Origin of the sequence: Sphingobacterium sp. HSC-15S19 (assembly GCF_050433745.1) — a bacterium.
In the GTDB taxonomy this organism is placed as follows: Bacteria; Bacteroidota; Bacteroidia; order Sphingobacteriales; family Sphingobacteriaceae; genus Sphingobacterium; species Sphingobacterium siyangense.
Genome location: NZ_JBNPWQ010000029.1, coordinates 1 through 57671 on the forward strand (window position 1 = coordinate 1; position 57671 = coordinate 57671).

The following is a 57671-nucleotide window of genomic DNA, read 5'->3' on the forward strand; positions in this document are numbered from 1 at the left end:
GCAGATTGAAAAATAGGGGTCAATATCGAAATGATGAAAAAAGCTATGCCTGTACCACAGAAATCCAATCCTAAAATTTATTTAGGACACAAGTGCACTATGTTCAAATCAATATCCTGGCAGATGTACTTGTATGCAGTTTCCATAGTAACCTGCATTTACTACCTGACTGTTATCCTGCTCTTTTTCCGTACGGAAGTTTCCGGATTTACAAAAAAATTGCTACACCAAAGCAAAATGCGGTATGGCGAAGCATCAATAATTTCTGCATCGCATACCCAGGTACTGCAACAGAAACTGGAAGAGGTCAAGGAACTCCTTGCTGTTTTCGGAAAAGGCGGTGACCGTGCTGAACTACTATCTGTGCTCAAATCCTTCCTGGCTGGTTATGATCCTGCATTTCTGCCAGATCACAGAGATGCCCTGATACTGCTAATCTCTACACAAGCATCGCATTTATGCGACTTTGAGCTTAATGAACTGGAAATCGAAAACTGTTTCCCTGAATTCAATAATTAAATATTCAACATAAAAACACACGTGAAGAGAATGAAAAAGCGAATGGGAAAAGTGTTTGACAAATGTTTCGCGGTTCTGTTTATGACCGCCATCACAATCAGCGGGGCCTTTGCACAAGGAGGGACGGGTGCCACCGGAATTACCAATGCCACCAATCAGGTAAAAGGATACTTCAGCATAGGAGTGGACCTGGTATATGCAATAGGGGCAATCGTCGGGCTGGTAGGCGCAGTGAAGGTTTATAATAAATGGAGCAACGGAGAACAGGATACGGCAAAAGTTGCTTCCTCATGGTTTGGCGCCTGTATATTTCTTGTAGTAGTGGCGACTGTATTAAAAGGATTTTTCAACGTATAAAATAGCAGAGGCATGGGCAGAAGACTATCAACGGTAGATATTAGGGGCACTTTATTCGAAGTTGACGCCTATAGGGAAGCCTTAATTGAAAAGGGTAATCCCAAAAATAGGATTCCTTTTCAGGTCTTCGATCAGGAGGGAAATGGTTACCGCTTCCTTTATGACCTGCAAAATAAAAACGTACCACAAAAAAAATCTGAGGTCCTGGAAGATCCGGACCGGTACTGTTGGGTGATCATTGAGGCTCTTATGGAACTGGATCCCGAAGGAATTGCAATGCGATACGATATCCCTTTGGAAGTATTATGCGGTGATAAGAAAGTAGCTCCACGCTTTCTATTAGCTATAATCAAACCCATACGCATTACTGAAGCTAACCGAAAAAAATCAAAATAACGAAGAGATGAAGCAAGAGCTGAAAGCACTAGGTATAGTGGACACCTACTATTATGTAGATATAGATAATACTCGACTTATAAGCGTTGAAAACAGGGACAATGTTTTAAGAATTCAGGAAATGACAGAAAATGAAAATGGCTACGAATTCAATTATGATGTAAAGGGAAAATTCATCGCCAATGAGCTGATAGGTTCTAGAAATACAATAAGAGAAATAGTTAAAGTCCAAATTCCGTTCCTTAAAACAATTGATCCGGAGGCTATGGCTTCAAAATATGGAATTCATGTTAGCATGCTTCCATCGAGGGATAGCGAACTTAAATGTCGGCTGCAGATGCTCGAAGAACGTGTAGCAGGTAAACTACCTGTACTCAAAATCCATGATCATGATTTTTTTGTTGACCTCAGACTTGGACTACTTAGACCGAAAGATGATTTTAGAACTATAGGCATAGTATTGGATGAACTTGCTATGGATTCTTCCTGCACTGTTTTTCAATGTCTTTATCATACAAAAAAACATGAAATCTACCATTGGCGGGAGGATATAAAATCAATTCCCCCTCATGTCGTCCCAATAGAGATACCATGCCAAGCTGTACTGGATCCATTTGGATATGCCATGAAATATAGTGATCTGAATGGCCTTACATCCAGGTATCCAATAGGGAAAATGGAAGAGATAAAAGCAATCGATTGGCAGGCTACCGGCATGAAAGATTTCTTTGACCAATATCCCTTACGCGATAACCTCAGGGCCCAGGTAATTGATTGGGATCAAACCTCGCTACCAGAAATTATTTCACGTAATCAAGCCAAGAAAAAACAGGCTGAGACTCCTAAAGTAAAAAATAAGAGGAGGGGACTATGATGCCAAAGGAGATTAATTATTCCATCAATAAAGGAATAAACAGGCCTATAGAATTTCGGGGATTGAAAGGCCAATACATAATCATACTGGCAATAGGGCTAGCTGCCTTGCTGGTAGGATTTTCAATAATATATATAGCGGGGGTACCTCTGTATTACAGCGTTCCGGGTGTTTTAATATGTGGATCGGGTTTGTTTGGGATGGTGTACCGGTTCAACGCCAAATACGGGCAGTATGGACTTATGAAAGCCAGAGCACTGCGAAAGGTACCTGCCGTTATTTTTTCAAGGAACAGGAAAAGGATTTTTGAACAATTAAAAAAGAGTGTAAGATGATAACGGCGTTGTTTATTATAGCTGCGGTATTTGTGGCAGCGGTCCTATTACAGATAAAGCCAGCTTCGGATAGCAGCGTCGACATGGAACAGATCCTGCCCATCTGGAAAGTGGAAAACGACTGTATACTATCTAAAAAAGGTGATGTAACAGTGGCATTCAAGGTAACCTTACCCGAGATATTTTCTTTATCGAGTGATGAATACGACAGCCTGCATTACAATTGGCTAAAAGCAATAAAGGTGCTCCCTTTTGGCAGTGTTCTCCATAAACAGGACTGGTTTATTAAAAGTAAATACAAGCCCCAATACGCGGACGATAATCAGATCATGCAGGCCAGCAATCAGTTCTTCAACGAACGGCCTTTTCTGAGCCACGACTGTTATTTGATGATCACCCTTAAAGGGCCGGACCGTAAGCCTTCCAGCTCTGCATTGTCATCCTTGTTGCGCAAGAATATAGTACCCACAGAGCTAAAAGATACCAAACGCATGGAAAAACTTCTGGAAGTGATCGGCCAATTTAAACGTATTCTTTGCGATGGAGGTCTTGTTCAGCTGGACCAATTAACAGAACAGGAAATTGTTGGCACAAAGGCAAACCCCGGCATTTTGGAGCAATATCTGTATCTGGGAGGTGGACAAAATGGACCCGCGCTAAGCGAAGTTTCCTTCAAGCCGGAATGGAAAGTCGGGACAAAAACCTGCCGCCTCTATTCTATGGCTGATGTGGAAGATCTGCCCGGAGCTGTAGGGCCACGGATTCATTATGATCCCTATTCAACCGACAGAACCCGATTTAGCGTCGGATTCGCTACTCCTGTTGGCTTATTGCTTCCTACCAATCATATCTACAACCAGTATATGGTAATCGGCGACCCTGCAGCTACCTATAAAAGGCTGGAAGGTAAACGCAGAAGACTGCAGTCCCTTTCAGCCTATAGCAGAGAAAATGCTATTGGCAGAGACGCAACCCAGGACTTTTTGAACGAGGCTATTTCGGAAGCGAGGACGCCCATTCGTGCCCATTTCAACGTGTTATGCTGGACAGATGAGCCTTCACAGATAAAAGAAATGCAGAACCTGACTGCCTCGGCACTGGCAAAGATGAATATTGTTCCCCATCAGGAAACCGATGGCGCCCCTCAGCTCTGGTGGGCGGGCATCCCCGGAAATGCTGCCGACCTTCCGGAAAACGACACTTTTGAATCATTTGCTGAGCCCTGCAGTTGCTTTCTGAACATGGAAACTGCCTACCGCTCTTCAAAAAGCCCTTTTGGCATTCGGCTCGGCGACAGGTTAAGCGGCACGCCTATACACGTCGATATCAGCGATGAATTAATGGGCAAAGTCATTAGTAACAGAAATAAGGTCGTCGTGGGCAGTTCTGGAGCTGGAAAAAGCATGTTCATGTGCCACCTGCTGCACAGTTATGTGCAACAGTTCGCTCATTGCGTGGTGGTCGATGTCGGCCATAGCTATTCTGGTCTTTGTCTTTTGCTCGGCGGATATTATTATACCTATAGCGAGGAAGATCCGATCCGCTTCAATCCCTTTTACATACCTGCTGGAGATGTGCTGGATACGGAAAAGAAAGAGAGTATTAAAACCCTGCTAGTAGCCCTGTGGAAACAAAGTGATGAGCGTTTCCGCAGAAGCGAATATGTCGCCATCTCCAATGCCCTGCAATCCTATTACCTGTTGCTGGACAAGAGGACGGATATCTTTCCATGCTTTAATACCTTTTATGAATTCCTACAGGAGCATTTTGTAAAAGAGCTGGAGGCCGATAAGGTAAAGGACAGGGATTTTGACATGGCCAACTTCCTGTACGTACTAAGGCCATTTTATAGCGGCGGCGAATTTGACTATTTATTGAACGCCAGGGAGAATCTGGACGTGCTCCAACAACCCTTTATAGTCTTCGAGCTGGATTCGGTGAAGGATCATCCCATATTGTTTCAAATCATCACGTTGATCATATGTGAGTTATTCATTTCTAAAATGCGTAAACTAAAGGGAATCAGAAAGGTAATTGTAATTGAGGAGGCCTGGAAAGCGATAGCGAAGTCTGGTATGGCTGAATTCATGAAGTATCTCTATAAAACCATTCGTAAATATTTTGGGGAAGCTATAACGGTGACCCAGGAAATCGATGATATCATTAGTTCGCCGATCATCAAGGAGGCCATTATCAACAATGCGGATTGCAAAATCATCCTGGATATGAAAAAATTTCAGAACAAATTCGATGCGATACAGCAAGTCCTGGGCATGACAGATAAAGGCAAGGACCTGGTACTGTCCATCAACCGGGCCAATGAGAAAAATCGCAATTATCGGGAGGTTTATATCGAACTGGGCAATCAGTTGATGAAAGTATACCGCTATGAGCCCAGCCCGCAGGAGTATTTTGCTTATACAACTGAACAGCCAGAAAAGATGAAACTCCAAAATTATATCGAAAAATATGGCAGCATTGAAAAAGCACTCCGGGTGCTTGCTGCCGAGTATTACGAACAGCATAAACAATTAAGGGCATGAGAACAAGATTTTTAAAAATTGCACTCACTGCTGTGCTCATGATAAGCATTACCGTAGGACCGGTTAAAAAAGCGGAAGCGGTACTACCACTTGCCATCATTGAGGTCATTAAGGCAGGGATCAAAAAAGTGATCAAGGCCGTAGATCTGCAGATCCAGCGTCAGCAGAACAAGGTAATATGGCTTCAGAACGCCCAAAAGGAACTCGAGAATGTCATGTCCAAGCTGAAACTTAAAGAGATTTCTGAATGGACCGAGAAGCAGCGGGCCCAGTATGACAGCTATTTCCAGGAACTCTGGAAAATCAAAAACTCTATCGCTACCTGGAACCGAGTAAAACAGATCATCAAGCGGCAATTAGATCTCGTCGAAGAATATAAACGTGCATGGAACCTATTGAAATCCGATCGCCGTTTTACCGCTCAGGAAATAGAATACATGTACCGGGTTTACAATGGCCTTTTGGATGAGAGCTTAAAGAATATTGAACAGCTTGCAATGGTGGTCAACGCCTTCCGTACCCAAATGACCGATGGGCAGCGGCTGGAATTTATTTCCGCTATCGCAGCAAAACTCGATAAGAACGTTGCTGTACTGCGCAGCTTCAGTGACCATAACTTCCGGCTGAGCCTGGCAAGGGCAAAGAGTAGCCAGGAAGCCGAACAGATCAGAAAGATATATGGACTTAATCCTTGACACAATGGAACAGAAACCGATAGACCTGGAAAAAGCAGTTAGGGATATGGCTAATCTTTTTCGGCAGTATGGATATAGGAACAGCTTTACTATTGCCATGCCGAAAAGCGGTCAACCCAAATTCACGGGTAACTTAAACGACTGCCTTAATCGATATCTCGCAGCAACTATAAAAGAGGAATTATCGGGTATGAGAGTTTTTGAGCTGGAAACCTGGGCGCCTTACAGCAGGAATATACTCTGCCGCTTCCATCTGGATTTCGATCGGCAGGAAGGATTTAAGGTAAATAAAATGGAAGTCCTGAATCTTAAGGGCAAGCTTACCCACGAGTTCCGTCTGCGGCAAAACCGGCAACTACCGGGAGCGCAAACTTTGGAAGGCATGTTTCCCAAACCGAAACCCTGGGATTTTTTGAAGAAAGGGAAACGGAGGCCTTAAGGATAACAAGGATAAATAATAAAACAGTTACGACATGAAAAAATTATTGTGCATTATAATCATTCCGCTGCTTTGTTGCAGCCAGTTTCTAAAGGCCCAAACTTTGGGGGAGTGGTTCAACCAGAAGAAAACCCAAAAAAGATACCTTATCGAACAGATCGCTGCACTTGAAGCTTACAAGTCTTTCCTGTCAAAAGGATACGGTATCGTAAAGGACGGAACAAACCTGATCGGAACCATAACCAGGGGGGAATTGAACTTGCATGCAGATTTTTTTAATGGTCTTAAGATCGTAAGCCCTGAACTGAAACAAAAAAGCAAAGCGGAAGAAATCATAAAGATTCGAAACCAGATGGACCAGGATCGGCGGCAAATAGAAAAGCTAATTTCCGGAAAAGATTTTCTTGCCATCCAGGAAAAGAAAAAATATGAAAACTGGTACGCCAATATTGCGGCAGATGCAGATGGCGACCTGCAGGACCTTAAAACGCTGCTTACCGATGGAAGCCTGGAACTCGAAGAAGCTGAGCGGATCAAAAGGATAGAGGCGGTTTACAACAGTATTCAACATAAATACAGTCAGCAGCGGAAATTCAGCAATAGCCTCAAACAAACGATCCTCCAACGGGAACAAAAAATTGAGGAGTCGAAAATTTTAAAAAAGATGTATGGACTATAATCCGCGCTATAATAAATATACTATGAGAAAGCACATCAAATTCTTATTCATAACAATCTGCTGCAGCCTGCAGCTACACCTTGTTTCCGCCCAATCGGCGGAGGTGACCCAATTGATCCTCAATGTTGAAAAGTTGGCGCAGTTTAAACAGATCCTAAAAGACATGAAAAAGGGGTACGACCTGGTGAGCAAAGGTTATGGAACGATCCGCGATATTTCTGAGGGCAACTTCAGCCTGCACAGAACATTCCTGAGCGGTCTGTGGCTGGTAAATCCTGAAATCGCCAGGTACAGAAAGGTTGCCGACATTATCCGGTATCAGGCTGAAATACTTTCTCAAAGTAAAGCCGCTTTGAAGCGCTATCAGTCCGGCAGTTATTTTAATACCAAGGAGCTTGATTACCTGAGCAGGGTACTGGGGGGATTGCTAGACGAAAGTCTTGGTAATCTCGATGAACTGGTTATGGTCATTACTGCCAATAATATGCGCATGTCCGATGATGAACGGCTACGCGCTATCGATCGCATATTTGATGATATGCAAGCAAAAGTTGTCCAGTTAAGACGCTTTACGTCTAAGACCGACCAACTGGGATCAGCCCGCAGGAACAAAATTGAAGAACTAAAGAAACTTGAAAAAATTACGGGGCTTCGGCCATAACCTTACTACCATGAAAAATAAAATTTTGATAATAATTTTTGTATGCACATTGCTTTTGCCTAATTGGGTGCAAGCCCAGGTGCTGGGAGATGGAATATATAGCTTCAACACGATACTGGAAAAGCTATTTGATGAGATGATGCCCTTATGTAAAGACCTCATTGACGTAGCTCGTGCTATTGCTGGTTTTGCGGCCCTCTGGTACATTGCCATGCGCGTATGGAAACATATAGCAGCAGCGGAAGCGATTGATTTCTTTCCTTTACTCAGACCATTTGCTATAGGCATGGCCATTATGTTGTATCCGTTTATCATTTCACTGATGATGGGAGTCCTTCGACCTCTTGAAGTAGGTACCCGGCAAATGGCAAAGGATTCTCACAAAGCCATTGCAAAACATATTCTCTATCAGCAGCAAGAAGCCACGAAGGCTGACGAAGGTGTAATTACGGATTCAGGCCCAGAGGATTTAGAAAAGTATGAACAACCGGATGGGGCATCCGAAGACGGTTTTTTCTCGGGCTTGAAATCCGTCTTTAGCAAATTTTCGATCAAGCATATGATCGGAACAATGATCAGTGAGATCCTAAATATACTTTACGCGGCCGCAAGCCTGTGTATCAATACTATCAGAACTTTTTACCTTATTGTCCTGGCTATCATAGGCCCCATCGTCTTTGGTCTATCGGTCTTCGACGGATTTCAAAATAGTCTGTCCAGCTGGTTTGCAAGGTTTATCCACGTCTTTATGTGGTTGCCGGTATCCAATATTTTCGGTGCTATATGCTCTAAAATATTGGAAAATATGATCAACATGGACCAGACTTTCATGAGTACATCAGCGTATCTCATATTTATGGTTATCGCTATTGTAGGTTATACCACAGTACCGAATGTTGCGGGCTATATTGTTCAGGCAGGAAGTAGAGATACCTTACTGCACAAAGTAAACAACTATGCAAAAACAGCCGCGACAGTAGCCGCCAAAGCAATTATTTAAAAATTATAGAACTCAGAAAATTTTAAACAGGCAAAAACCTGTTGGGGACTCTTATGGCCTAAAAAAAGTGACTTCGAGTTTAAAATTCAGTAAAAATGTTCAAACAGTTCAGCAATATAGAATCAGCATTCCGGCACGTTAAGCTCTTTACTTACGTCGTCGTAGTTGCCAGTACAATTCTTTGTGCTTTCACGGTCTATGAAAGCTACCGCATGGTCCGCAAAGCAGAAGAAAGAGTATATGTCCTGTCCAATGGAAAAGCCCTGGAGGCTATTGCAGGAGAAAGAAAAGATAACGTTGCCGTTGAAGCCAAAGATCACATCAAAATGTTTCACCACTACTTTTTTACTCTGGATCCGGATGATAAAGTAATTGAAAGCAATATGTCCAAAGCGCTTTACCTGGCCGATGGTTCTGCCGCAAGCCAATACAGGGGTCTGAAAGAGAACGGTTATTATAATTCCATCATCAGCGGAAATGTAAGCCAGAATGTAGAAGCGGACAGTATCCAGATTGATTTCGAGCAATATCCTTTCCGGTTCAGGTATTTCGGCAAGCAAAAAATCATCAGGCCCACAGCGATACTTTCCAGGATACTCATCACTGAAGGAACGCTGCGCAACGTCAGCCGGTCTGATAACAACTCCCATGGCTTCCTGGTAGAGCGCTGGCGCATTGTAGACAACAGGGATATTGAACTTCAAAACCGATAATTATGAGTTTTTTTAGAAAATCCAGAAGGCCTAAGCTCAATCCATTAAAGGAAAAAGTAGCAAAATCAATTGCTCACAGGCTTGTGGCCCTACAGGTATCAGCAGCAAAAAAGCTCGCCCAATGGCAGTCTGTAGTTTCATTGAGGAACCGCAATTGCGTGCTGTTGATAATCGGGATCCTCTGGTTACTGTACTGTATCTACATACTTGTTTTTGCTATCGTCGGATAAAGAGTCAATATGGAGGGGTTCATGGGCCCTACAAGGAATAAAAAATTTAAACAATCAAAAATGAAAAACATGACACAAAAACAATTGCGCTTTCGCAAATTGCTTCTGGTGCTGCCACTTATCAGCCTGCCTTTTATCACGCTGGGATTTTGGGCTTTAGGAGGCGGAAGAAACCAGCCTAAGCCCGAGCAGAAACTCACCGGTATCAATACTGCGCTACCCGATGCTCAGCTTAAAAATAACAGCGAGGACAAGCTGAGTCTTTATCAAAGAAACGGTGGTGATACGGCAATTAATGAGCCCATAAAGCCCGATACCCTTGCCGCTTCCGGCAGCGTATTTTCATGGAACGGTGATTGGAACAATACCGGGGCTTCTGGGAGCAACCTAATGAGCCAGGATATGCAGCAGCAACGGCTTCAACAGCGCCTCGATGATCTCGAGCGACTCATGCGGCAACCGCCCGCATCAGATTATTCTAGTCCTGGATTTTACAGAAACGAACCGGATAGGGATTTCCAGTCATCTGCTGGGCTGCAACGTATCGAGCAAATGGTTAACAATGCGACCGACGATAGCCAGCAGCCGGATGCGGAACTGGACCAGCTTAACGGCATGCTGGAACGCGTGCTCGACATCCAGCACCCGGAACGCTACCGCCAGCGGCTTAAGGACTATACCCTGGAAAAAAGAGGGAGAATTTTGCCCGTAGGTAAGGAAACAGAGATCCTGGCAGTTCCAGTCTCTGGCAATTCCTCTTCGGCTGCCTCTGCTCTTAGCTTAACAAAAGTCAGGCAGACAGGCGCCTTTTTCGGCTTGGATGCAAGTACGGCGCGTGATAGTATAGATATCAGGTCGATTACCGCCATTGTAGCGGAAACCCAGACTGTCGTTTCCGGTTCGAGTCTTAAAATGCAACTGGGTGAGGAAATTTATATAGCCGGTTTCCAGATTCCGAAAGGAACTCCCCTTTACGGTTCCTGTATACTTGAAGGGGAAAGGCTAATGGTTGCTATCACCGGCATCAGGTTGGGCAACCGCCATTTTCCAGTCGAGCTTAAAGTATACGGACTGGACGCCATGCCCGGTATCCGGATCCCCGGAGCTATTACCAGGGATGCTGCCAAAGATGGCGCGGACCGGGCGGTCCAAAGAATGCAGCTTATGAGCCTGGATCCTTCCATAGGCGCCCAGGCAGCTGGCGCTGGCATCGAGGCAGCTAAAAGCCTTTTTTCTAAGAAGGTGAAACTTATCAAAGCCACTGTTAATGCTGGTCTTCAGGTATTGCTAGTAGGTGGTGACGCGAACTAATAAACACATTTAATAAAAAACAAAAACAACAATGAAGAACTTAAAATTTGTTTTCGCTCTACTATTATCCATTTGTAGCCTGACAGCATTCTGTCAGCAAAACGTTAGAGCGGTCGATATCGCGGGATCTTACCCGCTTCAGATTACCGCCCATAAAACTACCCTGCTCATTTTCCCGGCACCGATAGAAGACGGAGACAGGGGGGATGGATCTATCTCTGCCGAACGTGTTGCCAAGGTAAGTAACCTGCTTAAGGTAAAAGCGGTAGATAGTACCATGCAGGAAAGTACACTGCATGTAGTCACCTCCGACGGGAAAATCTATTCCTTTAACGTCACCTATAGTCCGGCGCCATCTCAGCTGACCATTGATGTTTCAAAATTGCCTTACAGGACCAAGGCCAGCTTTAAAGGGGTTTCTCTTAATGAAAAAGAAATTGAAAATTACGCCGCGACAATGCTGGGCGCTGCTCCCTTTATAGGTGGTGTAAAGGCAAAATCAAATGGCCTGAAAATAAAATTGGAATCCATTTATATCAAGGATGACGTGCTTTTCTTTCGCTATAACCTGGCCAATGATACTCATATCGGTTACAATGCCTATGAACCACGCTTTTCTATAAGGGACCGGTCCAGGGCTAAAAGAACCGCTATCCAGGATACTGAAATTGAGCCAATCTATATCCAGTACAAAGGCAAACCCGAAGATCCGACCGGCCAATCCATAATTGTCGCTTTCGCAAAGTTTACCATTGCCGAAAATAAGAACCTGGTGATGGCACTTTCGGAATCAAATGGCGACAGGAACCTGGAATGTAAGTTATCTCAGAAACAGCTATTAAAAGCGAAGGCATTTTCTTACTGATCCAAACTACCTGTAATATGGAGTATACACTTGAAAAACAAGCTGCAAACAATACCCTGTTCAATGATTTCGGGAACTGGAGCCGGCTGGAAGAGTATTTTACCAAACAGCTTAGCCAGAAAGATCTTCAGAGCAGAAGGTACCGGAGCATGAAACTGCGGGAGTATAACAGGATGCTGAGAACATACAGCGGGGGGCTTCTTACTCAGGACGAAAAAGCGCTTATGACGGTGATGAAATTCCAACGCGGATCATTGGTTCGTTCCCTCTATCCGGGACTGCTGAGCCGGATATTCTACCTGGTTTCAAAAGGGGTGGACAACCTGCTTTTCTATAACAAAGAAATGGAAAGAGTAAAGATGGCCAGCGATCAACGCATTATCAATACGAAAATAAGCATTCCGCAGCAACAGGATACTGGCAAACTAAAACTGCCATCGACTCAAAATACTGCTGAAGACCCATCTCGCGAATTGCACCAAAAACGGTATGGTCCCGATCTTGGCGGTAGAGAGCAATTGCAGCAGCAGCGGCCAAAAGGACCATCAATTTAGTTCATAATCTAAATAAACAATATCATGCAAGAAGAAAATTTTGAAGGCTTAAAAACAAGCCTTGAAATCCGGGGCTTCGATGCCTCTATTTTTCCGCAACTGGAAAAGAATATGAAAGAAGGCAAAACTGATTTTGTCCTTCAGTACGAGCATCCTCTGGATGAAAACCGGACCGTACTATGTCAGCTCTCCTTTGATAAGCACCAGGAGCAGGACCATTATTTCTTTAACCGTTATCAGGCCACACTGGTGAACGCCGGTGAGGTGATGGCGCAGATCTCGGTTAGGACATCATGGAAGATTAAGGTTCAGGAAGCAGCCCGGATGATGGAGTATGGTCAAAACGTAGCCGTTTATAAGCAAAACATAATCGGGTACCGTCAGGTTGAAGAGGATCATCCTGCAGAGCAATTCAGATTCAATGCCTATATATCACTGGATCCTGAAGGAAAAACAGACGACAAAGGAAACCTGCTGCTCAATACCTATCATGATAATTATTATGCCAAACGGCCTTTCGATATTATAGACCAGCTGGAAAATCCTGAAGTCCAATTTGAAACCAAAAAAGCATATGAATCGGTTGAAGTGCTGGCAAAAGATCTGCAACATGCAAATAGGATTGCAATCGTTCTGGATCGCAACGGTGTCATGGAAGATGGTTTTTTAGGCTTAAACGCCAGGCGCGGCAAGATAAATTTTATGGATGCCAATGGGATCAGCATCGATATCACTCCTGCAAAAGCAGAAAAATTAGAGGCGAAGGAAAACGCCGAAGTAAAAAAAAAGCCCTGGGTAAACCAGGGGCCACAGAAAGTAGCCTGGAAACCGAAACAGAATAAAGGCTTGTCAAGATAAAGATAGATAAACAGCGAAGTTATGACACCCGAACAAGTTGATATTTACAGAAAAGCATCCCAGACCGGCGCTATATCAAACGAGATGAACCCGCTCTATCTTTTCAGCATTACCCATACGCACCTGCTCATCCGTATTGTAAGCGGTGAGCTGGATGCAAGGGTTTTAGCAGGCATGGAACTCAACCGCAGAAGCCATGAATTAGGTAAGGATTTTCCTGCCGAGGGTATAGAAAAGAAAGCGGCTCAAAAGAAAACGGTTGGCAAAAGCAAAGGAAGAAAACTTTAAACGGTTTGAAATGATAAGAGCAAAAGATTTTAATACCATGGCCGATTACTTGAGCAACCTTGGCCTGCCCTTTAAAGAGATCATCTCCCAGAAAAATATTAATGCCCATGCAGAGGAAATAACCTTGGATGTCATGGACGCCAGCAATGATCAATCTGTTCTTTACTATTTTTCTATTCAAAGGCAAGACAATGGCGACTATGTTTCCCATGATTACAAGGCTAAAATGCTTGTGGTACCCATTGAGCATGGTCATTACGCCGGAATCGATACCCTTGAACTGGAAAAGCAGATGAAAGAAATTAAATGGGCGCTGTTTCCATTATACAAAAATGATGGTCTGCGACCTTTTTTTGAGCAACTGGACCAGCTCCGTACCAGCGGTGATCGTACCGCTGAGGAGTTAGCCAATAAGCTGGCATTGAAATATTTTGCCAATACCATTTTAGAGGATATGCTGCCATTTCCAGACAAGTCTCTCTATGAAAAAATGATTGTTGTTCCCATCAATAATGATGGTAACGATATCGACATTGGACAGGCAGCGTCGTTACTAAAGGGTGGATCGCTGTTAAAGTACTCAGCTAATGATGAGTCCGGTGAACTTTACTGGATTAAAGAAGAAAAAGGTTATTTGAAAGTGTATCCTGATTTCGATGTATCAAACACAATAAAGCAAATGCCCTTGGTAAAGCAGCCGGATATTATCGAGTTATCGGAAATGCTTGCAGGCCTCGGAAAAGGAAAGCCATTTGAAACTGCGCTCATGATTAACAGCAGAATAGTAACTGGCAGTATTTATGTCCAGCCAGAAAATAAAACCCTTGAATTTCGGAATGATAAAGGTAAAACAGTGAACTGGCAGTTGTGGGGCAAGTTGAATCAGAATAAAAAACCGGGCAAAGGCAAAAAAGGACCGGGATTATAATACCAATTTTTAAATCAGTGAGAACGCATTAGTGAGCATGGAAAAAAACACACGACTAAGACCACCTTTAACTTATTATGGTGGTAAACAGACACTCGCCCCCTGGATTATTTCGCTTATACCTGAGCACATCCTTTATTGTGAACCTTTTTTGGGCGGTGGCGCGGTTTATTTTATGAAGCCACCTTCAGAAATAGAGGTTATTAACGATACCAATAAAGAACTGATGAATTTTTATAGGGTGGCCAGCAAGAGATTTGATGAGCTGGCTGCCCTGATAGAGCAGACCCTGCACAGCAGAGATGCCCATCATTCGGCAGTCGTAATTTATAACAACCCGGATCTCTTTGATGAAGTCAAGCGTGCCTGGGCAGTTTGGACTTTATCTGCGCTGGGATTCTCAGGCAAACTTGATGGACCTTTCGGTTATGATAAAACACAGAATTCAACTTCGAAAAGAATCACCGTAAAACGGCAAAACTTCGACGATCGTTATTTGAAGCGTCTCCGAAATGCACAGATCGAATGTGCCGACGCCCTGTATATCATTCAGAGCCGGGATCATAAGGATGCATTCTTTTACTGCGACCCACCTTATATCGGATCCAATATGGGCCACTACAAAGGTTATACGGAACAGGATTATGAAGCACTCCTGAATATGCTTGCCGACATTAAAGGTAAGTTCTTGCTTTCTTCTTATCCTTCCGAAATTCTGGACCGTTTTATTAAAAAGTATAAATGGCAGGTGCTAAAAAAAGAGATGCTCGTTACCGTAAATATAAAAGGGGGCAATCCAAAGAAAAAAGTTGAGATGCTCGTTGGCAATTACCCGCTCTGGCAGTCTGAATAGTAGTTAGGATTTAAACATAATACAGAAAGAATATGGAAAAGTCACCGCACTACATAATAAATCAGGAAACCGGCAAGCTCAATATCTACTCAGAAAAGGAGTTTTTTGAGGCACTTCCTGCTGAACAGAAAGATACCGTAAAGAGGTATTGTTTATGGAGTGGCTCGAAGACCTGTTGGATATCTAAAGCAAAGAGTGAAAATGCCGGATATTTAAGACGTCAGCTCGAAAGCATGGGTTTTATTTATAAGGAGACTATCGGAGAAAAACTGAGTTTTGAACAGCAAATACAACGCGAAAAAGAAAAGTCTGAATCAAGGGCCGAACGGGCCTTGACGAGGGCTGCTAAATCAGATGAGCGTTCAGAGCAACTCTATGGTCAGGCAAAATCAATGGCTGGACAGATTCCCTTCGGCCAGCCGATTCTTATTGGGCATCACAGTGAAAAGGCCGATAGGAATTTTAGGGACAAAATCCACAACAAATTTGGTAAAGCATTCGAAGAAATGGATAAGGCTGAATTCTATAGAAAGCAGGCCGAACGTGCAAAAAAAGAAGCTTTGGGTAAAAAGTTTGAAGATCCGTTTTATCTAGTAATAAGAATTAAGGAATGCGAACGCGATCTTAAAGTTTGTAATAGAAGGTTGGAAGGTAAGTTTTATGCTCATTCGAAACCAGAACCAATAAGTGAAAAGGAAAAACTCTTTTATGAAGAGCGTCTGATACAGATCCAGGAAAAGCTTGATTTCTATAAGGAGTGTTTAAGCAAAATTCCCGATCAGAAAACTATAGAAAACAACGTGAAAGCAAAAAGAAAAGGGTCTATAGCTGCTGTCACCGTAATGCAGATTTGGAGGAGTAAAGATGAGTACAGAAAAAAATGAAGAAAACTATTTGATAAGGGATCTGGAAACCGGCTCCCTTGAAATTCATATCAAAAGCAAGGAAGCCTATTTAAAACTTTCATCAACTAACCTTAAGCTAATTAAGAATAAATTTCGCTGGAGCAGGCCAGGAAATTGCTGGCTATCAAAAGCAGATTTTAATTTATGCCATGCGGTAGTAGATCGCTTCCTCAAGCTGGGGTACCAAGATCAGGGATGGAAAGGAAGTAGGATCCCTTTTGAGAAAAAAATCTTACAGCGACTTAATAAAAACTCAAGTATCGCAATAAAGTATGATGTCAAATCTCAAATGCTGCAACGGAAAGCTGTCAATATTGAGCGATATATTGAACGTCGTCAACAATTGTTGGCAATCGAACCGGATCGTTTCGTCAAGCAGGATTTAAAAAGACAAATCCAGACTGCTGAAAGCAAAGCTGTTTCTGCACTGGAAATGGCAAATTTCTACAGCGAACAGTCTAAAATTTTCCTGGAAAGATCCGCTGTCTTGGTGCTTAATCTGACTAACCCGAAATATCTTAAAAGTCAGCTTAATAAAAACAAGATACAACCGATCCTGGAGAAGCAAAAAAACGTTGGAATTTCTAATCGAATCGACGTCGCTCCAGCCGCCGATAAGCTTAATGCTGATAGACGCTTGTTCATCGGAAGGTTAAAAACGGCACAGGAACAGACTCTGTTTTATAAGAATAAACTCCGCAATATCGTAGAACATATTGCAGAAGACATGACGCTTTTTTATGGTAAACCTGTTTTTATGTCCAAACGGTCGGCACCGGACGGCATCGGCTTGGTTGTAGGCCATATTCCGGAGGATAGTAAACTTGTGCTTAAACTAAATGACGGGACCTACATCGCAAAAGAACTTGAAAAGCTCTCTATTCTGCAACCTGCCTATGAAATCTTGCAAGTACTAAATTCCAGGGAAATAAAAAGTAAGGAGAAAACCAGGATAGAGGGATTTAGGGCCCTTGCTATGATTAAAACAGACAAACCTTTGGAAGCAATGCAGATTATCAGAAAAGCTGGTCTGGCGAGTCAATGCATGGTCCGTTGTAGCGATCATTTAAAAAATCAAATTCAATTAAAAAAGTCGCTGACCCGATCTAAGAAACTAGGGTTTTGATCAATAAAAATTAAATGCAGTATATGGCAGAAATTAAAAAACGTATTCTATCGTTCAGTAATGGTAAAACGATAAAATTATATGGCAATAGTGTTGCCATAGGAAAAAGTATGGAAATCGCCGAAGCCTTTACACCCAATATTTTCGGTTTTATAATAACAGGTGGTGATGGCAAAACTGGGGAGGTATTCAATCCGCATAAACTTACGGCCGAAGAAATGATGGAACTTGCAGATTACAATATCCGTATGTGGATGGACTTTAAAGATGCTGTTAGAAATTATGGCATAAGCAATACAAAAATTTTTAAAAAAGAAGCAATGATTTAGGAGGTGAGTTATGGGAAATACAAATTTAGAAGAGCAAAAATCTATGCAAATTACAAGCAGGGACTTGGAGGCCTTAAAGGAGGAGTTACTGACTGAGATCAGGAGCTTGCTATACGCCAAAATTACTTATCCCAAAAGATGGTTAAAAACAAGAGATGTAATTAAGCTGCTCAATACCTGCTCCGGGAAGCTTCAGACGCTAAGAAAGTCTAAAAAGTTGCCTTACGTAAAATTAGGTGGGGATATGTATTACGACATAGAAGATATCGAAGCGATGATGCAAAAATATAAAGTGGGTTAAATTTTGTATTTAAAGGATGACATAAACGGTCTTGGCAAGCAGGTTCCTCCACTATTAAAACATGTGGTGATATATTTCCTTGAACTGGGCAAAAAGCAGTCGGAAGCTGAAGCGTTTTACAAGTTTTATGAACAGCGAAAATGGCAATATAGGGGAAGATTGATCAGAAATTGGAAAGAGCTTGCATGGCATTGGGTTTACAACAAAAGTATTGACCCATCCTGTTTGTCATGAATTTTTGATGATAAGAAATCGCCAAAATTTAAGTTACAACAAGAAGCTAAATCTAAAAATAGGTAAATTTGAATATCCAAATAATTGAAAAATGAACCGTATCCTTAAAGAAGCGTTAGTCTATAATGATCAAAAAGCATTGAAGCACTTATCAAAATTTGTTGCTAAATGGGTGCGTGACCAACTGGAAGATCTGCACGTTAGAAATGATGTTATGGATGATCAAGCAATGCCTGAAATAAACAGGCAAATAAGAAATGGGATTTATAATGCATTATATATACTTTCCAACTCAGCCATGGATTCGGAGTGCTTAAAGCTTGCTGTCGATACAGAGCAGCGTATTCCAGAGTATTGGGAGGATCCGGTTTTGGATATTTATCTGGAAAAGAATAGACAACAACTGGATTCTGTTGAGCTCAAATTCGAGTCCTCATTTCTGAATGAACAACTGCACGCGGAAAATATTTACCGTCTGCCCGGTACTTCCTTCATCCGGTCAAAGTCAATTTTAGAGCTTCCTGATATGGATACTGAAATGCGCAAAAAAAATCTCAATAAGATCTCTGCCCATCTTAGACGGGAAGGGTATAGTTATGATCCTGATAAAGATGCTTATGTGAAACCATTGAAATTTAACATTTGAAAATTTTACTCTTAAAGGTATTAATTGAAAATCGAAAGCGTGGACCATTACTGCTGCATTCGTTTATTTTATTCAGCTAAAGAACAGGTAAATTATTATAATTTACCTGTTTTGCTTTTAGCCCCTTTCCTACCGAAAAGGGAGCTGAACCTAAGCTTTAATTCCAAATTGGGGACTTCAAAGTATTTGATGACAATCCACGATTTTTCTTACGAGATCGGGTCCATAGACAGCATTATAAAAAAGACAGTGCTAAGATATACGCTGCGAAGACCCTGATCCTCGATTTAAGAAAACAATGCCGGAGGTTCGGTCGCCGCTTATCAGCCGCTATTTCCCTTTATCTATACTAGTCCGATCAAAGAACTTAATGGGATGATACTTGCTTCTGATGATCTGATCAACGTTTATCAAGAAGCACTTATATAGGAACTAAAAGCTGAAAAAGTTGATAGTGGATCAGTTAAAGAGCTCCAGATGCTATTACCATTACTTGAAAAAGGACGTAGCCAGCTCGTAGAAACACCTCCGCCGCCCAAAAAGTATGGTCCAACTATGCCATTGCCGGTAAACGTCGGTATTATCATTAACTACGCCTGCCAAAGTGCAGCTGAACCATTTTTACTTAACTTTAAACAAAACAGTAAGGTTACTCTATTCGGATAGAACACCTTCGGTGCATTTGATTATGTAAACGCAACTTTTACTTACAGTCCATCCGGGCTGTATTTTTTCAAGCTTGAATAGCGGAAATTTTCCGATTCTCACAACCGATCAGAAGATGACTGTCAAAGGTGGCGGTGGAACAGAGGGAAAACCGTAACCTACCAGGGAAGAGATTATAAATGTGACACCGACCGTGTAGAATGGGGAGACGGACGGTATCACTTCCTGGGCTACTAACAGGGAAAGCTTGTTCTTGACTATTGGGGATAACACCTTAATATGAACTAGCAGGTGGTTTAATCGGAAGCTGCATCATGCAGTTTTATCCAGCTTCCTTTTTTTAATCGTAAAGATGATTGTATGAGCGAGTATAGTGCACTATTTTTTTGTCTTTTATCGACCATCGTTTACGGCGGCGACAAATTAGATCAACAAGTTTCCCAGTATTATCATTATAAAAACCAGGCAGAGGTCCACATATTAGACAGCTCATATAAACATGCGCTGGAAAGTTACAACGTGGCATTTACCTATAAATATCCCAATATTAGGGATCTTTACAATGCCTTTGCAGTCGCCTATCTTGTCGCTGATTCAAATGCCGCTAAGCACTTTTTTGACGAAATGGTACTTAATGGGCAAACAATAGAAAAATTTGCGAAGGGCAGATTTGTAACGACTATACATGAGGAGTCCTTATATAAGTGGCTGACAAAAAATTACGATTCCCTAAAAAGTATAGCAGACAAAAGTGAAAAGAAACTGTTGGCTGCTCGTTACGATTCAATCTATGATGAAGATCAGCGTATAAGAAAAACAGAACATAAAACTCAAGGCGAGATAAAAAAGCTCATTTCTGAAGATTCTGCCAACATCAAAAATGCTATTCGCCTAATCAAGGAGTATGGATTCCCCAGTTATGAGCGCATCGGCCTTTTTGAAAAGGATGCTGAAGGATATGCAGCCGCAGACAACTGCATGTGGATGTTACTTTGGCACGCCCGACATTCCAATCACACCCTCAATGGCCCGGTAAGAAAAGCAGTCCTGGCGGGCGATTATCCTCCTGATGAGTTTGCGTTAATTATAGACATGCAGGCAGACACAAGTCTTTATTTTGGTGTATTGCCTCGTAAGGCCGACAAAAATGGGAAAGTCATTTTTGAAGAGGTTCCAGACATGCAAGCCGTGAACGAAAGGCGTGCAACCCTTTACCTGGAATCGTTAGAAGAGTATAAAAGGAAACTCAACTACCAAAAATATGTGGACAAGCGTTTTTACATGTCTTCCGTTTGGGGAGATATTTTAAACTACGCTCCAATGGAGTTCCGAAAATGGGGTGCCATAGAATAGCGCGTTCCAATAATCAACATTTTACCGAAAGCTCAGGGAGCAGATCGACATGATCTGCCCTCGTTCAATGGCCCACCGCATTGAACCAGGATTTTTATTGACTCAAACATAACGGCGCATTATTTAATTCCTGATTTTTTCAGCCAGGGCGTGCCATGCTACAAGTAAGCTGGAGCCCTATCAAAAGACACTATCCAAGTCAATTTCTTCAACAGCAGGCAGAAAAATTATTTAAAAATATAACCTCCCAAACTTCAATTTTGAAACAATTCCCCTTTTATAAGCAGACGGATGCGATGGATTGCAGTCCAACTTGTGTCCGGATGATCACAAAGTTTTACGGCAAAAACTATTCGCTCGAGAACCTGTGTAATAAAAGTTATTTGACCAGGGATGGAGTCAGCATGCGCCAATTCGAGCGCCGTGCATTAACTCATTTGGGCGTATCTTCGAAACTATTTTCCCGGATCACCAGCTTCGCCAATGCGTGCATGTTTAAAGAAGCCAATTATTTAAACTGCAAGAACATGGCTAGGATAGCTTGAGATTAAATGTCCTTGATCATTGAATAGTTTACTACGTACCCTGTTCATGGATTCACTGATACGGCTTTTCCGGACCCTGCAGTAGCGTTCTGTTGTTCTTATGCTTTTATGGCCTAGCATTTTACTCACATCCTCAAGAGGAACACCTAGATTCAGCATCATATCAGCAAAGGTGTGTCTCGCCAAGTGGGTGTGGAGCTCCCTATTTATGCCACAAAGCGTAGCAATTTCCTTTAGATATCCATTATATCTTGTATTGCTGTTAACCGGAATTAGCAAGTTGTTTTTAACGCAATATTGGTGACCGTTATATTTATTTATCAGCTCTTCTATTATTGGTAATATGGGTACCATTTCAGTTACCTTTGTTTTACCACGTTCCTTAATTAGCCACCTTTCCCTATTGACACCGACCTCTATTATATTTTCAGGGGTAAGGGTATAAATATCCTGGTATGCAAAGCCGGTAAAACATTGAAATATAAATGCATCTCTTACTTCTGATAACCTATTAATCGGAAGATCCTTTCGATAAATTGAATTTACTTGGTAAAACTCTAGTGGCTCGATTTCTTTATCACCACCATAGCAAACAAATGCCTTGATAGGGTTTAAGGGGATTAATTTATTCTTAGCACAACCTTCAAGGATCTGTTTTAGCTTTTTGATATACCCTTTTGCAGTGACAGCGCTAATTGGTTTATCTACTTCCAGCGTCATGTAGTCGAAGAACTTTTCAGCAAAAGAATAGGTAATGTTTTCCAGTTCAAAATCCTTCGCTTCGTATTGGAACTTGATAAATGATATTACCTTTTTTTTAGCCGACCTCCAGTGTTTTAATGTATCATTCGATCTGTCCTTTTTCTTAACCAGCTTTTCAAACCGCTTTATAAAGTCATCAAAGACTTTCAACAAAGTAGGTTTTTTTTCGATTTCCATTGACTTCTGGACTGGCCCAATATAATCTAACGGTAGGCCCAGGTAAGCATTTTTAAGCATGAGAGGGGTTATTTTTTCATGCTTGCTCCTCAAAATTTTAACGTGGGTATCAAGGTCAACATCTGCCTTGGAAATCTTTAAATTGTTTTCCCTCGCCGTTGCACTTGATTCAGTGTCTCTTTTGATATTAGTATCCCAAAATTGGGGCTTAATTTTAATACCTAGAGATAATGGCTCTTCTTCGCCTTCGATGGTAATTCTTGCGTACAAAGGGCAAGTGCCATCGCTCGTTTTTTTTGACCTCTTAAGCCAAAAAAGAATGTGGACTTTCTGATTATTCATCCTACACATTTTAAAGGTTGAAAAATGACCCCGCCTTGTCTGCGGGAATTAATTTCCGATCCTTAAATCCAACTGCACAAAACCAGATTTCAAAAGAATGGTGCCCCAATTTACACACTAAAATGGGGCACCGAAAGGGGCACCATTTAATATGCTAGGATATGATATGAGATAGTATGATAATTTGTAGAAAGGCTTAATTATCATAGGATAAACGCAAAAAAGGCGCTATAAATAGCGCCTTTTGTGATCCCGCTGGGATTCGAACCCAGGACCCATACATTAAAAGTGTATTGCTCTACCAGCTGAGCTACGGAATCTTACTTCTTTGTTTCTGAACTACCGTTCCTTGTTTGAAGTGATGCAAAGATAGGGTTAATCCCTATTCCACGCAAGTATTTGTGCGATAAAAATGCGCTACGGCTGTTTAGGGCTTCATTTTTAGTGATTTATTTTTTTGTTTAGGATAGAAATTCCCGGTCTTCATCCGATAATTGGGACTTTCTGTCGCTGTTTTCTTCTTCCGATTCGTCTATTTCTTCCTCTTCATACGCCCGCTGTTTCTTTTTTCCGATTTTCAATAGGGATACGAATACAATTCCGGCAATAAAAAAGGCCAATAATAGCTTCCATAGTGCCACTTGTGATTCCCCAAGAAAATTGAGCTGCACCGATTGCGGATTTTTGACACACACAACTGTGATGATAACCGTTATCAAGATTAAAAAAATATTACGCATGTTACTGTAAACTATATGTCGTTATTCTAACAGCGAATATAGGGAATATCTGTTTTTAATCGATATCGATCTTTGCCCGATTTAAGCGTAAAGAATTCAAGATAACCGAAACGGAACTGAAACTCATCGCAGCGGCAGCAATCATCGGGGACAGGAGAATTCCGAAAGTAGGATATAGAAGTCCGGCAGCCAATGGAATTCCGAGTATATTATAGACGAAAGCAAAACCCAGGTTCTCCTTAATATTACGGAGTAGTTTTTGACTCAGTACCTTTGCTTTGGCTATTCCGATAAGGTCTCCTTTCAGCAAAGTGAGTGAAGCGCTTTGTATGGCAACATCGGTCCCTGTGCCCATGGCAATGCCGATATCGGCTTGAGCAAGGGCAGGGGCATCATTGATACCATCACCAGCCATAGCCACCACATGTCCTTTTTGCTGTAACGCATGAATTTCCTGCAATTTATCTTTGGGCAAGGCATTGGCTTTGAAATGCTTGATGCCAACTTGATCCGCCACAGCCCTTGCCGTATGTATATTATCTCCCGTCAGCATAACGACATCGACTTTATGCTGTATAAGATATTGGATTGCACGCTTCGAAGAGGCTTTTATTTGATCTGAAATACTAAAATACCCCAATAAGCTACTGTCTTTTGCAAGGAAGGATACCGTCTTTCCATGGGATTGAGCAGTTTCGGCCATCTGCTTCATATCATGAGGAATTGTTATGCCGATAGACTCCATCAACAATTGATTGCCCAGTGCTATGCTATGTCCAGCTATATTTCCCGTGATTCCTTGCCCGGCAACATTTTCAAAATCGGAAACTGCAAGGTCCGTTTTACTATTTTCCTTTTTTGCCCTTTCAATAATAGCATGACCTAATGGATGTGTGCTATTGGCGTTTAAAGCGGCAGCCAAAGATAATATCTCGTCTTTGCTGCTGGAAGAGTTTGGCTGAATATCATCAACGGTGGGTTTTCCTTCGGTGATGGTACCTGTTTTGTCTGTTAGAACCACATCTACATGGTTCATTTTTTCCAGCGCACTTGCATCTTTGATCAGGATCCCATGTTTGGCCCCTTTGCCGACACCCACCATGACAGACATCGGTGTAGCGAGTCCCAAGGCACAGGGGCAGGCGACAATAAGTACGGCAAGTGCATTGGCAAAGCCGAATGCTAAGGAAGCGGAAGGAACCCAAAGCCACCAGGTAAGAAATGTCAAAATTGCAATGATTATGACAATCGGAACAAATATCTCGGATACTTTATCCGTTAATCGTTGAATGGGAGCCTTGCTTCTGCTCGCATCATTGACGAGTTGAATGATCTGAGCCAGTAGGGTGTCCGAACCGATACGTTCTGCTTTCATGAGGAAACTGCGGTCGCCATTGATTGTTCCCGAACTAACATGATCTCCTTCCTGTTTTTCTACCGGAATAGGTTCACCCGTCAGCATGGATTCATCAATGTTACTGTTGCCATCCGTAATCTGCCCGTCAACGGGGATTTTGTCCCCGGGTTTTACTTTGAGTATATCTCCGAGTTGAATTTGATCTATGCCGATCTTTTTATCTATTCCATTTTCTACGCGCGTAGCTTCGGAAGGGCTCAGCTTGATCAGCTCTTTGATTGCCGAATTGGTTTTGGAATGTGCTTTGGCCTCCATCACCTGGCCTAATAATACCAAAGTCAATATGACGGTAACGGATTCGAAGTAAAGTGCAATGTAGCCATGGTGATTTTTTAATTCAGCAGGGAAGACCTGCGGAAAAAATAGGCCAACCAAACTATAGACAAACGCAGCTCCAGCACCAAGTGCAATCAGGCTAAACATATTAAGGCGCCAGGTTTTGAAAGATGCCCAGCCCCGTTGAAAAAAAGACCAACAGGTATAAAAAACAACCGGCAGGGATAAAGCCAGCTGAACCCAGCCAGACCAACTCGGCGAAATGATTTTACCTATTGGATTACCGGGAAGCATTTCGCCCATGGAAAGTATAAAGATCGGGACCGTAAATAGGATAGAGACCCATAATTTCATGCGTAGATCACGATATGTGTGATCGTCGGCCTCATCATTCCCATTGGCAATAGGCACAAGGTCCATACCGCATATAGGGCAATTTCCAGGATGATCTTGTACAATCTCAGGATGCATAGGACAGGTATATTGAAGATCTGTCTTTAACATGGGTACCTTTTCCAGATTCATGCCGCATACCGGACAGTTTCCGGGTTCATTATAGCGTTTGTCGCCCTCACAATGCATCGGACAATAGTATTGATCAGCAGACGTATGACCATGTGCTTTGTCAGGTGTAGATATTGTCTGTGATTGATGTACCGTGGCATTTGACTGAGCGGAATGATTGTGTTGCTGTTCGTGTTGGATATGCAAGGTCGCTGCATGCTCAGTATGCAGCTTATTTTTAATTGCTGTTTCTGCATCGAGCTTCACCAAATGCATACCACAAATCGGACAATTTCCTGGCTGGCTGTACGTTTTTTCACCTTCGCAATGCATGGGGCAGCCATATCTCTCCGAAGCTTGTGCTACAATGTGTTGATCGGACTGTACATCACCCTGATGCTTATGTATTTCGCTGAGTTGATAAGGACCTAATTTTGATATTATTTCCTGTAATTGCTGTAACGGAATATGTTTCTGGGATGTTACTGTCATGCTTGGCGGGTTTAAAGTTACCTCGGCATGAACCCCAGGAAGCTCATTCAATGCATGTTCGATTGTGGTTCTACATCCATCACAGGACATTCCCGAAAGTGTATAGTGGTGTTGCATAGCGTTGTCTTTGTTGCCTAAAGTTAAACGTTATATCGAGGTGATTTTTACACTTTTACCGGGTTTTCTTGTAAAATTTCCCGTTGATAATATGTGCTTCCGGTTTGCTCTCATTTTCTAGGTCGAACCAGCGTTATAGTCTTCCGGAAACGAAATATGGTGTAAAAAAAACAGCGAAACTACGCTATGGTAAACACAACCGAACTATGTTTTGTTTGCTCTGGGGATAGGTATGGGATAGGGGAATTTCCCTTTGATTAAGCCAGTAGCATTACTTGGGGATGTTTTATCAATGTATTGATGGTTACTTGTTCTTTCAGAACTGCTTCGTGAAAAGGCGCCGGGATCATCAATTTAAATGTTTTTCGGGCGGTTTTTACTAGGAAAAGAGCACCGTGAATCACTTGCTTATCGTCGATGATCAACGTGTGCTGTGTTGCCGGCTGATTGCCTAATTTTTCCTTTTCGATGAGTTGTATTAGTTGTTGCATTGTATCAGAATATTTAGCCAAAATTACCAAATACTTAGCATTTATTGTTTTTTTTCTAATCGTTGCTATTTGAAATTTATCCACTGCTTTCAACCTTTTATTATTTTTTTAATAGCTAATAATCGTTTTAGCAAAGAAGAGTTTTCAAAACATAGCGCAATCGATTGCGTATTTAGTCTGCTAAAATGCTAAATATGAGAAGGATGTATTTGCTAAAGTTTGTTTAACTTTTTTAGCTTTGTGCAACAAATATCCAATAAAACAACATTATGAGTGGTATAACTACACTAGGTCAATTTATCATTGAAAAACAGGCCGATTTTCCGTATGCTAAAGGGGAGCTTTCTAGACTACTGCGCGATATTGGAATCGCAGCAAAAATTGTAAATAGAGAGGTTAATAAAGCGGGATTGGTTGATATTTTAGGCGATGCAGGCCAGGTCAATGTGCAGGGCGAGGGACAAAAGAAACTGGATGTTTATGCCGATGAGCAGTTTATCAAAGCGCTTCAAAGTGGGGGAGAATGCTGTGTAGTTGCCTCAGAGGAACATGAAAATCCAGTGTATATCCAATCAGGGGTTTCCAAAAATGCGAAATATATTGTGTGTATTGACCCGCTGGATGGCTCAAGCAATATCGATGTTAACGTATCTGTGGGGACGATTTTTTCCATTTATCGACGAATTTCTGATACGGGTGTTTCTTGTAATAGCAATGATATTTTACAGCATGGAACGAAACAGGTCGCTGCAGGTTATGTAATCTATGGTAGTTCAACCATGTTGGTGTACACAACGGGAAAGGGCGTAAACGGATTCACATTGGATCCTTCGATCGGCGAGTTTTGTTTATCCCATCCTGATATGAAAATTCCGGCTTCGGGTCAAATTTATTCGATTAACGAAGGAAATTATTCCAAATTTCCAAACGGCGTTAAGCAATATATCAAATATTGCCAAATGGAGGAAAGTGCAACGCAACGCCCCTATGCGTCACGGTATATCGGCTCAATGGTGGCCGATATTCACCGTAATCTCCTCAAAGGGGGTATCTTTCTTTATCCAACGACTTCTGCGCACCCTAATGGTAAGCTAAGATTGATGTATGAGTGCAATCCAATTGCCTTCATCATTGAGCAGGCAGGGGGTAAAGCTTCGAATGGATCTCAGCGCATACTCGATATTGAGCCAAAAACTTTGCACCAGCGATCAGCAGCTTTTTTGGGCAATACCGATATGGTGGAATTGCTGGAAGATTTCCTGAAAAAATACAGTGATTGATTCTGTAGTGATTCAATGATAGGTAAGATTCTTTAGACAATAAGAATTATTTATCTTTGTCCTCAGAAAATGGCTTCATTATTGCGAAGCCATTTCTTTTTCACGATTTGTAATATGTTACGATTTTTAGTTTTTATTTCATTTGTTTCAGTAGTATTTTTTTCTTGTAAGGATAATCCTCCGACTTATGGCGATGTATTGGCGAAAGAGCTTGAAAATAAGTCCTATAAGGATTTTGACACAGCAGCGTATGTAAAAGTCTTCCATGAAGTATATGGCAAGGAAAAATCTCAATTGGTTAATCCAAGCTGGATGAAGGAATTATCGGATTCTACTGAAGGGATGACTTTAATTGCCGAACACCTTTTTGATGGTAGTATCGACACCATGTTAACTTACTTTGAGCGGAGTGATGCACATGGTATTCGAGCTAGTTATTTCCATACAACTGCGATTAAGGAAACATTATCTTCGCTTCGAAAACTGAAAAGCAAAGATGTTGCTGAAGTTTATCCATTATTGGCCAAACTTGACTTATTGAGTACTGATGGGCTCGTGGCTTATATCAGCAGCATAAAATATGGTGTGGTCAACCCCAAACGCCTTTATGGAAGATATTTCGTTCCTCAAAAGCGTATGAGCTATGGTAAAGTTGTACAAATGCTGGATAGTGTAAAAATTGGAACTGTGTTGACCGATATCCAACCTAAAAATAAGTATTACACCAGGTTTCAGGATTTATTGGAAAATGGGAACCTAAACAGTGCACAACGTAGCCAGGTGTTAATGGTATTGGAAAAATTGCGCTGGATGGGAGATGCTTTTCCGGAGAAATATGTATTTGTGAACATACCTGAACAACGATTACATATTATGGAAGAAGGGAAGACAAGTCAACTGATGAATGTGTGTGTAGGTGAAACTGATAATCCGGCTTATACGCGAAAAGGTGAGAACCACGAGACGCCTGTCATGCAAGGGGTGTTGGATGCCATGCAAGTAAATCCCGTATGGAATATTCCAAGCAGTATTGTCAAGAAAGAGTTATTGTCAAGCGTTCGAAATAATCCAAACTATCTGGCCTCGCGTAATATGGTAGCCTATTACAAAGGTAAACAAGTGGACCCTGCAACGGTCAACTGGAATTCGGATTCTGTGGAGAATTTTCGTTTTAAACAAAATCCTGGCTCGGATAATTCATTGGGGAATGTGAAGTTTTTGTTTGAGAACCCCTATTCCATTTATCTGCACGATACGCCTGCAAAACAAATGTTTGGGCAGAGCAATCGCGCCGTGAGCCATGGTTGTGTGCGTGTTGAAAAACCCGTTGATTTGGCGTCTTACCTTGTCAATAATGAAAAACAGGCCGAAAAAATTGCAAAAGAAATTACCACAGATTCGATCTCAAAATCACGTTGGGTAACACTTAAACGGCAGATGCCAGTTTATATCACCTACTATACGACCTGGTTGGATGACGAAGGGAAAATTGTTACGTATCCGGATATATATGGTTATGATCCGCGTTTGAAGGAAGCGTTAAAGAAATATTGGACAAATTAATCAAAAAGGCTTAACTCATTTAGTTAAGCCTTTTTTTATCGCTAGTATTCAGAGTTGTAGGCTAGTGCTATCCGTACAAAAGGATAGTCTTTGTTGACATTGTTATGGTCTTGATAATGACCTTCCAATCTAAAGTAACCGGAGTAAAGGTTGACACCGAAATTTTTCCAGATACGCATTGAAGCACTCGTGGATACCGCGTGTAGAAAATGGTGGGATTTGTTGCCACTGATTGTGACAAAATATCCGCCACGATAATCTACACCAAATTTAAAGCGGTTTAATGTGCTCAATGTGGCTGAAGCCCTAACATCTGCCCCGGGGCCATAATCGTATGTGCGGCTTTCACCAAAATGGAGATAAGGATCAGGTACAGCAGCCAATACCACTGGACCACCACCAAGGATGGTTGTCAGCTTGGTACGGCTACCAATATTGAAGTTTGAAAAAACATTGTAATTGATGCTCTGTGATCCGTAATAAAAAGCTTCATTGCGTAGAAAGTCGAAGTGCGCAGACACGATACCACGATGACGTCCTGTTAAATTGGATAAAATACGGTTACCGTATAACGAGGCATACACATTGACCGCATTGACGATGGAACTATCATCTGATCCAAGTTCCAAATTAAGGAAGAAGTCATCAAAGGGTTTCTTTTTGTCTAGATCATCGTTGGTGTAAATCAGTTTGATACGGGCATAGATGTCATTCTTTCCTTTATTCAAGATGTCATGTTCCTTGGCATCAAACCGTCTTAGCCCCAATTCAACTTCAGTGTGTACTAAAGAACTGTCGACCACGGCACCTTTTACCTGATCTCCCCAGCGCCCGTCGAGCAGACGGTTTAGCCCGTTTATCGGATTGATCAACATGGCCAATAGTTCTTTTTTATTGCGTTGTCCTTTGGTCAGGCTTGGGCGCGAAAGAATATGATGCGATAGTCTATGGGTCATTTCACCTAAAATAGTACCGCCAAAACTTGTGTTGATGATATCATTGATAGATGGTGGTTCTGTTTCACCTGCAGTTTCCCAGATATAGCTACCAGCTACGGTTGCTGCTGTCGATTGTAAAAAACTGTAGTTGTTGGATCGTAACGAATTAAAATAAAACTGACCGTGATAAGGATGCGCTATTTGATTTGTTGCAAAAAGATTGTCGTCCCAGGTCCAGGCAGACAGTTTTAAATGGCTAAAGAAGTTTTTAAAGGAAATATGGGAAACAGGATCTTTTCGAATGAAGTAATTAACCGAAGCAGGAATAGCTTGGATGGAAAACCACTCAATTCCCGCCCTTAAGAAGTTCTTCTTTTGGTACTCGAATAGACTGTCTGTTTGTTTTACGTTGATAAGATGATTGTTCCAAAGTCGTGGTTGCTCATCGCGGTACATGGGATATTTTTCGACAGGTTTCGCTCGAAATAGGCTATCTGAAGTCATTAAGGAATCTCTAGCTGGTAGGAATGCAGCCTTACTAGGCCGTATACTCCCGAGCTGGACAAGCAACAAAATGATATATATTAAGAGACTATAATGACGTTGGTTAATGCGTTGTTTAATCGAAATGAACATACTGTTTTGCGATAAAATTTGTAAAGAATAACAAATATTGGGGAAAAGTGTTTGTGTGATTAGTACCTTTGCGGCAATTATCCTGTTCAAGTAATTTAAAAATGAACAATACCTTTGAAATATTCAATATAAAATCGATTAATCTTAAGAATGAGTTGTTTGCAGGATTAACGGTCGCAATGACAATGATTCCGGAATCACTCTCATTTGCAATTTTAGCCGGGCTACCACCATTGACGGGACTTTATGCAGCATTTTTAATGGGTTTGATCACTTCCGTTTTGGGAGGTAGGCCAGGGATGGTCTCGGGAGGTGCTGGCGCAACAGTAATTGTATTGATGGCCCTGGCGGCACGTCACGGTATTGATTACCTGTTTGCTGCTGTCGTCTTTGCGGGGCTCCTGCAATTTTTAGTCGGGCTTTTTAAATGGGGGAAATTTGTACGCTTAATTCCGCAGCCCGTTATGTACGGTTTTTTGAACGGACTGGCCATTATCATTTTTATGGCTCAAGTAGTCCAATTTAAGGTGAATACCGGACAGGGAGCGGAGTGGATGTCGGGAAGTACCTTATACATCATGGGGGGACTGACTCTGCTGACGATGTTGATTGTGATTGGATTTCCTCGGATAACGAAGGCTGTTCCAGCCTCTTTAATCGCGATTCTGGTTGTATTTGGTCTGGTTTCTCTTTTAGGTATTGATACCAAAAAAGTAGTAGATATTGCCTCTGTTAGTGGGACATTACCCCATCTACATTTACCTAATGTACCCCTGAGCTGGGAAACATTGCAATTTATTTTTCCGTATTCTTTGGTGATGGCTGGGGTGGGGTTGGTGGAATCGCTTCTGACACTGAACATGGTGGACGAAATAACGGCGAGTAAAGGAAATGCAAACCGCGAATCCATGGCGCAGGGGATAGCCAATACAATCAATGGATTTTTTGGAGGAATGGGTGGCTGTGCCATGGTTGCTCAAACACTGGTCAATTTAAATGCTGGTGCGCGTACGCGACTTTCTTCTTTTATTGGAGCGATGACCATCTTAGTGATTATTTTGGTAGGTGCTCCTTTTATTGAGCAGATACCCATGGCCGCGCTGGTCGGTGTGATGATGATGGTGGCCATTGGAACCTTCCAATGGGTGAGCTTACGGATTGTCAATAAATTTCCCAAATCAGATATTTTCGTTGGGATTATTGTCGCCGGAATTACCGTGGTTTTACATAATTTGGCACTTGCGGTGCTGATTGGTGTAGTGGTATCCGCACTTGTATTTGCCTGGGATAATGCGAAGCGCATTCGGGCAAGAAAATATTTGGATGCCGAGGGCATCAAGCATTATGAAATCTATGGACCTCTTTTCTTTGGTTCAACAGCTAATTTTTTGGATAAATTTGATGTTTTGGAAGATCCCGAGCGCGTGATTTTAGATTTTAAGGAAAGTCGTGTGGTGGATATGTCCGCAGTGGATGCACTCAACAAAATTACCGAACGCTACGCTGCACAAGGAAAAAAAATAGAATTGTGGCACCTCAGTGAAGATTGTCGCTCTTTGTTAAAAAATGCGGCGGGCATTGTGAAGGTCAATATCATGGAAGATCCAACCTATCGGGTCATGCCGGGCAAGTAGACTCTTTTTTGCGCAGCTCAAAAAACAGTTCATTTCCCTGTCTTTGAGGAATACTGTTGGTTGAATCTGTCAGCTGTAAAATGTCAAATTGCGATGCGAATAATTGTTGATATTCCGTTTGATCTCCACCGAAAGGTGGTCCTTGTTGCGCAAATTCCCGTTTAAACAATAAGCCCATCAGTATACTCTGAGGCTTGAGCAAAGTATGCATTTGTTGTACATAGCTGGGACGTAATGAAGGATCCAGTGCACAAAAAAATGTTTGCTCAATTATATAGTCGTACTGACCCTTGTGCTGGAAGAAATCTTGACATACAATCTGGATCTGAGGGCTATTGGCGAACTCCTTTCTTACCTTTGCAACGAGGGTCGGAGCGATGTCAAGTAAGGTAATTTGATGGAACCCCATGTCAAGTAGAGTCTTTGCTTCATAGGCATTTCCACAACCGGGAATTAGAATAGATGCATCTTTGGCAATAGACTCCGCTGCATAATTGATAATAGCAGGAGAGGCATAGCCAATATCCCAGCCTGTTGCTTTGTTCTTATAACGTTCATCCCAATAATTTTCATCCAATAATGAAGAATTCATAGCTGTTTTGTTCTATATGCTTTAGCAATTTACATAAATATTAGGTCAATAGGGTGCTTCTCTTTGCTGAAAATTGCTTTTAGCTACCCGCTCGGAAGTTGATTTTATTTAGTTGATTTGCACTATCGTGGTCAAAGTTGATTGGTAAGACATCGTATTGGAGAGAAATCTTGAAATTCACTTGTATTCCATACGATATTAAAATTTATAGCGTTCAATTACTCTAGTAGGGATAATCCCCTCATGTTTTTAGATGAATTATATTAAAGTAGTTTTATTTATTGTTTTATTTCTAATTGTTGGTCTTGCCTACGCTAATCAAGATTGGAATGGTTTGGAGAGCGCGCATCACTATATCGGTTATTTGTTGTTATCACTCTATATATCGGGCTCAACACTGTTTATGTATAAACCTCTTAAAGGGGATCGAAAACTAAAACGACATTTTTTTATTCGATTTTCTGTAGTCTGTATCGCCTTTCTGCTACTTCTTGTCCCATATTTGATTCTTAAACAACAAAATGATGCTTTGGGGGCTGGATATTTACTCTATTTTATGACCGTCAGTCTTGCAGCACCGTTGTCCATTTATGCCTTTATTGAGATCCTATGGTTATTTACCCAAAAGAAATATCCGCAAATAGGTGTTAACCTATTACTTGTTGGCTATATCTACGGCCTTTTTTTATTCAGTGGTCTATTTGGATATTAAACCTATGGGAGACACGGACTTGTCATCATCGCCTTTTAATCGGTTAAAATTAAGCATGTTTCTGCTCGTTTTTCTAGAATTACTTTTTTGTGAAAAGAATCATTGATTAAAATTGTTGTTTGCTTCTTATCCGGAAAATTGCTAATTTAATAAGGATTCTTAAACCTGAATTTAAAGAATCTCGAGACTAAACCTGATCAGGTCCTTGTTCTTGAAGATAACAATTTTATAACCAATTAATGGATTGAGGTATGATACACAAAGTAGTTTCCCTTGTATTGGGAGGAGGTCGAGGGTCGCGCCTTTTCCCATTGACACAGCAACGGTCGAAACCAGCGGTTCCAATAGCTGGAAAATATCGTTTGGTCGATATTCCGATTTCGAACTGTTTGAATTCTGGCTATAATAAGATCTTCGTACTGACGCAGTTCAATTCAGCCTCTTTGAACACACACATCAAAAATTCTTACAATTTCAGCATTTTCAGTAAGGGCTTTGTTGACATCTTGGCTGCTGAGCAGACCAATGAGGGCGATCGTTGGTTTGAGGGTACGGCTGATGCCGTTAGGCGAACGCAGAAACATCTCCTGAATGTAGATTACGACTACATTCTTGTCTTGTCTGGTGATCAGTTATACCAAATGGATTATTCGAAGCTGATTGACTTCCATGTTGAAAATGGGGGGGATGTTACCATTGCGACTATACCAGTCAATGGTAAGGATGCTACAGGATTTGGTATTTTAAAAGCGAATGAAGCAAATGAAATTACCGCTTTTGTTGAAAAGCCCGATAAGGATGAAGTATTAAATTGGACCTCAGAGGTCTCCGAGGTTTTGCATAAGCAGGGAAGACATTATCTGGCATCCATGGGGATTTATGTTTTCTCAAAAAACATCTTGCGCAACCTTTTAATTGCCAACCCCGGGATGGATTTTGGCAAGGAAATTATACCGGATGCCATTGAAGCACTTCGCGTGTTAAGTTATCAATTTGATGGTTATTGGACCGATATCGGAACCATCAAATCCTTTTTTGATGCCAATATCGGATTAACGGATGACATTCCGGATTTCAACCTGTTTAATGAAACCGTGTATACACGTGCGCGGATGCTTCCACCTTCGAAAATTTCGGGGACAACCTTGAATAATACGGTAATTGCCGATGGATGTATTTTAAATGGAGATAAACTGGAGAGGTCTGTTATTGGGATACGTTCCCGTATTGGTGAAGGGACGGTTATTAAATCGACCTACATGATGGGAACAGATTACTATGAGCAATTGGAAGAAGTATTGGAATTGGGAAATACACAAAAGCCACCACCGGTAGGCGTGGGTAAACGTTGTTATATTGAAAATGCTATTTTGGATAAGAACTGCCGTATTGGAGATGACGTTCGTATCATTGGTGGACCGGGCTTGAATGATGGCGATTTTGATACGCATATGATCTGTGACGGCATCGTTGTTGTGAAAAAAGATGCGATCATTGCCAATGGTGTTACGATAGGATTTTGATCATTTATATATGTTGAAGCGAAAGTCCGCCGTCTATTTAAAAGCTAAAACAGCGGACTTTCGTTACTTTTCCTTTGTTTAATGATAAAATGGAGATTGATGCCCAATATTGCCGTGCTGTATGGATTAATACTGTCAAAGAGATAGTTTATAAATATTATCTTTGCGCATTATAAAATTTTTTAAGGCTAAAATGATCGATTACTGGAAACAGATTGTTTTTTATTGGCTACTGGTTTTACTTTTTGTAATGCCGGTTACCTCATTTGCGCAGATCTTGTCGGAACAACCTTCGGATTCGAGCAGCAGATCTCATTTTTTTAAGAAAATTCCTTACAAAGAACTGGCTGTTCCTGTAGGATTGATCACCTATGGTATCGTTGCCAAAGGGAATCCCTTTTTAAAAGGGATAGATGAAGACATTAGAGACGGCGTTTCGAGAAGGAACAATCAAAAAATTAAGTTGGACGATTTCACACGTTTTGCTGGAACTGCCGGAGTTTTTGTGCTGGATGCGGTCGGGGTACCTGCGAAACATAACCTTAAACAACGCCTGTTCACAACGGCGGTTTCCAATATTATCATGACTTCAACCGTGAGAATTATGAAATCTACTATACCTGTTTGGCGACCCGATAGTTCAGCGAACAATTCCTTTCCTTCAGGGCATGCTGCCACTGCATTTGTTGGTGCGGAATTACTTTGGCAGGAATACAGACAGGAGTCAATTTGGTACGGAATAGCGGGGTATGCTGTTGCCGCGGGTACCGGTTATCTGCGGATGCACAATGATAAGCACTGGTTCTCGGATATCGCTATGGGAGCTGGGGTCGGGATCTTAAGTACTAAAATCGCCTATTGGTTGCTACCGCTGGTAGACAGTCGATTGCAGAATTCAAAAAAGAGTTATGTGGTATTACCAACCTATAATGGACGGCAATTTTGCCTAAATGCCAGCTTACAGTTTTAGGCTCTTTTTTTTAAGTCCCATTCGGAGCCTCTACATTGATCGTACTCGGCTCGCCTGAAAATAAAATTTCTTAGATATTATTCGTACAGGGATATAAATCCACTTTAAATCCCTGTGTTCACTACCGTTTTTAGGTGTCCTACCTGAAGATTGGGACTGCTGTGTCCGGCATTTCCATTCCCTGTTTTAAGCATGTAACGTTTCTGTGAATTTTGGATTAAAAAATCATATTAGTTTCGTTAATAAGATTTTGTTTTTTAAATTTAATAGACAATCTAATCCACTTTTGCTGTTTTTTATAAAAAGAAAGACATGCAAAGTCAATAAACCAAAGTTGAACCCTACGGTTCTTTATTATTTTAAACCAATTTGTAATTATGATGAGAAATTTTTTTCTTCATGGAAAGGCGAGACCCATTAGCCTTTTGGGGCTCTGCCTGCTGTTTAGTCAGCCTGATTCTTACGCGCTGAATCTGGATCCGATCAATGCTATTGTCGATCAGGATCAGGTTACAGGGATCATCAAAGATGAAAAAGGTCAGGTATTAGCCGGTGCTACCATCACCGTCAAAGGAACATCCGTTCAAACGTCCTCCAATCAACAAGGTGTTTTTTCTATTCGCGCAAAGCGCGGTGATGTTTTGGTCGTGAACTACCAAGGGTTTACAAAACAGGAGGTGGCCGTTTCCGCAGGTAATGTGAACGTGGTCATGGTATCGAGTGATCAAGCACTTGAAGAAGTCGTGATCATTGGCTATGGTAAGCAGCGGAAAGGGAATATTACCGGTTCGGTCGCTACCGTCAATGCAGAACAGTTAAAAAACATCCCCAGTTCAAATCTTTCCAATTCACTCGCCGGTAGAGCTGCAGGTGTCAATGTCACCAATACTTCGGGGATGGCCGGAGCATCGTCGAGCTTGCGTATACGGGGGAGTTTTGCCGAGCCACTCTATGTAATTGATGGCGTGGTTCGCGATAAAGCTGCATTCGATGTGCTTGAAGCGAACGAGGTTGACCAAATGACCTTCTTAAAAGATGCTGCAACAGCCGCAGTGTATGGCACCCGGGCCGGTAATGGCGTAGTGGTGGTAACGACAAAAAAAGGAACGGCGCAAGCACCTGTTTTTAATGTACAAAGTAATTATACTTTCAATACGCCAACACAGGAGCTCCTTGCTAATTTAACGACTGCGCAAGATGAACTCACTTATCAAAACCGGGTCGCCGAATTTCGTGGTCTTTCTATCCCCAATGGACAAAAAGAGTTTGATTATTTCAAGGACAAAAATTACAATGCTAATGACGTTATCTGGCGCAATCCGTTTACACATCGACAATCAATATCGGTTAATGGGGGTGGCGACAAAATTACTTATTATAGCTTGCTGAGCTACCGTAAAGAAAATGGATCTTATAAATCTTTGGATCATGAGAAATTTAATCTAAGGAGCAATATTTCCGCACAGATTACCGAAGATTTTAGCATGGATTTTAATATTTCAGCCAACCAGACTAATTCGAAGCGCTTTTTTTGGCCATTCAGCACATCTTCGAACGATGATGATTTTGATGTATCCGATTTCTACCGTGTTACATTCAACTGGCCAAAGATGTATCCGTTTTACCTGAATGCAGACGGAACACCGAGCAATACACCTACGGCTTATCCTGTACAGACGCCTATGGGAAGCTGGCAGGCGTGGAATGTGATCGATCAGGTCATTGGGGATCGCTATATAGACCGTAAAGTGCGGCAGGTCAATCCTATTATGACCCTAAACTTGAAGCTGGATAAATTGGTACAGGGCCTTTCGACAAAAGTTGTCGGAAGTTACATTGCTCAAGACTATATGCGCAAGCGTTATATGAGTTTTCAAAAGAACTATACCTTTACTTCTTTAAACCCGAATGACAACCGCTTTATACCAGCTCCGCCATCAGAAGCGAATATTAATATTTTTACTTTTAGTCAGAGCCAGCCTTTCATGGATTACAGCCCACAACGATTGTGGGAATATCAGGTAAACTGGTTTTTAAACTATAACCGCAAGTTTGGTAAACATTCCGTCGACGGAACATTGGTTTATGAACAGTCCAAAAAAGGAGGGACTTATGTCACTTCACGGGCAGAAAATCCAATTACAGCCCTGGATCAAATGTTTATTTATCCTACAGATCGCAACTTTAGGTCGACAACTGCCAATGAAACGATCGATTCGAGACGTGGTATCATCGGGCGTGCCAACTACAATTATGCGGATAAATATATTGCGGAGTTTTCTTTTCGTTATGATGGTTCACCATTATTTCCGACGGATAAGCGGTGGGGATTTTTTCCTTCAGTATCAGCAGCCTGGCGTGTGTCGGACGAAAACTTCTTTACGGATATAAAAAATACGATATCGGATTTGAAGTTCAGAGCTTCTTATGGTACAACGGGTAACGATTTGGATGTCAATGCCAATCGAATCGGGCAATTTGGTTATTTAGAAAAGTATACAACCTCGGGCGGTTATATGTTTGGTGACCGCTATTATAACGGTATTGCGTATGGTGCAACCCCAACACAAAATCTAACCTGGACAACTTCTAAGAGTGTCAACTTGGGTTTAGATTTTGGATTTGTTAATAATAAGCTGACCGGTAGCCTTGATCTGTTTTCACGCAAGGAAACCAATATTCTTGGTCCAAGATCGCTGAAGGTCCCTGACAATTACGGTCGTGCACTTGCTCCTGAAAACTATGCGGCGAGAAGTTATAAAGGCGGCGAGATTTCTTTTAACTGGAATGACAAGGTTGGTGAAGTGGCTTATGGTCTCAATGCCAATCTGGGGTATGCCAAAGACCGTTGGGACATCATTGACGAAGAACCATCTTATGCATCGGGCCAGCCGCAGAATTTTCGCTCCAGAATTGGACGACCTGAGAATAGAATTATCGGCTTAGAATCCCTTGGTTTGGTTAGGACACAGACTGAAGCTGATGCGTTGAAAGCAAAAGGATTTAAGACCTACGGAAGGGATCCTTTTCCTGGGATGATCTTATATAAAGATATTCAGGGGGCGAATTACTCAGGTGGTCCGGATGGGAAAATTGATGATAACGATTTGCAGTTATTGTCGGACAATAATTCTCCGCGCATCAATTATGGGTTTGGATTCAATGCGAGCTGGAAGGGTTTTTATGTCTCGGCCTTATTTCAGGGAGTTCTTGCTTATGATCGCATGATCAGTAATCAAGAAGGCGGTGGAATGCGTCAGCACGGTGATACCTTCCGTCCATATTATCCAATTTGGGCTTCCGATGTCTGGACACCGGATAATACCGACGCCAAATATCCGCGGCCAACAGGATACTCTGGATGGGCCGAATCCGGTGCAGCCCCTTCGTCATTCTGGATAAGAAATGGAGCCTATTTGCGCTTACGTGACATTAATGTTTCTTATCGATTGCCGAAGAGCATGACGGAGAAACTGCGTGTGAAAGATGTCAATCTGTTTTTTAATGGGACCAATTTGTTTGTTTTTTCGCCAATGAAAGAGTTTCATGATCCCGAACAAAAGCTGTATGATTCTTATCCAGTCATGAAAACCTTTACGTTTGGACTTGATGTTAAATTTTAAATGAAAAAAAGATGAAAAAAATATATTATCCTTTAATTGCATTGGCTTTGTGCATGTCCTCCTGTAAAAATGTATTGGACATTGAGGACCTCAATTCGCTGGATGAAGCCAAGGTATGGGCTGATCCAAATCTAGTGAACGGCTATCTTGCCAATTTATATCCACTATTTGGTAACTGGAATTCTGGTGCGGACGGAAATTCGGAACAACTAATCGGCATCGCTTTTCCATTGGATGCGGTTACCGTCAACAATGGTTCTTACAAATCATGGGATTATACAACCATCCGGAAAATCAATACGGCCATACAGAAAGTCAATGAAAGTACTTCATTAAAAGACGATTTTAAAAAAACGGTGATTGGCCAAGCGTTGTTTATGCGTGCCTTTATGTATTTTAACATGGTCAGGATCCACGGCGGTGTTCCTTATATTACTGTACCGCAAGACCTAAAAAATGATGATCTTAATGTGCCCCGCAATTCGACAAAAGAATGTTTTGATCTGATCGTTAAAGATCTGGATCAGGCAATTTCACAATTGCCAAAAACAATTGCAAAAGGAACAGCAGATTATGGGAAAATTGATGGTGATTTTGCAGCCGCTTTTAAAGCAAAGGTATTGTTATATAAGGCTTCTCCACAGTTTAACCCTTCCAATCCTTATGGAAATGCCTATTGGCAGGAGGCCAATACCGCAAATAAATTAGCTTATGATCAGCTTAAGGCGGATGGCTATAGTTTGACTTCAGATTATTCCAACATTGCGCTGGTAGAAAAGGGGCCGGAGGTTGTTTTTGCTGTGATTAATACCTATCCAAATAAAGTTGCCAATTGGGATAATGGTGTACGTCCGGGATCTGAAAGTAGGGGGCCGGCAAGTTCCGTTCCATCCTGGGAATTTGTAAAAGCTTTTCCAATGAAAGATGGAAAGTTATATTCCGATCAAGCGGGTAAATACCATAAGACAGAAGATCAATTTTTACAATCCTATTGGGAAAACCGCGATCCGCGTTTTGACAAGTCTATTGTGTGGAATGCCAAAATCTATGAAGTTTCCGGCAAGACTGGCAAAAGACAATACACTTCTGTCGGTATTGCTCCGGCTTTAGATGACTTTGGCATTAACCCGAAGGCAAAAACTCCATCGTCCAATTTGGATCGATATAGCGGGTTTTTTATCTTAAAAAATTCCAAACTGTCATTAAAGCAAACCGAAGTGGAAACTCAGTATGATGTCGACTTTGTGTTGATGCGCTATGCCGAGGTCCTATTGAATTATGCTGAAACGGCAAATGAAACAGGAGATTTTGCGACAGCCTTAGACCTGGTTACGCAAATTAGGAAAAGAGCGGGAATCGAGCCGGGCGCAGACAATAAATTTGGCATAACAGCAACCACGAAGGAACAAATGCGCGAGGCCATTTTGGCAGAGCGTAATATTGAGTTCTGTTTTGAGGGACATCGTTTTTGGGATTTAAGAAGGTTACGTAAGCTCAATATACTGAACAATACAACCAAACATGGAGTTGAAGCGATAGCAATAAATTCAAATGGAACGGAGATGAATCTGGATGATGCCAATGCATTGGCCAAAACATATACATTGAAGGAAAATCAGTTCAAATATAGCGTCTTGCAGGTGCCCAGTACAGGAAACAAAGTGAATTTGGTACCCGATACCTATTATTTCTTTCCCGTCGCGCAGTCGGTCATTGACAAGAACCCAAATATCAAGCAGAATAAAGATTGGGGCGGAACATTTAATCCAACCATGGAATAGTATTTTTGTCTAAACCTATTCAATAAAAAACACCCGCAACAGCTAAAGCCGTTGCGGGTGTTTTATTTAAATCTCATTTATGGTGAGTTTATTAATCACCCGATTGAGCCTTATTTGGATGATAATTTAAAAACTCTTGAACTGAGTCTACCCTGGCCTTTGATTTTGATTTCTTTCGGATAGAGTTCCAAAAGTCCATAGGCGTTGCTGGTAGCTGTTTCGATCATACCCTCCATGGTTACAAAAGGAATATTATTTGCCATTACATAATTGCCTTTATGATTATGACCGGAAAGTACCAACTTAACTTCGGGGAATTTGTATAGTATATCAAGAACCTCCCGGTTATTGAGTGTTTCATAGCCGTTTTCTGGCAATAAAGGATGATGTGTCAATACGATCACATGCTCTTTGTTTTTCCACGCTTGGGCAAGTTCGTTTTGTAACCATTCGAGTTGTTTACGGTCAACTCCGCCATTCCAGGGTTGCGTATTTTTCCTTCCGCTTGTCTGTAGGCTATCCACCAGGGTTTTCCATTCACGTTGGTCTGCTGAATTGGGCGTTGTGGCATATTCACTGAGCGCATTCGTATTTAAGAAAACAAACCGCCATTTTCCTTTTGTAAATGCATAGTATTTAGCTGGCATCCCAAAAGCAGTGTGCAAAAGATCCGGTTTGGATACGTTAACATAGTCGTGGTTTCCAAGTAGACAATAAGTCGTTTTTTTTAAGGGGGAGAGATGTTCTAACAGTACTGGAAGATCTTTTGGACCTTCGTCGACAAGATCGCCAAGAATCAATGAAAAATCGACCTTATTGCGATTGAAGAAGTCTACAGCCGTATCGACCTTCATTAATGAATTGTGGTAGAAACGGCTACCGTGGTCTGTTTTGTCTGCGTATTGCATATCGGCCATGATACCGATACGGAGGACCGGTGTGTTGGATTGTGCCATGCTGAATAAGCCGGGTAAAGAGCAGATGACGAATATGGAAAGAAACTTCCATTCCTGTTTGATTTTTAAGCCAATCTGTTTCATTTTTTTAGCGTTTTAAAATATGTTGCTATAAGAATATATTAGTCCGTATTCCGGTAATGTTGCTTTGCTGTCTGTTTAGTCTATTTTTTGAACCACTGTTCTAGGTAATTGATTATAATGTTATCACGAGTATACTGAGAATAAATTAGAGATTCAAGTAAATTGAATACACAAACGTTTGTGTAAATTGATGGATCACTAACGAATTATAAATAATTGCCAACACATATAAACTATCGATTTTTTAGCTATTGTAATACTGTAAATTGGCGATTGTGGTGTTTAACGAATAAAAGGTTTTAACTTCTGTGTTGATTGTAATTTTTTAAGGACTTATTATTTGAAACGAAATGCAAAAATAAATACGTATGATAAAGAAAATCCTGATTAGCTTGACTTCAATTACCATTATTGGCTGTTGCTGGTTTTTTTTACGCTATTCGACGCTATCGACTTGGCGCCTACGCAAAATAATCATTTGGCAAGTGAGGGAAAATGGAAAATAGAGCAGCGGGCTGATATTGTCAATAGGACAAGCTGGTCGTTGTTCTGCAAAACATGGATGACTAGTATTCAAAAAAAACGTATTTTCACAATAGACAAATTTTATCCATACCAGTAAGGACTAAAAAACTAAATAAATGATCAAACAGAATTCGGCGGAGAGAATCACTATTTACCTGAATACAAAGGAAGAGTGGCGATTTTGGCTTGAGAACAATCATCACATAGCACAATCAATTTGGGTGATCTGTAATACTAAAAAATCAAATTTACCGGTGGTCAACTGGACTGAACTTGTGGATGAAGCTTTGTGTTTTGGCTGGATTGATAGCACACGGAGGCCGATTGATGCCTATTCATTCATGCAGTTATTTAGCCGAAGAAAACCCAATAGTACCTGGTCTAAAATTAACAAAGAAAAAGTTAAAAAACTAATCGATGCGAATCTGATGACTCCAGCGGGGCATGAGGTTATAAAAATAGCGCAAGAAAATGGCTCTTGGTCAATTTTGGACAGTGTGGAAGAATTAATTATTCCCGAGGATTTGGATGAAGCATTTCAACATTACGCTGGTTCAAAAGATTATTTTCTTGGATTGAGTAAATCCGTCAAAAAAATGATGTTGCAATGGATTGTTCTCGCCAAAAGACCAAATACCCGCAAAAAACGCATTGATGAGATTGCCGCAAGAGCAGCAGAAAAAGACAGGCCTAAGCAATTTCAGTAAGTTTCCAGTATTTTGAACTGCTATTTCGAGTGGTGAATAAAGGATTTTTAGTCAGATCTAAACATCTGGTTTTAGAAATTCTATTACCTAATAGGGCTGTTTAAATAGTGCTATTTTCATGGCTATTTATTTAATAGCAATCTTTTGGAAGCGCTTCATTGTAAAACTGATTTTCAATTTTTCCTACAAAACGTATTAATTAATTTATACCAGTTCTACTATTAGCAGGGGTTTAACAGGGGGATAACAGGGGGTTAACAGGGGGTTAACAGGGGTATAACAGGGGTAAACCCTTGCTAACACCCTGTTAATCCCCTGTAAAAATGGTATTATTCCGGTTTAACTTACGAACGTGATCGCAATGTGGTAACTTGGTTAGCGGATAAAGAATAGCTGTCTCAACAATGCCATTTTTATATTGGGAATATGATAAGAGGTGATAGTGCGTGTTGTATAATGATGAAACGATCAAAAGACCATGTCAAAGCTTATATTAATAGCAACTTGATTTGCTGTATTTGATCAATTTTTGTATCATTGGGGAGATGATAACCAATGCAGCAGCTTAAGTCTTTTTTATACGCGTATCTCCAACTCTTTCTTCTCCTTTTCTTAGGGCAATCTTCAGTTTGGAGCCAGGTCAATACGTATGCGTTTAAAACCTTAACTTCTGACCAGGGCCTGGTGCATAATCATGTCAATTGCGCACTCAGGGATAAGTACAATTACTTATGGTTTGGTACCGAATCTGGCCTGAGCCGATTTGATGGAGCGCAATTCACAAATTTTCGCTATTCCGCCAATAAACGTACCGGGCTGAGTGGAAATTCGATTTCCGCAATCTTTGAGGGACCAGAAGGTAATGTATGGATCCGTACCAGCAACCGGATGAATGTGTATGATCAGCATTCAGGCATTATCGTCCAGCAGCTTGATTCCATACTGACCCGCTTAAAGTTGCCCGTCAAAGACGTACATACGATAAGACCGCTGGAAGGGCAGACCTTTGCACTATTGTATAGCGATCGTTCACTGATCTTGTACGATAGCCTAAAGAAAACCTATCGTACTGTACCGCAGTTGACCAAAAACAACCGAATAGCCGATGTGATAGCTGGGCAAGGGCAGACGATCTGGGTAATCTACGAAAATGGCCTGCTGGGTCACATTGATACGAAATCACTGCGAAGTACCAAAACTAGCTTATTGCCGATCAGCAATAAGCTGGTAAATTATAATCTATTTGCCGATCAGGACGGGGCGATATGGATCTTCTCAAAGGATATTCCAATCGGTGTATACTGGCTTGATCCGAAAGATGGATCAATTCAACATCTCCAAAAAGAACTATCCAATCCTTTTGTAGGCAATATCGTGCAAGATGATAAAGGGCATCTCTGGCTAGGAACTGACCATGGTGGGATCAATGTTTATGATAAAAAAACAAAAAGTGTACAAATCATCGGTAACGATAAATATGATTTACGGAGCCTACCTTACAATAGCATAACGGCTTTATATCGGGATAAGTCAGGGATTATCTGGACGGGAACATACAAAGGCGGCATCAGTTATTATCATCCCAACTTGTTATTATTCTCCTTAGTCAAGAACTATCCTGGACTTCCCAAATCACTTCCCTTTGACGACGTCAATAAGTTTGTACAGGATCGAAAGGGTAATCTCTGGATTGGGACAAATGGCGGGGGATTGCTCTATTATGATCTCAGTCAGAAAACCTTTACGCAATACCTGCATGATCCTCAGGATCCCAATAGTTTGAGCAGCAACGTGATTGTTTTCTTATTGCTGGATGCGGAAGACAGGCTGTGGATAGGAACTTATCGAGGTGGTATGTGTCGATTTGACGGCAAAAGTTTTAAGGTTTTCCACCGTGACGCGGCCCCCGGGAAATTGAATGACGATAGTGTATGGGAGATCTATGAAGATAGTCAACATCGGTTTTGGATAGGAACGCTAAGTACCGGCCTGTACCTGTTTGATAAAAAAACAGAACAGTTTTCGAAAACATATACACGGCAGGGCCAAACCATCAACAGCAATTATATCTCTGTCTTATTTGAGGATTCAAAAAAACGTCTCTGGATCGGCACAGCTACAGGATTGGCATTGTTGACACCCGACGACAAGATTACTTATATCAATACATCCAGTTCGCCTATGAAACTCATGAATGATCTAATTTATGATATCAAAGAGGATAAAACTGGTCGTATTTGGGTAGCGACACAAGAGGGACTGCATGTAATCGATGGTGCGAAAATAAGCTATCTTACACAGCAAGATGGGCTTAGCGACGATGCAATCCTGGCGCTCTTGATAGATGATCAAGGTGATATTTGGGCTTCCACAAACAAAGGCCTGTCGACGATTGTCGGTACAGGGCAGGCAGAGAAGTTTATCATCCGCAATTTTACGCAGGAATTGGGCCTTCAGGGTAATGTATTCAATGAAAACGCTGCTTTAAAAATGCGGGACGGAAGACTTGTTTTTGGTGGGCCAAAGGGGTTCAATTTTATTGATCCTGCGAAAATTAGCCGCGAAAGTGAACTGATCTTGCCGCTTTTGTCCAATCTCTATTTATTCAATAAGCGGGTCGCCGTAGGTGAAGAATTTTCGGGCCGGGTCATTTACGATCAAGCCCTGAATAATCTTAAGGAACTGAGGCTTCCGTACAACCTCAATGCCATTTCGCTGGAGTTCTCGACCTTTGACTACCTACAGCAACATAATGGACTCTATCAATATCAGCTTGCTGGTCTAAGTGATGAATGGTTTGATTTTGAACCGGGAACCATGCGGGCCAGTTTTACCAATCTGGACACGCGCAGCTACAGCTTGTATATTCGGCATGCTATCGATTCAAGTAGCTGGTCAGATGGTGTACTACTTTTGACAATCGATATACAGCCACCGTTTTGGCGTTCAACAATGGCCTTTCTTTTTTATGCCTGTTTGATATTAGTCGTCCTATGGGCTTATTTTTATTTGACAAAACTGCGTGTCAGGACGCGTAATCAACTCTATCTCGCACAAGAGCAAGCTGCACAGGCAAAGGAATTGGATGCGTTGAAAACACGTTTCTTTACCAATATAAGCCATGAATTCAGGACTCCGATCAGTTTGATTCTAACTCCAGCACAGCAGCTGCTGGATGAAGAGCAGCATCCGGAAAAAAAAGCCGACCTAAACTTAATCAAGAAGAATGCAGACCGTCTGCTTAAATTGGTCAACCAGCTGCTGGACTTTAGAAAATTGGAGAAAAGTGAACTTGAACTGAACGAAGAATATGGGGACCTCATGGGATTTATCCGCGAACAGCTTGATGCCTTTGCCGGGATAGCTCAAAGCAATCAGATCTCGCTGCAGGTCAATATCGCTCCAGACACATATCTGTCCTGGTTTGACAAAAACAAATTGGAAAGCATTATTTTCAATCTGATGTCAAATGCGGTCAAATTTAGCCCAGTATCCGGTATTGTGACATTCAATGCCGAAATCACTGAACAAGAAACAGAAAAGATACTGTGTATTGAAGTTCAAAATCAGGGTATAGCGATTCCCGAAAATTTACAAGCCCGCGTTTTTGAACGTTACATACAACTGGATGTGCCAAATGGAAAACTGAATCAGGGTACAGGCATCGGGCTTTCTATTGTCAAAGACTATGTCGAATTCTTGAGTGGAAATATCAGGCTGAGCAGCAATGCGCACTGGACGACATTTAATGTTCAGTTGCCCATAAATAAGGCCATAGCGAGCGCCGATCCCGTCGAAAGCAGTAAGCAGGATAAACCCGCTATTTTATTGGTGGAAGATGATATTGACTTCCTTCATTACTTGGAGCGGACCCTGAGTTCGGTCTACCTAATTTACGCTGTACAAAGTATTAATGATGCAAAATTGACCCTAAGCAAGCAGCAGGTCGATCTTGTCATCACCGATCTCAGCCTGCCTGGAGAGAGCGGACTGGATTTTTGCCGCTTTATAAAAGCCCAGGCTAAGCTGGTCCATATCCCTGTGCTGATTGTAACTGCGGTAGTCAATCAGAAGATCGAACTGGAGGCCTTACAGGCCGGTGCAACAGATTATATCAACAAACCTTTTAATATCAGTCTGCTGCGTTCAAAATTGGCGCAGATACTCCATCAGCAGCAGACGTTAGTAAAACGGTATAAAAAACAGATCAACGTTAATCTGGCGCAGCCCGATATCGAATCTGCTGATGAACAGTTTATCCGTGTGCTTGTAAAGGAAATTGAGCAGGATCTCAGTGACTCTTCGCTTTCTGTCGAACTGCTAGCCAAAAGAATGAACCTCACCCGCGTAGGGCTTTATAAAAAGGTGCTTGCCATCACAGGCTATTCACCGATGGAATACATCCGACATATTCGGCTCAAGCGTGCCATGCATCTGGTTCAGAACTCGAAATTATCGATGGCTGAAATTGCTTATGAAGTAGGATTCGGAAATCCGAAACAATTCAGCAAATATTTTAAATCTGCATTTGGTAACCTGCCGTCTTTTTATCGAAAAAGCTTGTAAATAAGTGAATTATCGATAGTGTTGCCCGCGAGTATTCCCGCATAAGTTAACAAAATAACCCCTAAAAGTTAACAAAACATACCCCTTATACAACCGGTTGCATTCTATATTTGATCTGTTCTTTCAATAGGAAAGGACGTGTAATAACCAAGGGAATATAATAACCAATAAATCTTATTTAAATGCGCAACTTAACGTACGCTTTAAGTGGTTTGATGCTCTTCGCAATCGTGCAGCAGGGATTTAGCCAAGCCAATAAAGCTCATTATGAAAAAATGCCTTCCGGTATTAAGGTCAGCTTCAAAAATTCGGAGACCTCCATTGATCAGGATATTTATTTGGATGTCGTAACCGACAAGATTGTGCGTGTCACAGCTGTTCCGGCTGGTGCAGTCTTACCGGGACAAACAAGCTTAGTGATCGTCGATTCAGTGCGCCGGCAAGTAAAATCACTCGCGGTAAGCTCGACAGACTCGACGGTAAATGTACAAACGGCCAATATGCAGGCAGTTGTTTCCTTGATGAATGGTAACGTGGAATTTTTTGATCTTAAGGGGCAATCCATCCTTAAAGAAGCAAAGCGGAATTCAAGTTCTTTCTTAGCCAATAGTTATCAAGGTGATGCATTTTATCACATTAACCAAGACTTTATTGTCAATGCTGAAGAAGGGATCTACGGACTCGGCCAACATCAGAATGCGGTGATGAACTATAACCGTGGAAAACAGGTTTCGCTGCTGCAATATAATACAGAAATCGGAATCCCCTTTTTACTGTCCACCAATAACTATGGTATTTTATGGCACAATTACTCCATCACAAAAGCGGGCGACGTGAGACCGTTATTGCCCTTAAATGCTTTTAAACTACAGTCAAAAGAAGGTGAACCGGGCTGGCTCACAGCAACCTATGTAAATCGGAACAAGGGCGAAGAGGTTTATCTATCCCGACCGGAATCGATCATTGACTATGGCTACCTAACAGATCAGCACAAGTTTCCAAAAGGCGTAAATCTGGCCGAAAGCAAAGTCATCTATGCCGGAAGTTTCTCTTCGCCCTACACAGGCAAACATGTGCTGCATTTTAAATATTCGGGTTATATGAAAGTCTGGATTGATGGGGAGCTGGTCGCCGACCGCTGGCGGCAATCCTGGAATGCAGGTACCTTTGAGATTGAGAGAGACCTCCAGAAAGATAAGACCCACCAGATCCGCATGGAATGGATACCAGATGGAGGGGAGTCTTATTTTACCTTAAACTGGCAGAGTCCTATCCCGGAAGTGCGTAAAAACGTATTTTCCTTTAATTCGGAAGCTGGCGATGCCATAGATTATTACTTTGTTCAGGGCGCATCAATGGATGAGGTCATTGCAGGTTATCGCCACTTGTCCGGCAAGGCACCGATTATGCCGCTTTGGAGCTTCGGATTTTGGCAGAGCAGAGAACGCTACAAGACGCAAGCGGAAATTGAAGCGGTCGCAGCTGAATTTCGCAAACGTAAGATTCCAATCGACAATATTGTGCAGGATTGGTCTTACTGGGCTGAAAATGACTGGGGGAGCCAGAAATTTGATGTAAAGCGTTTCCCAGATCCTCAGGCCATGGTGAAGAAGCTGCATGATCAGCACTTTAAGATCATGATTTCGGCCTGGCCCAAAATCAATGAAGAGTCTTCCGTATACCAAGAATTTAAAGCCAACAAATGGATCTATCCACGAAATATTTATGATGGCAGAAAAGACTGGATCGGAAAGGGCTATACCTCGACATTTTATGATCCTTTCAACAAAGCGGCACGCGATGGGTTCTGGAAATTGTTGGACAACAACCTGTTCAAAATTGGGATCGATGCTTGGTGGATGGATGCCAGCGAACCAGATATTCACTCCAATATTGATCTGGATGAGCGTAAATCGGTTTTTCAGCCGAGTATAGGGTCATCTGTTCGCTATTATAATGCGTTCCCTTTGCAAAATGCCAAGGGTATCTATGAGGGCCAGCGTGAAACAGATCCTAACAAACGGGTATTTATTCTGACGCGATCTTTTTTTGCAGGGCAGCAGCGCTATGCTGCGGCGGCCTGGAGCGGCGATATTGCTTCGAGATGGCATGACATGAAAGATCAGATTGCCGGGGGCATCAATTTCTCGATGTCCGGGACACCTTACTGGACCATGGATGCGGGTGGCTTTTTGGTTGAAAATAGGTTTCACAAACCTAATGCGGCAGACTTGGAGGAGTGGCGCGAGCTGAATAGCCGCTGGTACCAATACGGGGCATTCTTGCCTTTGTTCAGGGCGCATGGACAATATCCCTACCGTGAGCCGTATAATATCGCTCCTGTGGATCATCCGGCCTATAAAAGCATGACCTATGCGATCAATCTACGGTATAAATTACTGGCCTATAATTACAGTCTTGCCGCAAAGACTTTTTTTGAGGACTATTCGATGATACGTGGACTTGCCATGGATTTCCCGCAGGACAAAGATGGATTCGACAGCAACGACCAATACCTTTGGGGGCCATCCTTGCTCGTCAGTCCAGTCACAGAAAAAGGAGCAACCTCACGCAAGATACACTTTCCAAAAGGAGCCAGCTGGTATGATCTATACAGTGGCAAGATGGTAGCAGGCGGGCAGGATCTGCTTATTGCAGCACCATACGAACGTATCCCTGTTTATGTCAGAGCCGGAGCAATAGTGCCCATTGGACCTGTCATGCAGTATACGGCCGAGAAAAAGCCGGATGTGCTGGATATTTATATCTATGCCGGAGCAGACGGTCAGTTTTCACTCTATGAAGACGAAGGGAGCAATTATAATTATGAAAAAGGGAAATATAGCCGCATTGATTTCAGCTACGATAATTCTGAACAGATACTGTCTTTGGCCAGCCGTCAGGGAGATTTCGACGGCATGCTGACCAAAAGAAAGTTCAATATCATTTTTGTCAGCGACAGGAATGCCGTCGGACTGGATGTTTCATCAGCAAAATCTACAGTGGTAACCTATGCAGGTAAAGCCTTGCAGGTCAAATTAAAATAATAAAAACCAATTTATAAATCAAGACATATGATAAGCAAACAATTGTTGAGCAGGGGCATGGCCGTCGTTGTCATGACCAGCGTGACCTCTTTGGTCTGGGCACAATCCTTCACCGGATCGGTTGTTTCGGCTGATTCAGGATTGCCGATCGGGGGCGCGAGTATCAGCGTAAAGAATCAGAAGATTTCAACGAGCAGCGATGAATCGGGCAAGTTTTCTATTGCAGCCAGCACAGGGACTGTATTGACCATTACTTACGTAGGGTACAAAACGGAGGAAGTTAAAATTACTGGTCCCAATATGGTGATCCGCCTACAGCCGCAAGCTTCCGATCTCGAAGAGGTGGTAGTCATTGGCTACGGTGTACAAAAGAAAAAACTGAATACAGGAGCCAATTTGAAGGTGGAGGGTGAAGAACTGCAGAAGCGCAATCAATTGAACCCGCTGCAGTCGCTTCAGGGACAAGCACCGGGTGTATCCATTACATCAACTTCCGGTCAGCCGGGAGCAGATATGAAGGTCGTCGTCCGGGGGTTGGGAACAATCGGTAATTCGGGCCCCTTGTACGTCATCGACGGCGTTCCGGGAGGTGATATTTCGGTCTTGAATGCGGCCGATATCCAATCTATCGACGTACTGAAAGACGCAGCTTCGGCCGCCATCTATGGTTCGCAGGCTGCCAATGGGGTTATCCTGGTCACCACCAAAATGGGCGCTGCGGGAAAAAACGTGCTGTCGTTTGATGGCTATACGGGTATTCAGAACGTTTCGCGTAAAGCAAAATTGCTGGATGCAGATCAGTACAAGCTGATCATGAATGAGCAATCGCTGAATTCGGGGGCCGCGGTGATTGATTTTAACGGCATGGACGGTCTGGCCAATACCAATTGGATGGATTATATGTTCAAGGATAATGCAAAAATGGACAATTACAATGTTGCCCTGACCGGCGGCAATGAAAAATCCACCTACGCCTTATCGATGAATTATATTGGTCAGGAGGGGATTGTCGGTGGTAAAGATGTTTCCAACTATCAGCGTTATGGTTTCCGGACGAATTCGGAACATAAACTCTTCGATAACTTTGTGAAAATAGGTCAGCACCTCAACTTTAATTACATCAAAAATCGAGGCATCAGTGTCGGCAATCAGTACAGCAATACGCTGCGTGGTGCGTTTGCCACTTCGCCCTTGTCACCGGTGTATTCAGACAACGGTTTGTACGGAAGTCCTTTCAATGATACTTCCAATTCACCTTGGTACAATGGGGACAGCAATCCATATGGGGTGATGATGACCAATTCGAACAACGCCAATGATGGCCAAAAATTATTGGCCGATATCTTTGCGGAAATCGAACCGATCAAAGGCCTAAAGGTGCGGTCATTGCTGGGATTCAACTATTATGCTTCAGAATACAGAAGTTTTACGCCCTTATACCGCTTCTCCATCTACACCTACAACCAAGATCATACAACAACCTCGCAGAACATGAGCAAAGGTCATACGCTGACCTGGACAAATACAGCTTCTTATGACTTTGATATCAATACGGATCATCGCTTTTCGGCGATGGTCGGTATGGAATCGCTACGTTACCAGGGAACTTACCTTTCGGGGTCCAACTGGAATCTGCTTTCGCAGTTCAATGATTTTGCACATGCTTACCTGGACAATACTACAGGCCAGGCACACCTGGATGAAAAAGGAAACGTCGTTGAAACGCGTACGGTGTCTGGAAAACCTGAGAACATCACCCGTAGGGTCTCGTACTTTGGACGGCTAGGCTACAATTATAAAGAAAAGTACCTGTTGAATGCTACATTGCGTGCAGATGGATCCTCTAAATTTTCGCGCAGCAACCGCTGGGGATATTTCCCTTCGGTATCGGCAGGCTGGGTAATTTCTTCGGAAGAGTTTTTTAAAGAACATTTAGCGGCTGTAAACTTCTTTAAACTCCGCGCTTCATGGGGGCAAGTGGGCAATCAGGATATCGCTGATTTTCAATATGCGGCACCAATCAGTACCTCAACAGGCATTACATCGTCCAACCCCGGCGCACATTATGTCTTTGGAACGAGCAACAATAATATTGCCGGGGCTTATCCGAGCCGCTTATCCAATCCGAATCTGACCTGGGAAACTTCCGAACAGACCAATATCGGATTTGATGCCAAATTTGCGAACAGCCGTCTGGATGTTGTTGCCGACTTTTATGTCAAAAAGACGAAAAACTGGTTGGTTACAGCGCCTGTTTTGGCGACAACCGGAACGTTGCCCCCTTTTATCAATGGCGGTGACGTGAAGAATACAGGGGTGGAACTGGGACTAAATTGGGCGGATAAGATCAATGAAGTCAAGTATCGCATTGGGGTAAATGGTGCCTATAACAAAAATAAGGTGGGACAGATACCAACAGAAGATGGTATTATCCACGGACAGACAGCCATGTTATACGATAACTCGGAAGAATTTTACCGCGCCGCAAACGGCCTGCCCATTGGCTACTTCTGGGGGTATAAAACAGACGGTCTATTCCAGAACCAAGCCGAGATCGACGCCTGGAAAACAGCCGGAAAAGGTATCCTTCAAGCGGATGTAAAACCGGGCGATGTGAAATATGTAGATCAGAATAACGATGGTATTATCAATGCCTCGGATAAGACAAATTTGGGCGTGGGCATGCCTAATTTTACCTATGGATTTAATATTGGACTGGATTATAAAGGATTTGATTTCTCGGTGAATGCCTATGGTTCCCTTGGAAACAAAATTGTACAGTCTTACCGCAATCATGCCAATAAACAAGCAAACTATACCACACGAATATTAGACCGATGGACCGGGGAAGGTACTTCCAGTACGATCCCCCGTGTTACGGAAACTAATGTCAATTGGCAGTTTTCAGACCTTTATATTCAGGATGGAGACTTTCTTCGGATCAGCAATGTGACCTTAGGTTATGATCTGTCGAAACTGATCAAATGGAAGTATGCTAATCAGATCCGCTTCTACGTACAAGGTCAAAACCTGTTGACGTTCACCAAATATGATGGGATGGATCCCGAGATTGGTTATGGAACAGATGGTTGGGTATCGGGTATCGACCTCGGTTACTATCCAAGACCAAGGACTGTATTATTTGGCCTAAATGTTAAATTCTAAACACAAGAAATCATGAAAAAAACGAGCTATATCTATCATTCCATGTTATTTGGATCCTTAATCTTAGGATCATGTTCATCCAGTTTTTTGGATGTCGAACCGATGACAAGCGTTTTGGAAAGCAATTTTTATAAAACGGTAGCCGATGCCGACATGGCTCTGGTCGGCTGCTATGATGGTTATCAACGGACGACCTCCAATGGGAGCCAGTCTTTCTATCTGACAGCAGAGGTGGCCGCCGACAATTGTTTTGGCGGAACAGGTACAACAGACGGTCGCTCATTTCAGGCAATAGACCGTTTTGATATTGCGCAGTCCCAATCGGACAATAATATCTTTGATGGTACCTGGTCTGATTACTATGCGGGAATTTTTCGCTGCAATACGCTATTGGGAAAATTGGACGGCACTGATTTTTCAGGCAACACAACAGCGCGGGCGCGTATCGAAGGGGAAACGAAATTCCTGCGGGCCACCATGTACTTTGATCTCGTCCGTCTATTCGAAAACATCCCTTTGCTAACGAGCCCGACCAATGAGAATATTCCACAGTCGGACCCCAAAGCGATTTATCAACTGATTGTTTCAGACCTTAAATTTGCGGCTGCCAATATACCAGCAACAGCTTACCCCAAGTCAGCTGCGGCAACCAATGATGGTCGGGCAACTCCATTTGCTGCTAAAGCGCTACTGGCCCGTGTTTATCTATTTTATGCAGGCTATTATGGCGGCGAAGATATCGGTGTCTCCAAGGTCGAAGCCCTGGCGGGACTCGAAGAAGTTATCAGCAGCGGCCAGTTTGCGCTGGTGGCAGATTTTAAAAATCTGTGGCCGGCAGCGAGTTATATCCCCAATGCAAGCAATAATACGCTAGATATCTCCAAATATGCCGGTAAGGGAAATGCTGAGGTTGTATTTGCACAGAAATTCAACAATACATCGAACTACAACGGTTATGTTGACGGCAACCGCTGGGTCGTCTTTCTGGGCTTGCGCGGTAAAAATTGGTCGCCTTATGGCCAAGGATGGGGGGCATGTACGGTAAGCAAAAAGTTCTTCAATGAGTTTGACAACATGGATACACGCAAAACTGCCTCAATTATTGATATCGATGGCGAGAATATCACGGGATTTGATCTGAAAGACCAGCGTGAGTATACAGGTTACACCATAAAAAAATACGCCCCCACAGCATTGCCGGACGGCACCACCAATACTGGAGGGGATAAGGATATGCAACTGTCCCAAGACCAGGATTACTTTGTCATCCGCTATGCTGATGTCTTGCTTATGGCGGCAGAACTTGGTTCCGCAAACGCACAGAAATACTTTGACGAGGTAAGGAAAAGAGCGTATAAGACCAATTTTGTGTCGCTAGCAGTTTCAAAAAACAATATTCTGAAGGAAAGAAAATTTGAATTTGCGTTTGAAGGTATCCGCTATTGGGATGTATTGCGGCAGGGGCTGAATAATGCCGCCGCTACACTGGAAACAACCGAAGATGTGCTCAGTGGATCTGTACCGGAGAAGGTCACTGTGACTAAAGAGCGTTTTTTGACAACGAAAGGATTTATGCAAATACCTAACAAGCAGATTACCTTATCCAATGGTGTACTGAAGCAAAATGCTGGATGGAACTAAACACAGGTATACTAGGACTTACTATTGGTTGAATTATAACTAGACAAACATGAAAAAGATATTCACATATGCCATCTGCTTTTTTGCGGCGATGGTACTCTTTGGAGCCTGTTCTCCCGAGAATTATACACTGGGAGACATTGATGTCACTTCGGCGCAGTTGGAGAAGGGAAAGGCCTTTATCGTTGAACATGACGCCAGCAATCCCAATATTGTGTATTTAACCAGCTTGATGGATTCAAAATACACCCCATTGTGGGAACATCCACAAGGACGGAGTCAGGAGAAAAAGGTAACCCTGAAAATGCCTTTTCCCGGTGAGTACACCGTTAAATTTGGTGTCGAGACGCGTGGTGGTATTGTCTATGGCGAGCCTGTGACATTTAAAATCGATCAGATGTATGCCGAGTTTATCAGTGACGAGACCTGGAGCTTATTGACGGGCGGGGCAGGGGAAGAGAAAACCTGGTACCTCGATCTGGATGCTGAGGGTATTTCCCGCTACTTTAAAGGTCCAATGTATTTTTACGGCACCGGTGACTGGTGGGGAAGCATCAATAAAACAGCCGCGCCTTTAAATAGCGATAGCTGGAGCTGGGAACCCGATTGGAAAGGCAATAGCTGGCTTATGCCTGCCGGTGATTATGGAAGTATGACTTTTGATCTGAAAGGCGGTGCAAACATCAATGTGAATCATGCTATGCTGGGGAAAGTCCAGAAGGGGACTTTTAATATCGATACCGAAAAGAAAACCATCCGTATGACCGGCGCTTCGCCTTTACATGGAAAGCCACAAGATGGGATCGTTGTCGACTGGGGCGATGTCCGTATTATGTCGCTGACCGAGAATACGATGCAACTGGCGGTATTGCGGGATCCTGTGCTTTCGAACGACGGAGCAGCTATGCTGACCTTTAATTTTATCAGCAAGGCCTACAAGGAGAGTTTGACCGAAAATGCCTCGGATACCAATAAGACTAAATAAGCCTATGTTGAAGCGACTATTTCACACAGGATATAGCCGAATGATGATCCTGCTCTTCCTGTTATTGGGGGCGACGGTCTCCTTAAGGGGACAGTCCAGAAAGGTTATTGATTTTAATGGGGGCTGGTGGTTTAAACTGGACAGCAGCCAGCAATATGGCCATGGACGAAAAGGAGAGGGCTGGCGAAAACTCGATCTACCCCATGACTGGAGTATCGAAAT

Annotated in this window: 48 protein-coding genes and 1 tRNA gene (1 of these 49 running past the window's edge); 41 read left to right on the plus strand and 8 right to left on the minus strand. The window is 42.2% G+C overall.

Translation table 11 applies throughout. From position 1 onward, the window contains the following. Window positions 1-99 precede the first annotated feature (99 nt). The 26 genes from L1283_RS20640 to L1283_RS20765 all read left to right on the plus strand — a co-directional run bounded on the left by L1283_RS20640 (window position 100) and on the right by L1283_RS20765 (window position 21203). A complete protein-coding gene (locus L1283_RS20640) occupies window positions 100-519 on the plus strand; it encodes a hypothetical protein (RefSeq protein WP_139144901.1) in 420 nt (139 codons plus the stop codon). 81 nt (window positions 520-600) lie between these two features. Further along, window positions 601-876: a DUF4134 domain-containing protein gene (locus L1283_RS20645; RefSeq protein ID WP_302622676.1), complete on the plus strand. Its 276-nt coding sequence runs from the start codon at window positions 601-603 to the stop codon at window positions 874-876. Window positions 877-888: 12 nt separating this feature from the next. Beyond that, window positions 889-1272: a hypothetical protein gene (locus tag L1283_RS20650; protein WP_070561866.1), complete on the plus strand. Its 384-nt coding sequence runs from the start codon at window positions 889-891 to the stop codon at window positions 1270-1272. Between the two features lie 7 nt (window positions 1273-1279). Continuing rightward, window positions 1280-2146, plus strand: a complete 867-nt coding sequence (locus L1283_RS20655) for a hypothetical protein (RefSeq protein ID WP_070561868.1) — start codon at window positions 1280-1282, stop codon at window positions 2144-2146. Next, window positions 2143-2481, plus strand: a complete 339-nt coding sequence (locus L1283_RS20660; RefSeq protein ID WP_254667648.1) for a DUF4133 domain-containing protein — start codon at window positions 2143-2145, stop codon at window positions 2479-2481. The genes L1283_RS20655 and L1283_RS20660 overlap by 4 nt, the downstream gene beginning before the upstream one ends. Then, a complete protein-coding gene (locus L1283_RS20665) occupies window positions 2478-5024 on the plus strand; it encodes a TraG family conjugative transposon ATPase (protein WP_312334345.1) in 2547 nt (848 codons plus the stop codon). The genes L1283_RS20660 and L1283_RS20665 overlap by 4 nt, the downstream gene beginning before the upstream one ends. Beyond that, on the plus strand, window positions 5021-5719 hold the full coding sequence (locus L1283_RS20670) for a conjugal transfer protein TraI (RefSeq protein ID WP_070561870.1): 699 nt from the start codon (window positions 5021-5023) through the stop codon (window positions 5717-5719). Before L1283_RS20665 ends, L1283_RS20670 begins: the two co-directional genes overlap by 4 nt. Before the next feature lie 4 nt (window positions 5720-5723). Then, window positions 5724-6158, plus strand: a complete 435-nt coding sequence (locus L1283_RS20675) for a hypothetical protein (protein ID WP_070561872.1) — start codon at window positions 5724-5726, stop codon at window positions 6156-6158. A 34-nt stretch (window positions 6159-6192) separates the two neighbouring features. Next, entirely contained in the window at window positions 6193-6837 is a 645-nt protein-coding gene (locus L1283_RS20680) for a hypothetical protein (RefSeq protein ID WP_312334347.1), read from the plus strand. 22 nt (window positions 6838-6859) lie between these two features. Continuing rightward, a complete protein-coding gene (locus tag L1283_RS20685; RefSeq protein ID WP_070561945.1) occupies window positions 6860-7498 on the plus strand; it encodes a hypothetical protein in 639 nt (212 codons plus the stop codon). A gap of 10 nt (window positions 7499-7508) precedes the next feature. Next, window positions 7509-8498, plus strand: a complete 990-nt coding sequence (traJ, locus tag L1283_RS20690; protein ID WP_070561876.1) for a conjugative transposon protein TraJ — start codon at window positions 7509-7511, stop codon at window positions 8496-8498. 95 nt (window positions 8499-8593) lie between these two features. After that, entirely contained in the window at window positions 8594-9211 is a 618-nt protein-coding gene (gene traK, locus L1283_RS20695; protein WP_070561878.1) for a conjugative transposon protein TraK, read from the plus strand. 290 nt (window positions 9212-9501) lie between these two features. Next, the gene (gene traM, locus L1283_RS20700) at window positions 9502-10752 is read left to right on the plus strand and encodes a conjugative transposon protein TraM (RefSeq protein WP_175441955.1); all 1251 of its coding nucleotides are present in this window, start codon (window positions 9502-9504) and stop codon (window positions 10750-10752) included. 31 nt (window positions 10753-10783) lie between these two features. Then, on the plus strand, window positions 10784-11617 hold the full coding sequence (gene traN / locus L1283_RS20705) for a conjugative transposon protein TraN (protein ID WP_286776896.1): 834 nt from the start codon (window positions 10784-10786) through the stop codon (window positions 11615-11617). Between the two features lie 17 nt (window positions 11618-11634). Next, complete coding sequence (locus tag L1283_RS20710) at window positions 11635-12171, plus strand: hypothetical protein (RefSeq protein WP_070561886.1); 537 nt, start codon at window positions 11635-11637, stop codon at window positions 12169-12171. Window positions 12172-12195: 24 nt separating this feature from the next. Beyond that, entirely contained in the window at window positions 12196-13029 is an 834-nt protein-coding gene (locus L1283_RS20715) for a hypothetical protein (RefSeq protein WP_182981130.1), read from the plus strand. 21 nt (window positions 13030-13050) lie between these two features. Then, the gene (locus tag L1283_RS20720) at window positions 13051-13317 is read left to right on the plus strand and encodes a hypothetical protein (protein ID WP_070561889.1); all 267 of its coding nucleotides are present in this window, start codon (window positions 13051-13053) and stop codon (window positions 13315-13317) included. A gap of 10 nt (window positions 13318-13327) precedes the next feature. Further along, window positions 13328-14245 carry a hypothetical protein gene (locus L1283_RS20725; RefSeq protein WP_070561891.1) on the plus strand — a complete coding sequence of 306 codons (918 nt, stop codon included), beginning with the start codon at window positions 13328-13330 and terminating at the stop codon, window positions 14243-14245. A 37-nt stretch (window positions 14246-14282) separates the two neighbouring features. Next, window positions 14283-15098, plus strand: a complete 816-nt coding sequence (locus tag L1283_RS20730) for a DNA adenine methylase (protein WP_070561893.1) — start codon at window positions 14283-14285, stop codon at window positions 15096-15098. A gap of 32 nt (window positions 15099-15130) precedes the next feature. Next, entirely contained in the window at window positions 15131-15982 is an 852-nt protein-coding gene (locus tag L1283_RS20735; RefSeq protein ID WP_070561895.1) for a DUF3560 domain-containing protein, read from the plus strand. After that, window positions 15963-17129, plus strand: a complete 1167-nt coding sequence (locus L1283_RS20740) for a hypothetical protein (protein WP_070561897.1) — start codon at window positions 15963-15965, stop codon at window positions 17127-17129. The genes L1283_RS20735 and L1283_RS20740 overlap by 20 nt, the downstream gene beginning before the upstream one ends. Window positions 17130-17152: 23 nt before the next feature. Next, complete coding sequence (locus L1283_RS20745; RefSeq protein WP_139144903.1) at window positions 17153-17458, plus strand: hypothetical protein; 306 nt, start codon at window positions 17153-17155, stop codon at window positions 17456-17458. A 10-nt stretch (window positions 17459-17468) separates the two neighbouring features. Continuing rightward, window positions 17469-17759, plus strand: a complete 291-nt coding sequence (locus L1283_RS20750) for a helix-turn-helix domain-containing protein (protein ID WP_070561901.1) — start codon at window positions 17469-17471, stop codon at window positions 17757-17759. A 325-nt stretch (window positions 17760-18084) separates the two neighbouring features. Beyond that, entirely contained in the window at window positions 18085-18639 is a 555-nt protein-coding gene (locus L1283_RS20755) for a hypothetical protein (protein WP_070561904.1), read from the plus strand. Between the two features lie 1026 nt (window positions 18640-19665). Continuing rightward, window positions 19666-20658 carry a hypothetical protein gene (locus L1283_RS20760; RefSeq protein ID WP_070561907.1) on the plus strand — a complete coding sequence of 331 codons (993 nt, stop codon included), beginning with the start codon at window positions 19666-19668 and terminating at the stop codon, window positions 20656-20658. Between the two features lie 155 nt (window positions 20659-20813). Further along, window positions 20814-21203 carry a cysteine peptidase family C39 domain-containing protein gene (locus L1283_RS20765; RefSeq protein ID WP_070561909.1) on the plus strand — a complete coding sequence of 130 codons (390 nt, stop codon included), beginning with the start codon at window positions 20814-20816 and terminating at the stop codon, window positions 21201-21203. On the opposite strand, the gene L1283_RS20770 is transcribed toward L1283_RS20765, so the two are convergent. The 5 genes from L1283_RS20770 to L1283_RS20790 all read right to left on the minus strand — a co-directional run bounded on the left by L1283_RS20770 (window position 21171) and on the right by L1283_RS20790 (window position 26521). Next, window positions 21171-22484 carry a site-specific integrase gene (locus L1283_RS20770; protein WP_070561911.1) on the minus strand — a complete coding sequence of 438 codons (1314 nt, stop codon included), beginning with the start codon at window positions 22482-22484 and terminating at the stop codon, window positions 21171-21173. The genes L1283_RS20765 and L1283_RS20770 overlap by 33 nt on opposite strands. A 247-nt stretch (window positions 22485-22731) precedes the next feature. Then, a tRNA-Lys gene (locus tag L1283_RS20775) sits at window positions 22732-22804 on the minus strand. 141 nt (window positions 22805-22945) lie between these two features. After that, window positions 22946-23224 (minus strand): lipopolysaccharide assembly protein LapA domain-containing protein, encoded by a 279-nt coding sequence (locus tag L1283_RS20780; protein WP_182981140.1) that lies wholly within the window; start codon window positions 23222-23224, stop codon window positions 22946-22948. Between the two features lie 55 nt (window positions 23225-23279). Further along, window positions 23280-26030 carry a heavy metal translocating P-type ATPase gene (locus tag L1283_RS20785; protein ID WP_286851526.1) on the minus strand — a complete coding sequence of 917 codons (2751 nt, stop codon included), beginning with the start codon at window positions 26028-26030 and terminating at the stop codon, window positions 23280-23282. 257 nt (window positions 26031-26287) lie between these two features. After that, entirely contained in the window at window positions 26288-26521 is a 234-nt protein-coding gene (locus tag L1283_RS20790; RefSeq protein WP_248933457.1) for a hypothetical protein, read from the minus strand. Between the two features lie 269 nt (window positions 26522-26790). On the opposite strand from L1283_RS20790, the gene fbp reads away from it, so the two are divergent. After that, complete coding sequence (gene fbp, locus L1283_RS20795) at window positions 26791-27801, plus strand: class 1 fructose-bisphosphatase (RefSeq protein WP_088161098.1); 1011 nt, start codon at window positions 26791-26793, stop codon at window positions 27799-27801. Window positions 27802-27915: 114 nt separating this feature from the next. Beyond that, window positions 27916-29364 (plus strand): L,D-transpeptidase family protein, encoded by a 1449-nt coding sequence (locus tag L1283_RS20800; RefSeq protein ID WP_286851527.1) that lies wholly within the window; start codon window positions 27916-27918, stop codon window positions 29362-29364. 41 nt (window positions 29365-29405) lie between these two features. On the opposite strand, the gene L1283_RS20805 is transcribed toward L1283_RS20800, so the two are convergent. Next, window positions 29406-30938 carry a DUF3943 domain-containing protein gene (locus L1283_RS20805; protein WP_286851529.1) on the minus strand — a complete coding sequence of 511 codons (1533 nt, stop codon included), beginning with the start codon at window positions 30936-30938 and terminating at the stop codon, window positions 29406-29408. A 101-nt stretch (window positions 30939-31039) separates the two neighbouring features. Here L1283_RS20805 and L1283_RS20810 point away from each other — a divergent pair, with 101 nt between their 5' ends. Next, complete coding sequence (locus L1283_RS20810) at window positions 31040-32572, plus strand: SulP family inorganic anion transporter (RefSeq protein ID WP_286851530.1); 1533 nt, start codon at window positions 31040-31042, stop codon at window positions 32570-32572. Here the strand turns inward: L1283_RS20810 and L1283_RS20815 are convergent. Then, entirely contained in the window at window positions 32556-33164 is a 609-nt protein-coding gene (locus L1283_RS20815; RefSeq protein WP_145327436.1) for a methyltransferase domain-containing protein, read from the minus strand. The two genes, L1283_RS20810 and L1283_RS20815, sit on opposite strands and share 17 nt — an antisense overlap. 253 nt (window positions 33165-33417) lie before the next feature. On the opposite strand from L1283_RS20815, the gene L1283_RS20820 reads away from it, so the two are divergent. The 5 genes from L1283_RS20820 to L1283_RS20840 all read left to right on the plus strand — a co-directional run bounded on the left by L1283_RS20820 (window position 33418) and on the right by L1283_RS20840 (window position 41773). Beyond that, window positions 33418-33876 carry a hypothetical protein gene (locus L1283_RS20820; protein WP_145327435.1) on the plus strand — a complete coding sequence of 153 codons (459 nt, stop codon included), beginning with the start codon at window positions 33418-33420 and terminating at the stop codon, window positions 33874-33876. Between the two features lie 251 nt (window positions 33877-34127). Beyond that, a complete protein-coding gene (locus L1283_RS20825; RefSeq protein ID WP_145327434.1) occupies window positions 34128-35399 on the plus strand; it encodes a glucose-1-phosphate adenylyltransferase in 1272 nt (423 codons plus the stop codon). A gap of 163 nt (window positions 35400-35562) precedes the next feature. Next, window positions 35563-36369, plus strand: a complete 807-nt coding sequence (locus L1283_RS20830; RefSeq protein WP_286851535.1) for a phosphatase PAP2 family protein — start codon at window positions 35563-35565, stop codon at window positions 36367-36369. 377 nt (window positions 36370-36746) lie between these two features. After that, window positions 36747-39992, plus strand: coding sequence for a SusC/RagA family TonB-linked outer membrane protein (locus L1283_RS20835; RefSeq protein WP_429626414.1), 3246 nt, complete (start codon window positions 36747-36749; stop codon window positions 39990-39992). Window positions 39993-40003: 11 nt separating this feature from the next. After that, the gene (locus L1283_RS20840; protein ID WP_286851537.1) at window positions 40004-41773 is read left to right on the plus strand and encodes a RagB/SusD family nutrient uptake outer membrane protein; all 1770 of its coding nucleotides are present in this window, start codon (window positions 40004-40006) and stop codon (window positions 41771-41773) included. A 110-nt stretch (window positions 41774-41883) separates the two neighbouring features. Here L1283_RS20840 and L1283_RS20845 read toward each other — a convergent pair whose 3' ends face one another. Then, on the minus strand, window positions 41884-42813 hold the full coding sequence (locus tag L1283_RS20845) for a metallophosphoesterase (protein WP_429626415.1): 930 nt from the start codon (window positions 42811-42813) through the stop codon (window positions 41884-41886). Window positions 42814-43454: 641 nt separating this feature from the next. Here L1283_RS20845 and L1283_RS20850 point away from each other — a divergent pair. The 7 genes from L1283_RS20850 to L1283_RS20880 all read left to right on the plus strand — a co-directional run. Continuing rightward, complete coding sequence (locus L1283_RS20850) at window positions 43455-44045, plus strand: YdeI/OmpD-associated family protein (RefSeq protein ID WP_286709518.1); 591 nt, start codon at window positions 43455-43457, stop codon at window positions 44043-44045. A gap of 555 nt (window positions 44046-44600) precedes the next feature. After that, on the plus strand, window positions 44601-48611 hold the full coding sequence (locus L1283_RS20855; RefSeq protein WP_312352645.1) for a hybrid sensor histidine kinase/response regulator transcription factor: 4011 nt from the start codon (window positions 44601-44603) through the stop codon (window positions 48609-48611). 182 nt (window positions 48612-48793) lie between these two features. Continuing rightward, complete coding sequence (locus tag L1283_RS20860) at window positions 48794-51658, plus strand: glycoside hydrolase family 31 protein (RefSeq protein WP_286851542.1); 2865 nt, start codon at window positions 48794-48796, stop codon at window positions 51656-51658. A 27-nt stretch (window positions 51659-51685) separates the two neighbouring features. Continuing rightward, a complete protein-coding gene (locus L1283_RS20865; protein ID WP_208734130.1) occupies window positions 51686-54823 on the plus strand; it encodes a SusC/RagA family TonB-linked outer membrane protein in 3138 nt (1045 codons plus the stop codon). A gap of 12 nt (window positions 54824-54835) precedes the next feature. Continuing rightward, window positions 54836-56464: a RagB/SusD family nutrient uptake outer membrane protein gene (locus L1283_RS20870; protein ID WP_145327428.1), complete on the plus strand. Its 1629-nt coding sequence runs from the start codon at window positions 54836-54838 to the stop codon at window positions 56462-56464. Window positions 56465-56513: 49 nt separating this feature from the next. Further along, window positions 56514-57449, plus strand: coding sequence for a hypothetical protein (locus L1283_RS20875; protein ID WP_145327427.1), 936 nt, complete (start codon window positions 56514-56516; stop codon window positions 57447-57449). Window positions 57450-57453: 4 nt separating this feature from the next. After that, window positions 57454-57671, plus strand: the start of a protein-coding gene (locus L1283_RS20880) for a glycoside hydrolase family 2 TIM barrel-domain containing protein (protein WP_158638804.1). It continues 2227 nt past the right edge of the window; 218 of the gene's 2445 nt are visible here — the first part of the coding sequence; its start codon is at window positions 57454-57456; the stop codon falls past the right edge of the window.

Excerpts from the sequence above, each read along its gene's own strand:
- L1283_RS20640 (WP_139144901.1), top strand. The coding sequence starts at position 100 with ATGTTCAAATCAATATCCTGGCAGATGTACTTGTATGCAGTTTCCATA.
- L1283_RS20645 (WP_302622676.1), top strand. The coding sequence starts at position 601 with ATGACCGCCATCACAATCAGCGGGGCCTTTGCACAAGGAGGGACGGGT.
- L1283_RS20650 (WP_070561866.1), top strand. The coding sequence starts at position 889 with ATGGGCAGAAGACTATCAACGGTAGATATTAGGGGCACTTTATTCGAA.
- L1283_RS20655 (WP_070561868.1), top strand. The coding sequence starts at position 1,280 with ATGAAGCAAGAGCTGAAAGCACTAGGTATAGTGGACACCTACTATTAT.
- L1283_RS20660 (WP_254667648.1), top strand. The coding sequence starts at position 2,143 with ATGATGCCAAAGGAGATTAATTATTCCATCAATAAAGGAATAAACAGG.
- L1283_RS20665 (WP_312334345.1), top strand. The coding sequence starts at position 2,478 with ATGATAACGGCGTTGTTTATTATAGCTGCGGTATTTGTGGCAGCGGTC.
- L1283_RS20670 (WP_070561870.1), top strand. The coding sequence starts at position 5,021 with ATGAGAACAAGATTTTTAAAAATTGCACTCACTGCTGTGCTCATGATA.
- L1283_RS20675 (WP_070561872.1), top strand. The coding sequence starts at position 5,724 with ATGGAACAGAAACCGATAGACCTGGAAAAAGCAGTTAGGGATATGGCT.
- L1283_RS20680 (WP_312334347.1), top strand. The coding sequence starts at position 6,193 with ATGAAAAAATTATTGTGCATTATAATCATTCCGCTGCTTTGTTGCAGC.
- L1283_RS20685 (WP_070561945.1), top strand. The coding sequence starts at position 6,860 with ATGAGAAAGCACATCAAATTCTTATTCATAACAATCTGCTGCAGCCTG.
- traJ (WP_070561876.1), top strand. The coding sequence starts at position 7,509 with ATGAAAAATAAAATTTTGATAATAATTTTTGTATGCACATTGCTTTTG.
- traK (WP_070561878.1), top strand. The coding sequence starts at position 8,594 with ATGTTCAAACAGTTCAGCAATATAGAATCAGCATTCCGGCACGTTAAG.
- traM (WP_175441955.1), top strand. The coding sequence starts at position 9,502 with ATGAAAAACATGACACAAAAACAATTGCGCTTTCGCAAATTGCTTCTG.
- traN (WP_286776896.1), top strand. The coding sequence starts at position 10,784 with ATGAAGAACTTAAAATTTGTTTTCGCTCTACTATTATCCATTTGTAGC.
- L1283_RS20710 (WP_070561886.1), top strand. The coding sequence starts at position 11,635 with ATGGAGTATACACTTGAAAAACAAGCTGCAAACAATACCCTGTTCAAT.
- L1283_RS20715 (WP_182981130.1), top strand. The coding sequence starts at position 12,196 with ATGCAAGAAGAAAATTTTGAAGGCTTAAAAACAAGCCTTGAAATCCGG.
- L1283_RS20720 (WP_070561889.1), top strand. The coding sequence starts at position 13,051 with ATGACACCCGAACAAGTTGATATTTACAGAAAAGCATCCCAGACCGGC.
- L1283_RS20725 (WP_070561891.1), top strand. The coding sequence starts at position 13,328 with ATGATAAGAGCAAAAGATTTTAATACCATGGCCGATTACTTGAGCAAC.
- L1283_RS20730 (WP_070561893.1), top strand. The coding sequence starts at position 14,283 with ATGGAAAAAAACACACGACTAAGACCACCTTTAACTTATTATGGTGGT.
- L1283_RS20735 (WP_070561895.1), top strand. The coding sequence starts at position 15,131 with ATGGAAAAGTCACCGCACTACATAATAAATCAGGAAACCGGCAAGCTC.
- L1283_RS20740 (WP_070561897.1), top strand. The coding sequence starts at position 15,963 with ATGAGTACAGAAAAAAATGAAGAAAACTATTTGATAAGGGATCTGGAA.
- L1283_RS20745 (WP_139144903.1), top strand. The coding sequence starts at position 17,153 with ATGGCAGAAATTAAAAAACGTATTCTATCGTTCAGTAATGGTAAAACG.
- L1283_RS20750 (WP_070561901.1), top strand. The coding sequence starts at position 17,469 with ATGGGAAATACAAATTTAGAAGAGCAAAAATCTATGCAAATTACAAGC.
- L1283_RS20755 (WP_070561904.1), top strand. The coding sequence starts at position 18,085 with ATGAACCGTATCCTTAAAGAAGCGTTAGTCTATAATGATCAAAAAGCA.
- L1283_RS20760 (WP_070561907.1), top strand. The coding sequence starts at position 19,666 with ATGAGCGAGTATAGTGCACTATTTTTTTGTCTTTTATCGACCATCGTT.
- L1283_RS20765 (WP_070561909.1), top strand. The coding sequence starts at position 20,814 with ATGCTACAAGTAAGCTGGAGCCCTATCAAAAGACACTATCCAAGTCAA.
- L1283_RS20770 (WP_070561911.1), bottom strand. The coding sequence starts at position 22,484 with ATGAATAATCAGAAAGTCCACATTCTTTTTTGGCTTAAGAGGTCAAAA.
- L1283_RS20780 (WP_182981140.1), bottom strand. The coding sequence starts at position 23,224 with ATGCGTAATATTTTTTTAATCTTGATAACGGTTATCATCACAGTTGTG.
- L1283_RS20785 (WP_286851526.1), bottom strand. The coding sequence starts at position 26,030 with ATGCAACACCACTATACACTTTCGGGAATGTCCTGTGATGGATGTAGA.
- L1283_RS20790 (WP_248933457.1), bottom strand. The coding sequence starts at position 26,521 with ATGCAACAACTAATACAACTCATCGAAAAGGAAAAATTAGGCAATCAG.
- fbp (WP_088161098.1), top strand. The coding sequence starts at position 26,791 with ATGAGTGGTATAACTACACTAGGTCAATTTATCATTGAAAAACAGGCC.
- L1283_RS20800 (WP_286851527.1), top strand. The coding sequence starts at position 27,916 with ATGTTACGATTTTTAGTTTTTATTTCATTTGTTTCAGTAGTATTTTTT.
- L1283_RS20805 (WP_286851529.1), bottom strand. The coding sequence starts at position 30,938 with ATGTTCATTTCGATTAAACAACGCATTAACCAACGTCATTATAGTCTC.
- L1283_RS20810 (WP_286851530.1), top strand. The coding sequence starts at position 31,040 with ATGAACAATACCTTTGAAATATTCAATATAAAATCGATTAATCTTAAG.
- L1283_RS20815 (WP_145327436.1), bottom strand. The coding sequence starts at position 33,164 with ATGAATTCTTCATTATTGGATGAAAATTATTGGGATGAACGTTATAAG.
- L1283_RS20820 (WP_145327435.1), top strand. The coding sequence starts at position 33,418 with ATGAATTATATTAAAGTAGTTTTATTTATTGTTTTATTTCTAATTGTT.
- L1283_RS20825 (WP_145327434.1), top strand. The coding sequence starts at position 34,128 with ATGATACACAAAGTAGTTTCCCTTGTATTGGGAGGAGGTCGAGGGTCG.
- L1283_RS20835 (WP_429626414.1), top strand. The coding sequence starts at position 36,747 with ATGATGAGAAATTTTTTTCTTCATGGAAAGGCGAGACCCATTAGCCTT.
- L1283_RS20840 (WP_286851537.1), top strand. The coding sequence starts at position 40,004 with ATGAAAAAAATATATTATCCTTTAATTGCATTGGCTTTGTGCATGTCC.
- L1283_RS20845 (WP_429626415.1), bottom strand. The coding sequence starts at position 42,813 with ATGAAACAGATTGGCTTAAAAATCAAACAGGAATGGAAGTTTCTTTCC.
- L1283_RS20850 (WP_286709518.1), top strand. The coding sequence starts at position 43,455 with ATGATCAAACAGAATTCGGCGGAGAGAATCACTATTTACCTGAATACA.
- L1283_RS20855 (WP_312352645.1), top strand. The coding sequence starts at position 44,601 with ATGCAGCAGCTTAAGTCTTTTTTATACGCGTATCTCCAACTCTTTCTT.
- L1283_RS20860 (WP_286851542.1), top strand. The coding sequence starts at position 48,794 with ATGCGCAACTTAACGTACGCTTTAAGTGGTTTGATGCTCTTCGCAATC.
- L1283_RS20865 (WP_208734130.1), top strand. The coding sequence starts at position 51,686 with ATGATAAGCAAACAATTGTTGAGCAGGGGCATGGCCGTCGTTGTCATG.
- L1283_RS20870 (WP_145327428.1), top strand. The coding sequence starts at position 54,836 with ATGAAAAAAACGAGCTATATCTATCATTCCATGTTATTTGGATCCTTA.
- L1283_RS20875 (WP_145327427.1), top strand. The coding sequence starts at position 56,514 with ATGAAAAAGATATTCACATATGCCATCTGCTTTTTTGCGGCGATGGTA.